Source organism: Candidatus Pelagibacter sp. HIMB1695 (genome assembly GCF_052047655.1).
Taxonomy (GTDB): domain Bacteria; phylum Pseudomonadota; class Alphaproteobacteria; order Pelagibacterales; family Pelagibacteraceae; genus Pelagibacter.
Genome location: NZ_JBNAJT010000002.1, coordinates 1 through 57,312 on the forward strand (window position 1 = coordinate 1; position 57,312 = coordinate 57,312).

63 protein-coding genes, 2 tRNA genes, 1 rRNA gene and 1 other RNA gene (1 of these 67 only partly in view) are annotated in these 57,312 nt (G+C 29.1%); 45 read left to right on the plus strand and 22 right to left on the minus strand.

Annotated features, from left to right (window positions below):
• The first annotated feature begins 33 nt into the window (after positions 1-33).
• From ACTTAX_RS06425 to ACTTAX_RS06435, 3 genes are all read left to right on the plus strand, one after another.
• Positions 34-1,326 carry an O-antigen ligase family protein gene (locus tag ACTTAX_RS06425; protein WP_440693767.1) on the plus strand — a complete coding sequence of 431 codons (1,293 nt, stop codon included), beginning with the start codon at positions 34-36 and terminating at the stop codon, positions 1,324-1,326.
• A gap of 86 nt (positions 1,327-1,412) precedes the next feature.
• Positions 1,413-2,450 (plus strand): GDP-mannose 4,6-dehydratase, encoded by a 1,038-nt coding sequence (gmd, locus tag ACTTAX_RS06430; protein WP_440693769.1) that lies wholly within the window; start codon positions 1,413-1,415, stop codon positions 2,448-2,450.
• Positions 2,451-3,371 carry a GDP-L-fucose synthase family protein gene (locus ACTTAX_RS06435; RefSeq protein ID WP_440693771.1) on the plus strand — a complete coding sequence of 307 codons (921 nt, stop codon included), beginning with the start codon at positions 2,451-2,453 and terminating at the stop codon, positions 3,369-3,371.
• Between the two features lie 103 nt (positions 3,372-3,474).
• Here the strand turns inward: ACTTAX_RS06435 and ACTTAX_RS06440 are convergent, their stop codons facing one another.
• On the minus strand, positions 3,475-5,106 hold the full coding sequence (locus ACTTAX_RS06440; protein WP_440693773.1) for an LIC_10190 family membrane protein: 1,632 nt from the start codon (positions 5,104-5,106) through the stop codon (positions 3,475-3,477).
• Positions 5,107-5,108: 2 nt separating this feature from the next.
• Here ACTTAX_RS06440 and ACTTAX_RS06445 point away from each other — a divergent pair, with 2 nt between their 5' ends.
• From ACTTAX_RS06445 to ACTTAX_RS06485, 9 genes are all read left to right on the plus strand, one after another.
• Complete coding sequence (locus tag ACTTAX_RS06445) at positions 5,109-5,810, plus strand: glycosyltransferase family 2 protein (RefSeq protein ID WP_440693775.1); 702 nt, start codon at positions 5,109-5,111, stop codon at positions 5,808-5,810.
• A 90-nt stretch (positions 5,811-5,900) separates the two neighbouring features.
• Positions 5,901-6,015 (plus strand): 5S ribosomal RNA (rrf, locus tag ACTTAX_RS06450).
• A gap of 8 nt (positions 6,016-6,023) precedes the next feature.
• On the plus strand, positions 6,024-6,917 hold the full coding sequence (locus ACTTAX_RS06455) for an NAD-dependent epimerase/dehydratase family protein (RefSeq protein ID WP_440693776.1): 894 nt from the start codon (positions 6,024-6,026) through the stop codon (positions 6,915-6,917).
• Positions 6,907-7,032 (plus strand): type B 50S ribosomal protein L36, encoded by a 126-nt coding sequence (gene ykgO, locus ACTTAX_RS06460; RefSeq protein ID WP_008545413.1) that lies wholly within the window; start codon positions 6,907-6,909, stop codon positions 7,030-7,032. Before ACTTAX_RS06455 ends, ykgO begins: the two co-directional genes overlap by 11 nt.
• 4 nt (positions 7,033-7,036) lie before the next feature.
• On the plus strand, positions 7,037-7,147 hold the full coding sequence (locus ACTTAX_RS06465) for an aa3-type cytochrome c oxidase subunit IV (RefSeq protein WP_075506037.1): 111 nt from the start codon (positions 7,037-7,039) through the stop codon (positions 7,145-7,147).
• A gap of 20 nt (positions 7,148-7,167) precedes the next feature.
• Positions 7,168-8,256 carry an NAD(P) transhydrogenase subunit alpha gene (locus ACTTAX_RS06470; RefSeq protein WP_440693778.1) on the plus strand — a complete coding sequence of 363 codons (1,089 nt, stop codon included), beginning with the start codon at positions 7,168-7,170 and terminating at the stop codon, positions 8,254-8,256.
• A gap of 4 nt (positions 8,257-8,260) precedes the next feature.
• Positions 8,261-8,569, plus strand: coding sequence for a proton-translocating transhydrogenase family protein (locus ACTTAX_RS06475; protein WP_262590263.1), 309 nt, complete (start codon positions 8,261-8,263; stop codon positions 8,567-8,569).
• 3 nt (positions 8,570-8,572) lie between these two features.
• Complete coding sequence (locus ACTTAX_RS06480) at positions 8,573-9,967, plus strand: NAD(P)(+) transhydrogenase (Re/Si-specific) subunit beta (RefSeq protein WP_440693780.1); 1,395 nt, start codon at positions 8,573-8,575, stop codon at positions 9,965-9,967.
• 5 nt (positions 9,968-9,972) lie between these two features.
• Entirely contained in the window at positions 9,973-10,671 is a 699-nt protein-coding gene (locus ACTTAX_RS06485; RefSeq protein ID WP_440693782.1) for a transaldolase family protein, read from the plus strand.
• Here the strand turns inward: ACTTAX_RS06485 and ACTTAX_RS06490 are convergent.
• The 12 genes from ACTTAX_RS06490 to tkt form a co-directional block, all read right to left on the minus strand.
• Entirely contained in the window at positions 10,668-11,369 is a 702-nt protein-coding gene (locus ACTTAX_RS06490; protein ID WP_440693784.1) for a class I SAM-dependent methyltransferase, read from the minus strand. The genes ACTTAX_RS06485 and ACTTAX_RS06490 overlap by 4 nt on opposite strands.
• 44 nt (positions 11,370-11,413) lie before the next feature.
• Positions 11,414-11,490 (minus strand) — tRNA-Met (locus ACTTAX_RS06495).
• Positions 11,491-11,496: 6 nt separating this feature from the next.
• Positions 11,497-11,691, minus strand: coding sequence for a 30S ribosomal protein S21 (rpsU, locus tag ACTTAX_RS06500; protein WP_440634178.1), 195 nt, complete (start codon positions 11,689-11,691; stop codon positions 11,497-11,499).
• Positions 11,692-11,754: 63 nt separating this feature from the next.
• Positions 11,755-12,336: a cell cycle transcriptional regulator TrcR gene (locus tag ACTTAX_RS06505; protein WP_440693785.1), complete on the minus strand. Its 582-nt coding sequence runs from the start codon at positions 12,334-12,336 to the stop codon at positions 11,755-11,757.
• Positions 12,337-12,567, minus strand: a complete 231-nt coding sequence (gene rpmE, locus ACTTAX_RS06510) for a 50S ribosomal protein L31 (protein WP_440693787.1) — start codon at positions 12,565-12,567, stop codon at positions 12,337-12,339.
• Positions 12,568-12,602: 35 nt separating this feature from the next.
• Complete coding sequence (locus ACTTAX_RS06515) at positions 12,603-13,343, minus strand: inositol monophosphatase family protein (RefSeq protein WP_440693788.1); 741 nt, start codon at positions 13,341-13,343, stop codon at positions 12,603-12,605.
• 1 nt (position 13,344) lies between these two features.
• Positions 13,345-13,905, minus strand: coding sequence for an elongation factor P (efp, locus tag ACTTAX_RS06520; protein ID WP_440693790.1), 561 nt, complete (start codon positions 13,903-13,905; stop codon positions 13,345-13,347).
• On the minus strand, positions 13,902-14,516 hold the full coding sequence (thiE, locus tag ACTTAX_RS06525) for a thiamine phosphate synthase (RefSeq protein ID WP_440693792.1): 615 nt from the start codon (positions 14,514-14,516) through the stop codon (positions 13,902-13,904). Before thiE ends, efp begins: the two co-directional genes overlap by 4 nt.
• Complete coding sequence (locus ACTTAX_RS06530) at positions 14,503-15,513, minus strand: class I fructose-bisphosphate aldolase (RefSeq protein ID WP_440693794.1); 1,011 nt, start codon at positions 15,511-15,513, stop codon at positions 14,503-14,505. The genes thiE and ACTTAX_RS06530 overlap by 14 nt, the downstream gene beginning before the upstream one ends.
• A 1-nt stretch (position 15,514) precedes the next feature.
• Positions 15,515-16,690: a phosphoglycerate kinase gene (locus tag ACTTAX_RS06535; RefSeq protein WP_440693796.1), complete on the minus strand. Its 1,176-nt coding sequence runs from the start codon at positions 16,688-16,690 to the stop codon at positions 15,515-15,517.
• The gene (gene gap, locus ACTTAX_RS06540) at positions 16,690-17,697 is read right to left on the minus strand and encodes a type I glyceraldehyde-3-phosphate dehydrogenase (RefSeq protein ID WP_440693798.1); all 1,008 of its coding nucleotides are present in this window, start codon (positions 17,695-17,697) and stop codon (positions 16,690-16,692) included. Before gap ends, ACTTAX_RS06535 begins: the two co-directional genes overlap by 1 nt.
• Before the next feature lie 2 nt (positions 17,698-17,699).
• Positions 17,700-19,658 (minus strand): transketolase, encoded by a 1,959-nt coding sequence (gene tkt / locus ACTTAX_RS06545; RefSeq protein ID WP_440693800.1) that lies wholly within the window; start codon positions 19,656-19,658, stop codon positions 17,700-17,702.
• 53 nt (positions 19,659-19,711) lie between these two features.
• Between tkt and ACTTAX_RS06550 the strand changes: the two genes are divergently transcribed.
• The 18 genes from ACTTAX_RS06550 (at position 19,712) to ACTTAX_RS06635 (ending at position 35,614) form a co-directional block, all read left to right on the plus strand.
• Positions 19,712-20,035 (plus strand): 5-formyltetrahydrofolate cyclo-ligase, encoded by a 324-nt coding sequence (locus tag ACTTAX_RS06550; RefSeq protein WP_440693801.1) that lies wholly within the window; start codon positions 19,712-19,714, stop codon positions 20,033-20,035.
• Complete coding sequence (locus tag ACTTAX_RS06555; RefSeq protein ID WP_440693803.1) at positions 20,023-20,469, plus strand: cell division protein ZapA; 447 nt, start codon at positions 20,023-20,025, stop codon at positions 20,467-20,469. The genes ACTTAX_RS06550 and ACTTAX_RS06555 overlap by 13 nt, the downstream gene beginning before the upstream one ends.
• Before the next feature lie 4 nt (positions 20,470-20,473).
• Positions 20,474-21,019, plus strand: a complete 546-nt coding sequence (locus ACTTAX_RS06560; protein ID WP_440693805.1) for a 5-formyltetrahydrofolate cyclo-ligase — start codon at positions 20,474-20,476, stop codon at positions 21,017-21,019.
• Positions 21,016-21,819: a TIGR00282 family metallophosphoesterase gene (locus ACTTAX_RS06565; RefSeq protein WP_440693806.1), complete on the plus strand. Its 804-nt coding sequence runs from the start codon at positions 21,016-21,018 to the stop codon at positions 21,817-21,819. Before ACTTAX_RS06560 ends, ACTTAX_RS06565 begins: the two co-directional genes overlap by 4 nt.
• A gap of 7 nt (positions 21,820-21,826) precedes the next feature.
• Positions 21,827-22,552: a YebC/PmpR family DNA-binding transcriptional regulator gene (locus ACTTAX_RS06570; RefSeq protein ID WP_440693808.1), complete on the plus strand. Its 726-nt coding sequence runs from the start codon at positions 21,827-21,829 to the stop codon at positions 22,550-22,552.
• Positions 22,552-23,043, plus strand: coding sequence for a crossover junction endodeoxyribonuclease (locus tag ACTTAX_RS06575; RefSeq protein WP_440693810.1), 492 nt, complete (start codon positions 22,552-22,554; stop codon positions 23,041-23,043). The genes ACTTAX_RS06570 and ACTTAX_RS06575 overlap by 1 nt, the downstream gene beginning before the upstream one ends.
• 53 nt (positions 23,044-23,096) lie before the next feature.
• A complete protein-coding gene (gene tolQ / locus ACTTAX_RS06580) occupies positions 23,097-23,771 on the plus strand; it encodes a protein TolQ (RefSeq protein WP_440693812.1) in 675 nt (224 codons plus the stop codon).
• The gene (gene tolR, locus ACTTAX_RS06585) at positions 23,772-24,188 is read left to right on the plus strand and encodes a protein TolR (RefSeq protein WP_075506058.1); all 417 of its coding nucleotides are present in this window, start codon (positions 23,772-23,774) and stop codon (positions 24,186-24,188) included.
• Positions 24,189-24,193: 5 nt separating this feature from the next.
• A complete protein-coding gene (locus ACTTAX_RS06590) occupies positions 24,194-25,057 on the plus strand; it encodes an energy transducer TonB (RefSeq protein ID WP_440693814.1) in 864 nt (287 codons plus the stop codon).
• A 12-nt stretch (positions 25,058-25,069) separates the two neighbouring features.
• Positions 25,070-26,410, plus strand: coding sequence for a Tol-Pal system beta propeller repeat protein TolB (gene tolB, locus ACTTAX_RS06595; RefSeq protein WP_440693816.1), 1,341 nt, complete (start codon positions 25,070-25,072; stop codon positions 26,408-26,410).
• Positions 26,411-26,516: 106 nt separating this feature from the next.
• Positions 26,517-27,080, plus strand: a complete 564-nt coding sequence (gene pal, locus ACTTAX_RS06600; protein WP_440694038.1) for a peptidoglycan-associated lipoprotein Pal — start codon at positions 26,517-26,519, stop codon at positions 27,078-27,080.
• A gap of 80 nt (positions 27,081-27,160) precedes the next feature.
• Positions 27,161-28,165, plus strand: a complete 1,005-nt coding sequence (gene ybgF, locus ACTTAX_RS06605) for a tol-pal system protein YbgF (protein WP_440693818.1) — start codon at positions 27,161-27,163, stop codon at positions 28,163-28,165.
• Entirely contained in the window at positions 28,125-29,147 is a 1,023-nt protein-coding gene (tilS, locus tag ACTTAX_RS06610) for a tRNA lysidine(34) synthetase TilS (RefSeq protein WP_440693820.1), read from the plus strand. The genes ybgF and tilS overlap by 41 nt, the downstream gene beginning before the upstream one ends.
• 63 nt (positions 29,148-29,210) lie before the next feature.
• On the plus strand, positions 29,211-31,118 hold the full coding sequence (ftsH, locus tag ACTTAX_RS06615) for an ATP-dependent zinc metalloprotease FtsH (protein WP_440693822.1): 1,908 nt from the start codon (positions 29,211-29,213) through the stop codon (positions 31,116-31,118).
• 6 nt (positions 31,119-31,124) lie between these two features.
• On the plus strand, positions 31,125-32,177 hold the full coding sequence (gene folP / locus ACTTAX_RS06620; RefSeq protein ID WP_440693824.1) for a dihydropteroate synthase: 1,053 nt from the start codon (positions 31,125-31,127) through the stop codon (positions 32,175-32,177).
• Positions 32,177-33,508 (plus strand): phosphoglucosamine mutase, encoded by a 1,332-nt coding sequence (gene glmM, locus ACTTAX_RS06625; protein WP_440693826.1) that lies wholly within the window; start codon positions 32,177-32,179, stop codon positions 33,506-33,508. Before folP ends, glmM begins: the two co-directional genes overlap by 1 nt.
• 1 nt (position 33,509) lies before the next feature.
• Positions 33,510-34,322, plus strand: coding sequence for a bifunctional hydroxymethylpyrimidine kinase/phosphomethylpyrimidine kinase (gene thiD, locus ACTTAX_RS06630; protein WP_440614001.1), 813 nt, complete (start codon positions 33,510-33,512; stop codon positions 34,320-34,322).
• Complete coding sequence (locus ACTTAX_RS06635) at positions 34,322-35,614, plus strand: adenylosuccinate synthase (RefSeq protein WP_440693828.1); 1,293 nt, start codon at positions 34,322-34,324, stop codon at positions 35,612-35,614. Before thiD ends, ACTTAX_RS06635 begins: the two co-directional genes overlap by 1 nt.
• On the opposite strand, the gene rpoH is transcribed toward ACTTAX_RS06635, so the two are convergent.
• A complete protein-coding gene (gene rpoH / locus ACTTAX_RS06640) occupies positions 35,611-36,492 on the minus strand; it encodes an RNA polymerase sigma factor RpoH (RefSeq protein WP_262590531.1) in 882 nt (293 codons plus the stop codon). The two genes, ACTTAX_RS06635 and rpoH, sit on opposite strands and share 4 nt — an antisense overlap.
• Before the next feature lie 41 nt (positions 36,493-36,533).
• Complete coding sequence (locus tag ACTTAX_RS06645) at positions 36,534-37,514, minus strand: RluA family pseudouridine synthase (protein WP_440693830.1); 981 nt, start codon at positions 37,512-37,514, stop codon at positions 36,534-36,536.
• Positions 37,515-37,537: 23 nt separating this feature from the next.
• Here ACTTAX_RS06645 and ACTTAX_RS06650 point away from each other — a divergent pair.
• Positions 37,538-37,614: transfer RNA gene (locus ACTTAX_RS06650), tRNA-Arg, on the plus strand.
• A 1-nt stretch (position 37,615) separates the two neighbouring features.
• Here the strand turns inward: ACTTAX_RS06650 and ACTTAX_RS06655 are convergent.
• The 3 genes from ACTTAX_RS06655 to ACTTAX_RS06665 are packed head-to-tail and all read right to left on the minus strand — an operon-like array spanning position 37,616 to position 40,064.
• On the minus strand, positions 37,616-38,407 hold the full coding sequence (locus ACTTAX_RS06655) for an ABC transporter permease (RefSeq protein ID WP_262590293.1): 792 nt from the start codon (positions 38,405-38,407) through the stop codon (positions 37,616-37,618).
• Entirely contained in the window at positions 38,404-39,132 is a 729-nt protein-coding gene (locus tag ACTTAX_RS06660; RefSeq protein ID WP_440693832.1) for an ABC transporter ATP-binding protein, read from the minus strand. The genes ACTTAX_RS06655 and ACTTAX_RS06660 overlap by 4 nt, the downstream gene beginning before the upstream one ends.
• Complete coding sequence (locus ACTTAX_RS06665) at positions 39,129-40,064, minus strand: L-threonylcarbamoyladenylate synthase (RefSeq protein ID WP_440693834.1); 936 nt, start codon at positions 40,062-40,064, stop codon at positions 39,129-39,131. The genes ACTTAX_RS06660 and ACTTAX_RS06665 overlap by 4 nt, the downstream gene beginning before the upstream one ends.
• Positions 40,065-40,084: 20 nt before the next feature.
• Here ACTTAX_RS06665 and ACTTAX_RS06670 point away from each other — a divergent pair, with 20 nt between their 5' ends.
• Genes ACTTAX_RS06670 through dxs form a run of 3 tightly spaced genes read left to right on the plus strand, consistent with a single transcriptional unit; the run spans position 40,085 to position 43,103 of the window.
• On the plus strand, positions 40,085-40,321 hold the full coding sequence (locus ACTTAX_RS06670; RefSeq protein ID WP_440693836.1) for an exonuclease VII small subunit: 237 nt from the start codon (positions 40,085-40,087) through the stop codon (positions 40,319-40,321).
• Positions 40,318-41,190 carry a polyprenyl synthetase family protein gene (locus tag ACTTAX_RS06675; protein ID WP_440693838.1) on the plus strand — a complete coding sequence of 291 codons (873 nt, stop codon included), beginning with the start codon at positions 40,318-40,320 and terminating at the stop codon, positions 41,188-41,190. The genes ACTTAX_RS06670 and ACTTAX_RS06675 overlap by 4 nt, the downstream gene beginning before the upstream one ends.
• Positions 41,187-43,103, plus strand: coding sequence for a 1-deoxy-D-xylulose-5-phosphate synthase (gene dxs, locus ACTTAX_RS06680; protein ID WP_440693840.1), 1,917 nt, complete (start codon positions 41,187-41,189; stop codon positions 43,101-43,103). Before ACTTAX_RS06675 ends, dxs begins: the two co-directional genes overlap by 4 nt.
• A 4-nt stretch (positions 43,104-43,107) precedes the next feature.
• Here dxs and aroC read toward each other — a convergent pair whose 3' ends face one another.
• The gene (gene aroC / locus ACTTAX_RS06685) at positions 43,108-44,190 is read right to left on the minus strand and encodes a chorismate synthase (RefSeq protein ID WP_440634240.1); all 1,083 of its coding nucleotides are present in this window, start codon (positions 44,188-44,190) and stop codon (positions 43,108-43,110) included.
• A gap of 33 nt (positions 44,191-44,223) precedes the next feature.
• On the opposite strand from aroC, the gene pdxH reads away from it, so the two are divergent.
• The gene (gene pdxH / locus ACTTAX_RS06690) at positions 44,224-44,850 is read left to right on the plus strand and encodes a pyridoxamine 5'-phosphate oxidase (protein WP_440693842.1); all 627 of its coding nucleotides are present in this window, start codon (positions 44,224-44,226) and stop codon (positions 44,848-44,850) included.
• Here the strand turns inward: pdxH and ACTTAX_RS06695 are convergent.
• Positions 44,847-45,860, minus strand: a complete 1,014-nt coding sequence (locus ACTTAX_RS06695) for a polyprenyl synthetase family protein (RefSeq protein ID WP_440693844.1) — start codon at positions 45,858-45,860, stop codon at positions 44,847-44,849. The genes pdxH and ACTTAX_RS06695 overlap by 4 nt on opposite strands.
• A gap of 114 nt (positions 45,861-45,974) precedes the next feature.
• Here ACTTAX_RS06695 and ACTTAX_RS06700 point away from each other — a divergent pair, with 114 nt between their 5' ends.
• Genes ACTTAX_RS06700 through ACTTAX_RS06720 form a run of 5 tightly spaced genes read left to right on the plus strand, consistent with a single transcriptional unit; the run spans position 45,975 to position 52,583 of the window.
• Positions 45,975-46,778, plus strand: a complete 804-nt coding sequence (locus tag ACTTAX_RS06700) for a S49 family peptidase (protein WP_440693846.1) — start codon at positions 45,975-45,977, stop codon at positions 46,776-46,778.
• The gene (locus ACTTAX_RS06705) at positions 46,744-47,640 is read left to right on the plus strand and encodes a glycine--tRNA ligase subunit alpha (protein WP_440693847.1); all 897 of its coding nucleotides are present in this window, start codon (positions 46,744-46,746) and stop codon (positions 47,638-47,640) included. The genes ACTTAX_RS06700 and ACTTAX_RS06705 overlap by 35 nt, the downstream gene beginning before the upstream one ends.
• The gene (gene glyS / locus ACTTAX_RS06710; protein WP_440693848.1) at positions 47,640-49,706 is read left to right on the plus strand and encodes a glycine--tRNA ligase subunit beta; all 2,067 of its coding nucleotides are present in this window, start codon (positions 47,640-47,642) and stop codon (positions 49,704-49,706) included. Before ACTTAX_RS06705 ends, glyS begins: the two co-directional genes overlap by 1 nt.
• A complete protein-coding gene (ppdK, locus tag ACTTAX_RS06715; RefSeq protein WP_440693850.1) occupies positions 49,706-52,366 on the plus strand; it encodes a pyruvate, phosphate dikinase in 2,661 nt (886 codons plus the stop codon). Before glyS ends, ppdK begins: the two co-directional genes overlap by 1 nt.
• Before the next feature lie 10 nt (positions 52,367-52,376).
• Entirely contained in the window at positions 52,377-52,583 is a 207-nt protein-coding gene (locus ACTTAX_RS06720; protein ID WP_075506272.1) for a DUF1737 domain-containing protein, read from the plus strand.
• On the opposite strand, the gene ssrA is transcribed toward ACTTAX_RS06720, so the two are convergent.
• Positions 52,584-52,882: a transfer-messenger RNA gene (ssrA, locus tag ACTTAX_RS06725) on the minus strand.
• Between the two features lie 4 nt (positions 52,883-52,886).
• Between ssrA and thyX the strand changes: the two genes are divergently transcribed.
• A complete protein-coding gene (gene thyX / locus ACTTAX_RS06730; protein ID WP_440693852.1) occupies positions 52,887-53,834 on the plus strand; it encodes an FAD-dependent thymidylate synthase in 948 nt (315 codons plus the stop codon).
• Here thyX and ACTTAX_RS06735 read toward each other — a convergent pair.
• A complete protein-coding gene (locus ACTTAX_RS06735; protein ID WP_440693854.1) occupies positions 53,815-54,639 on the minus strand; it encodes an Mrp/NBP35 family ATP-binding protein in 825 nt (274 codons plus the stop codon). The two genes, thyX and ACTTAX_RS06735, sit on opposite strands and share 20 nt — an antisense overlap.
• A gap of 51 nt (positions 54,640-54,690) precedes the next feature.
• Between ACTTAX_RS06735 and hflK the strand changes: the two genes are divergently transcribed.
• The 4 genes in view from hflK to ACTTAX_RS06755 are tightly spaced (at most 7 nt apart) and all read left to right on the plus strand, a layout consistent with a single transcriptional unit that may run on beyond the window.
• Complete coding sequence (gene hflK / locus ACTTAX_RS06740) at positions 54,691-55,797, plus strand: FtsH protease activity modulator HflK (protein WP_440693855.1); 1,107 nt, start codon at positions 54,691-54,693, stop codon at positions 55,795-55,797.
• Entirely contained in the window at positions 55,798-56,670 is an 873-nt protein-coding gene (hflC, locus tag ACTTAX_RS06745; RefSeq protein ID WP_262590310.1) for a protease modulator HflC, read from the plus strand.
• A gap of 7 nt (positions 56,671-56,677) precedes the next feature.
• A complete protein-coding gene (locus ACTTAX_RS06750) occupies positions 56,678-56,863 on the plus strand; it encodes a DUF2065 domain-containing protein (RefSeq protein ID WP_075506268.1) in 186 nt (61 codons plus the stop codon).
• Position 56,864: 1 nt separating this feature from the next.
• A protein-coding gene (locus ACTTAX_RS06755) for a Do family serine endopeptidase (RefSeq protein ID WP_440693857.1) crosses the window boundary here: on the plus strand, positions 56,865-57,312 show its start. It continues 968 nt past the right edge of the window; 448 of the gene's 1,416 nt are visible here — the first part of the coding sequence; the start codon lies at positions 56,865-56,867; its stop codon lies off the right edge, out of view.

Below are 57,312 nucleotides of genomic sequence, written 5' to 3' on the forward strand. Positions count from 1 at the left end.
ATTTATTATTAAGTAATTTTATATTTTAAAGTAATGAATAATTTAAATTTAAAAAAATTTGAACAGCTTTTAATTTTTTTAGTTTTAATTTTTCCACTTATCTTAGTTTTTAGAAGTTTTACTATTAATCTTGTGTTAATTTTAATAAGTGGGCTTTCTATTTATTATTTTTTAATAGAAAAAAATTATGTTTTTTTTGAGGATTTTTTTATTAAATATTTGCTATTTTTTTTATTAATTATTTTTATTAATTCTATTTTTAAAGTTCATGATTTTGAAACATCATTTAAATCATTTAGTAATTTTAGATATGTTTTTTTAACATTTGCAGTTTTTTTTTCTTTATCAAGAATATCAGAGAAAAATTTTAAGTTATTCATTTTTTTTAATTCTATTTTAATAACTTTAATTAGTTTAGATATCTTATATCAGTTTAATTTTAACGAAAATATTTTTGGTTTCCCAGCGGGCATGTGTACTAAAAATGAGAATTGTGTCAGGTTTTCTGGTATTTTTGGATCTGAACTTATAGGCGGTACTTACCTATCACAAATTGGTTTATTAATTTTTTTATTATTAAAAAATAATAATCATAGAAGCATAAATTTTAAGAAATTTTTTTGTGATTTAATGATTTTATTTTTGTTTATAATTGTTTTTTTAACCGGTGAAAGAAATGCATTTTTGATTTTCGTTATGAGTTTATTCCTCATATGTTTATTAAACAAACAAATATTAAAATTATTTGTTCCAGCTTTTGTATTTATTTTGTTATTTTTATTAATTTTTCAAAACTCTAATTTAGTGAAAATTAGATACTTGAATTTAATGGATCACATAACTGCAAAACCGAATGAAAAAAGTTTTAAAACAAAAATCAAAAATACTCCATGGTTTTATCATTATCAGGCAGCTTTTGAATTATTTTTAGAAAAACCTGTTTTGGGACATGGATATAAAAGTTTTAGAGTAAAGTGTTTAGAAACAAAAATAGATAAAAAATTAGTTGAAAATAAAATAAAATATAAAGGTTACAGAGCTTGCTCATCACATCCACACAATTATATGATGGAACTTCTAAGTGAAAATGGGATTATAGGTTTTTTATTATATTTTGGTTTCATATTATTAATAATATTAAGAATAATTAAAATTTTAAAAACTTCTGAAGATCAGAATAAATTTATTGCACTGGGCATAGGTAGTTTATTGTTATCAATTTTATTTCCTTTGAAACCATCAGGCTCTTTATTTACAACTTTCAGCACTTCGATTTTTTTTTACTTACTTGGATTCTTTATATTTTATACAAGACAAACAAAATAATTTTTAAACTTATTTATTAAATTAAATATTTGTTTACAGATATTTTATTGAATATGTTATTAATAAAGTTAAAAGTTAATATTTATATGAAAAAAAAAGCATTGATATTTGGAGTAACAGGTCAAGACGGTGCATATCTATCAAAATTATTACTAAAAAAAAAATATAAAGTACATGGAGTTAAAAGAAGAAGTTCATCTCTAAATACTCAAAGAATTGATGATTTTTATTTAGACCCTCATCAAAAAACTAATTTTTATTTACATTATGGAGATTTATCAGATTCTTTGTCTGTTTTAAAAATAATTGAAAAAGTTAAACCTGATGAAATATATAATTTAGGAGCTCAATCACATGTTGGTGTTTCATTTGATGTTCCAGAATACACAAGCAATGTTACTGCTTTAGGAACTTTGAGAATATTAGACTCAATACGAAACTTAAAAATGGAAAAAAAAGTCAGATATTATCAAGCGGGTACTTCTGAAATGTTTGGAGCTTCAAAACCTCCTCAAAGTGAAAAAACTAACTTTTATCCAAGAAGTCCTTATGCAGCTGCAAAACTTTACTCACATTGGATAACTATAAACTATAGAGAAGCATATAATATTTTTGCTTGTAATGGGATATTGTTTAATCACGAAAGTCCATTAAGAGGGGAAACATTTGTTACAAGAAAAATAGTTATTGCTCTTTGCAAAATACTACTTGGTAGCTCAGAAAAATTGTATTTAGGTAATTTATATTCAAAAAGAGATTGGGGTCATGCTGAGGATTATGTATTAGCTATGTGGAAAATTCTTCAAAAGAACAAACCTAGTGATTATGTCATTTCTTCTGACAAACAGTATTCAGTCAAATATTTTGTAAACTTAGTTTGTAAGGAGCTAGGTATTAAAATTGTTTGGAAAGGAATTGGTATTAAAGAGAAAGGTTTTTGGAACAAAAAAAATATTATTTCGATAGACAGAAAGTACTTCAGGCCAACTGAAGTAGAGTCTTTATTAGGAAATTCTAAAAAAGCCAGAAAAGAATTAAATTGGAAACCTAAACATAATATAAAATCTCTCGTAAAAGACATGGTAAATTCAGAAATTAAAAATTTAAAATCATCTAGAATTTAAATGTTTTCGAAAAATGCAAAAATCTTTGTTGCAGGTCACAAAGGTTTAGTTGGTTCTTCTATAGTAAAAAAATTAATATCACTTGGTTATAAAAAAATTTTAAAAATAGATAAAAAAAAACTAGATCTAAGAGATCAAAATAAAGTACTAAATTTTTTTAAAAAACAAAATATAGATGCTGTTATTAATGCTGCTGGCACGGTTGGTGGGATTGCAGCAAATAATAAATACAGGGCAGAATTTATTTATGATAACTTAACAATACAAAATAATATTATTAATGCTTGTTATAAAAATAAAGTTAAATCTTTAATTTTCTTAGGTTCAAGCAGCATTTATCCAAAAAATACAAAAATACCAATTAAAGAGGAGTATTTATTATCTGGATATTTAGAAAAAACCAACGAACCTTATGCTGTTGCTAAAATTGCAGGTATTAAATTATGTGAAAGTTATAATTATCAATATGGAACAAATTATAAATGTTTGATTCCGTGTAATGTTTATGGTCAAAACGATAATTATGATAAACAAAAATCTCATTTTTTTCCTGCTTTAATTCTTAAATCTATAACAGCGAAAAAAAAAAACAAAAAATTTATAACTTTATGGGGAAGTGGAAGGGCAAGAAGAGAAATACTGCACTCTGATGATTTGGCAGATGCGTGTATTTATTTTTTGAAAAAAAGAACAAAAGAAAAAATAATAAATATTGGATCAAATTTTGATATGACTATTTTAAATTATGCAAAATTAATTCTTAAAGAGATTGATTATGACTGTGAAATAATTTTAGATAAAAGAAAACCAAATGGTACATTTAGGAAATTACTAGACTCCTCAAAAGCAAAAAAATATGGATGGGAACCAAAAATCTCTTTAAAAGATGGTTTAAAGTCAATTATTAAAAAGTATTCTTAATAAAGGATTACAAAAATAAGAAATAAAAATTAAATTTACATACAAAAATTTAAATAAAATTTTTAAAAGTTAATTAAGAATTTTATTTTAAATTAATTTTCTCTTAATTTTTTTCCACTAAAAGTAATTTATAATTTAGAAGTTTTTGAAATTTTACGTCATCAATCTCATAAAATGTGCAAGGCGATTTATTATACCAGCAATTTTGACTTTTTTTATTATAGTAATATACAAAATCTTGATTTATATACTTTTTTTGTAATTCAATATTTTTATCAACATACCGAGGCATTAGCGGCCTTACATTATAATACTTATAATATCTAACTAATTGTTTTGAAAATAAAATTATTACACAAAAAATTAAAAAAAAATTAAATATTTTTGAAATTTTAATTTTATTTTGAAAATTAAAAAATAAAGAAAAAAATAATGCAATAAATATAACTACGTAAGAGTATCCATATCTGTATAAAGGAAATTTTAAGAAAAATAGCAAAGATCCTAAAATAGAAATACTTATGCTAATTAAAAATTTTATTTTAAATTCTTTATTTTGATTTCTTAAATTTGTTTTAGTAAAATTAAAAAGTATTAAAATTATTGATATGATCAGAAGTGGAGTTATATTTTTTAAAATTTTTTTTAAGTGATTGTTAGACCATGTATCAAACCAATTAAAATTTCTAATATACTCATTCATACCTACTTTCTTTTGATTAAAATTAGGCCAATCTTTTGCCCAAGCCTCAGATGCAATATTTTCTTTTTTTACATTTTCAATATTTATCCAATCAAGATTTTTTATACATGTTTGCTCAATGGGGTATAAATAACATCCTGATATTAAAATATTTTTAATACACCAAATTATTAAAAAAAAAGAAGGCAGTGAGACTAAAATTTTTTTTGAGTATTTTATATTTTGAAAAAAAATAAATATTGCAATCAAACAAAACAAAATAAGAGAAAATTTATTAGCTAACAAAAAAACTGACAATAATGATATTTCCTTAAATTTAGTTAAATCAATTTTTTTATAATCTAAAAATTTATATATAATTAGGAAAGAAATCAGATGACCTATATCATCATTACCAATTTTACTATATCTGTTAATTTTATATCCAATAAAAATTATAATTATGAATATAAAAAATTTTGATATGGAAAAATTTTTTTCTTTTATTGAGTCGTAAACTTCACTAAAAAAATATACAATCAAAAAAATATATATACTTGCTAATGGGATTAAAATTCCATTTTCTCCAAATAAATAATTATTATTTATTGAAGAAGAATATTGTAATATTGAAATATGACTAAATCTAAAATGTAAATTTGATAATCCTATAATTATTTTTTCTTCATTTAAAATTTTTGAAAAGGGCAGATGGTACATCATTGCATCTGGTCTATTTACTGTGTCAAAAATTATAAATAATGTTAATAGTATTGATATTATAAATAGTTTTAATATTTCATATTTGTAAATTTTTTTTTTTAAAAAAAAAAAAATTGAAACTGTTAAAAAAAAAAATGATGTATTAATTGCTTTACTTAAGGGAGTAAAAAAGTTTAACGATACTGCTACAAATGATGTTATAATAAAACCATAAATGAGAAATTCAAAAAAATTTTTTCTTTGTGAAGAGTGGCTATTATTAAATAAAATTTTTCCAACCAGAAGGTAGTTCAAGTTAGTAAAAAAAGCTGAAAAAATTAGACTTATCATCTATGATCCTTTCAATTATAATACCAGTTTTTAATGAAGAAAAAACTATTTTAAAAATTTTACAAAAAATAGAAAAACAAACTTATATTAAAAAACAAATAATAATTGTAGATGATTGTTCTACTGACTTGTCTTTAAAAAAAATTAAGAAGTTTAAATTCAAAAGTAGTTATATTATTTTATATCATAGAAAAAATTATGGAAAAGGATCATGCATTAAAACTGCTAAAAAATATGTAAAAGGTGATTTTGTAATAATTCAGGATGCTGATTTAGAATACAATCCAAGTGATTATAAAATTTTTACAAATTATTTTAAGAAAAATAAATATCAGGCAATTTATGGTTCGAGAGTTTTAAATAAAAAGAGATATAGTAATCAAAATTTTACATCAAATTTTAGAATACTAGCAAATCATATTCTTACAATTTTTTCGAATGTAATTAACAAGCAAGCGTTAACTGATGCACATACTTGCTACAAAGCAGTAAGTTCTAAGATATTTAAAAAAATTATTTTAAAAGAGAGCGGATTTTCTTTTTGTCCTGAGTTAACTACGAAATTGTCTAATTTGAATGTTCCTATTTTAGAAGTTCCAATCAAGTATAAAGGAAGAACTTTTAAAGAAGGTAAAAAAATTTCATTTAAAGACGGATTTTATGCCATCATAACTATTATAAAATACAAATTTTTTAATGACTAAAAATCACTATTTTGTTGATTTTTTTTAAAAATAGATATTTTTTTTAAATTTTTATTTACTTTCTTATAAATTTTAAATAAGAATTCGCTGCCTGGTGATTATTGCGAAAGTGTAATACCCGATCCCATTCCGAACTCGGCAGTCAAGCCTTTCAGCGCCAATGGTACTTTGTCTTAAGACATGGAAGAGTAGGACATTGCCAGGCTATCTCTAATGAAAAACTTAATCATTGTAACTGGTGGAGCAGGATTTGTAGGTTCTAATCTTATAGAATTTTTAGTGAAGAAAACTAATTATGAAATAATTAGTTTAGACAATTATTCAACTGGTTTAAAAAAAAATCACATAAACCATACCAACGTTAAATATATTAAAGGTGACACCTTAAATATTAATAAAATTCTAGGAAAATATAAAAAAAAAATTAATACCATTTTTCATTTTGGTGAGTTTGCAAGAATTTTTCAAAGTTTTAAAAAATTTGATGAATGCTATAAATCAAATACAATTGGTACAAAAGCAGTCTTTAAATTCTGTCTAGATAATAATATTAAATTAATATATTCAGCAACATCTGCAAGTTTAGGCAATGACGATGAAGATAAAAACTTATCCCCTTATGCATTTACAAAATCAAGAAATATAGATTTACTAGAAAATTTAAAAAAATGGTTCAATTTAAAATTTGAGGTAATTTTTTTTTATAATGTATATGGTCCAAGACAAATTAAAGTTGGTGATATGGCAACTGTAATTGGAATTTTTGAAAATCAATACTGTAACAAAAAACCTTTAACAATTGTTAAACCAGGTACACAGACTAGAAGATTTACACACATATATGATACAATTCAAATTTGTTATGAAGCTTTTAAGGCAAATAAGTGTAGGTATTACAGTATTAGTAATAAAAACTGCTACTCAATACTTGAAGTTGCAAAAATGTTTAAAAGAAAAATTAAGTTCTTAAAACCAAGATTAGGCGAAAGATACGCATCTGCTTTAACCAAAATATCAAGTAATAACAAAATAATACATAAATATGGAAAAATACAATTGAAAGATTATATAAGTTCCTTTATTAAGAGCCAGAATTATGAAAATTAAAAGTTCACTAAAATCTATTAAAAAAAGAGATTTAAACTCTAAACTTGTTAGAAGAAGAGGAAGAGTTTATGTCATCAATAAAACAAACCCAAAATTTAAAGCAAGACAGAAATAATTTTATGGATAATGAAAACCATAAAAATACGTGGAACAATTTTACCAAATTTGTTTTATGGGGAACAGTTGCTGTAATTACAGTTTTAGTATTAATGGCAATATTTCTTTTATAATATCTTAAATAATATTTGTTATGAATTTAGCCTCCATCTCAGAAAATCATAATATTGAAAAGCGTATAGCTGTAACTCCAGAAATTGCAAAAAAATATATTAGTTTAGGATTTAAATTAACTTTACCAAATAATTATGGAACCCACTTAGGTTTTAGTGATGAGGACTATAAAACTTTAGGTGTTAATTTTTTAGATAAAGAAGATGAAATAATTAAAAATTCAGAAATTATTATTCAATTAGGATTACCAAATGAAGAAAAGTTGTCATTATTTAAAGAAAACCAAACTTTAATCGGTTCATTAAATGCTTTTTTAAATAAAGAAAAATTAGAGAATTTAAAGTTTAAAAAAATAAACTGTTTTTCATTAGAGTTGCTGCCAAGAATAACAAGAGCACAATCAATGGATATTTTATCATCACAAGCTAACCTTGCTGGTTATAAAGCAGTTGTGGAGGCTTTCCAAGTTTATGAAAAAGCAATTCCAATGATGATGACAGCAGCAGGAACTATTCCTGCTGCAAAAGTATTAGTCGTTGGAGCAGGGGTTGCAGGATTACAAGCAATTGCAACGGCTAAAAGAATGGGTGCTGTTGTATTTGCTACTGATGTAAGAATCGCATCTAAAGAACAGGTTGAAAGTTTAGGTGGCAAATTTTTAACTGTTGAAGGTGCAGAGAATTTAGAAACTGAAGGTGGTTATGCTAAGGAAGCTTCAGATGAATTTAAAAAAAAACAAGAAGAATTATTAACAGAGACATTAAAAAAAATTGATATTATAATTTGCACTGCTTTAATTCCAGGTAGAGAAGCTCCAAAAATCATAAAAGAGGAAATGTTTAAAAATTTGCAACCAGGTTCAGTTATTTATGATTTAGCAGCTGTTCAAGGGGGAAACACTGCTTTTACTGAAGTTAACAAAATTGTAGAAAAAGATGGTGTTAAAATTTTAGGGGAGGGAAATATACTAAACAAATTACCTGTATCAGCTTCAAATTTATATGCTAAAAATGTATTTAATTTTATCTCTAATTTATATGATAACGAAAATAAGAAATTAAATATTAATTTAGAAGATGAAATAATAGAGAAAACACTTATTAAATAGTATTATGGAAATAGATCCCTTTATATTCAGATTAAGCATATTTATATTATCAATTTTTGTCGGGTATTATGTGGTGTGGAGTGTAACACCATCATTGCATACGCCATTGATGTCAGTTACAAATGCAATCTCCTCAGTAATTATTGTAGGTGCAATTATTGCAGCTTTATCGGGGAGCGATGGAGTAGTGTTTTCTTCATCTAGTATTTATGGATTTTTAGCGATTATTTTAGCAGCGGTAAATATATTTGGTGGATTTTTAGTCACTCAAAGAATGCTTGCTATGTATAAAAAAAAGAAAAAGGATAAATAATTCATGTCTGCAAATCTATCTGCAATTTTGTACTTGATATCTGGAGTATTATTTATCTTGGCTTTAAGGGGTTTGTCATCTCCTGAAACTTCAAGACAAGGAAATTTATTTGGAATTGTTGGAATGATTATAGCCGTGACTGTAACATTCTTGTCTGTTGGAAATTTTAGTTCTGGATTTATTTATGTTCTAATATTTTTAGCCGTCGGTGGTAGCATTGGAGCATTTATTGCATATCGAATTCCAATGACAGCAATGCCAGAATTAGTTGCTGGTTTTCATAGTTTAGTTGGTTTAGCTGCGGTATTTGTTGCAATCTCTGCTTTTATTAATCCAGCTGCATTTAATTTAGGAACACCAGGAAATATTAAGCTTGCAAGCTTAATAGAAATGGCAATTGGAGCAGCAGTTGGTGCAATTACTTTTTCTGGATCTGTTATAGCTTTTTTAAAACTACAAGGAATAATGTCAGGTGCGCCTATAACCTTTAAAGGTCAGCACTTACTAAATGCATTATTATTAATTTTAATTGTAATTTTAACAATTTACCTTTGTTCAACACAATCTGCTAATTTATTTTGGATATTAATAGCGATATCTTTTTTAATTGGTTTTTTAATTATTATTCCAATTGGTGGTGCAGATATGCCAGTTGTAATTTCAATGTTAAATTCTTATTCAGGTTGGGCTGCTGCTGGAATTGGATTTACTTTAGAAAATACTGCTTTAATTATTACAGGTGCATTGGTTGGATCATCTGGTGCAATACTTTCATATATAATGTGTAAGGGAATGAATAGATCATTTTTTAATGTTATTTTAGGTGGTTTTGGTGCAACAGATCAAACTTCAGGAGGTCAAAGTAAAGAACAAAGGCCAGTTAAAAGTGGAAATGCAGATGATGCAGCTTTTTTAATGAAAAATGCCTCTTCAGTTATAATTGTTCCTGGTTATGGAATGGCAGTAGCGCAAGCACAGCATGCGTTAAGAGAAATGGTCGATACTTTAAAGAAGAATGATATTAAAGTATCATACGCTATTCATCCAGTTGCAGGGCGTATGCCTGGACATATGAATGTTCTATTAGCTGAAGCTAATGTTCCATATGATGAAGTATTTGAATTAGAAGAAATCAATAATGATTTTGCAAATGCAGATGTTGCATTTGTAATTGGAGCAAATGATGTAACAAATCCAGTTGCAAAAACAGATCCACAAAGTCCAATTTATGGAATGCCAGTTTTAGATGTTGAAAAATGTAAATCAGTTTTATTTGTAAAAAGAAGCTTATCACCAGGATATGCTGGAATTGATAATGATCTATTTTATAAAGAGAATACTTTGATGTTGTTTGCAGATGCTAAAAAAATGACAGAAGATATTACAAAAAACCTATAGATTAAATGGATACAAAAATTTTTTGTGATATTGCTGATTTATCTTCAATAAAAAAATTTAACAAATTTAAAGTTGTAAAAGGTTTTACAACAAACCCTAGCTTAATGAGAAAAGCTGGAGCAAAAGATTATAAATCATACTCAAAAAAAATACTTAATATTTGTGGAAACAAACCCATTTCTTTGGAGGTATTTGCAGATGATGAAAACTCAATGATTGAACAGGGAAATCAAATTAATAGTTGGGGCAAAAATGTATACGTTAAAGTTCCAGTAGTTAACTCAAAAAATAAATTTACAGGTAATGTTATAAAAGAGTTAAATAATAGTAATATCAAATTAAATATTACGGCTGTTTACACTGCTAAACAGACAGAAAAAATTTTAAAAGTTATTAATAAAAAAACTAAAGTAATTATATCAATTTTTGCTGGAAGAGCAGGAGATACTGGAAAAGACCCAGTTCCAGAGTTTGTCAAAAGTATAAAGTTGGCAAAAAAATTTAAGAATGTTGAGATTTTATGGGCAAGTGTAAGAGAGCCCTATAATTATCTACAGGCAAAACAATTAGGCTGTCATATAATTACAATTCCACCATCAATAATAGAAAAAATTCAAAAATTTGGCAAATCATTTAATCAATTAACACAAGAGACAGTAAAAGCATTTCTTGTAGATAGTAAAAAGTCCAATTTTAGAATTTAAAATTCTCTCTTTTTAGCTTTTTTGAGATCAATAAAAATTGAAACACAGTTTTGTTGTTTTTTAAAAATGAAAAAAAAAAGTCTGATCAAAGGTGTGACTAATTTTAAAAAAAATTTACTTGATTTAATATTTGTTAAATCATTATCATATGTAAATTTGATATAATTTATATTTTTAGGATCATAAGATTTTATTGTTTTTACAAACTCTCTTTCGGTCCATCTATAAACATAATTAGGTATACCAGTATCTAATAAACCACCTGTTTTTTTAGTGGAGTTTATTGATGAGACTTCAAATTCCTCTGCAAAGTTTAATCTGCATGCCAATCTCATTAAAAGTGAATCATTTGATTCTAAAATTAAGACCCCATTTTTTGCAACTCTATACATCTCAGTAATTGCTTTATGTGGTTGATCTAGATGATGCAATGTAGCGTTAGTTACCACGTAATCAAAACTATTTTCTGCAAAATTAAGATTTCTTAAATCTGCATAAAATAAGTTTTTATTTAATTCAAATCCTTCTTTTTTAAGAATATTTAAATCATTTTTGTCATGGTAAGTAACATTAAAGTCTACGTAACCTAATTCATTTAAAATTTTTATCTCGTTTAAAGAACCGCTTATTAATAAAAAATTTGATTTTTTATCGATGTTTTCTAATAATTTTTTTTTATAGAAATTCCATCTGCTCATAATTTATCAATATTTAAAGTTTGATACATTTTGGATTACAATTTTGGTTGCGGGGGACGGATTTGAACCGCCGACCTTCAGGTTATGAGCCTGACGAGCTACCAGACTGCTCCACCCCGCGATATATTTAAATTCTATTTCTAAGTTTGTTTAACTTTTTAACTCTTTTAATATTTTCTTGAAGAATTCTTTTTTTCTTTTCAGAAGGTTTTTCGTAAGTATTTTTTAATTTAATAACTTTAAAGAAACCGTCTCTTTGCAGTTTTCTTTTTAAAACTCTTAATGCTTGTTCTACATTATTATCTTTAACTTCTATTTTAATAACTACCTCCAAAAAAGTGGTTAACTATCACTTTTATTAATTTATGTCTATTAGTTTTGTTCATTATATATTTGTTTGATTGACTTTATTTTGTTTCTCTTTTTCTTTTTTCTCCCTCTTAATCCTTCTTTCAGCTTTTTCTATTGCATCAAGCAAGTCTTTTTGAGTAAATAAATTTAATGCTACAGGATCTTTAGGATTTAGATTATTATAATTCCAGTAACTTTTATTTCTTATTGAAGTTACAGAGTTTTTTGTAATTCCAACCAATTTTGCTATTTGTGAGTCTTTTAAGATATTATGTTGTCTTATAAGCCACAATGCAGAATCTGGTTTGTCCTGTCTTTTTGAAAGAGGGATATATTTTTTAATTTTTTTTTGATCATTTGAAATTTCAATATCACTACTTTTGATTTGTAATGGTCTACTTTCATCTTTAGATGATAATTCTATTTCTTCTCTTGAAAGTTGTCCTGAAATAATTGGATTATAAGCTTTAATTCCTTTTGCGACTTCACCATCTGCAATACCTTGTATCTCTACTTCGTGTAGTTTGCAGAAATCTGCAATTTGTTTAAATGTTAGAGTTGTATTTTCAACTAACCAAACAGCAGTAGCCATTGGCATTAGAGGTGCGTTTGACATTTAATTTTTCTTTTCTGATTTAAAGTTTTGAAATTTTTTATTAAATTTACTTATTCGACCTTTATCCATTAATTTCTGTTTTCCACCTGTCCACGCAGCGTGTGATTTTGGATCTATTTCAAGTTTAAGCAAATCACCTTCAGCACCCCAAGTTGATTTTGTTTCAAATTGTGTACCGTCAGTCATTTCTACTTTAATAGTATGATAGCTTGGATGAATATTTTTTTTCATGCGGAGACTTATAGCAAAAGAATTTTTTAAAACAATTAAAAGTTAACTAATTTTTCAAGCATTTTGTCATTAATTGCACTACTTGAAGCTCTGATATCAATATTTTTTATGTCAAATTTGTTAATTTCATTAACTATTCCACCAGCCTCTTGAACCATCAAAGCACCAGCTGCAACATCCCAAATATTAATTTTATTATGAAAAAAACCATCAAGTCTTCCAGATGCAACATATGCGAGATCAAGTGCTGCACATCCACTACATCTCATATTTAGGTCACTAAATTTTGTGCCTTCATGATTACTTGAAAATAAACAATCTTCAGTAGAATTTTTTTTTGATACTCTTAATCTTTGATTATTTAGATATGCCCCCTTGTTTTTTTCAGAGAAAAACATTTCATCTTTTATTGGATCAAAAATTAATCCACTTATAATTTCGTTATTAAACATGTGAGCAACACAAATAGCAAAGTGTGGAATGCCATGAAGAAAATTGGTAGTTCCATCTATTGGATCTATAATCCAAAAATTTTCCTTGTCCTTGTTATTTATCTTGCCAGTTTCTTCTGTTATAAAAGAGTAATTTTTTTTTGATTTAGATAACTCTTCTATTAAAATTTTTTCTACATTTTTATCTGTTTTTGTAACAAAATCGTAAGGGCCTTTTTTAGAAACTTGTAATTTTTCCACTTCACCAAAATCTCTGATCACAGATTTAGATGCTTTTTCAGCAGCTTTTATCATTAAGTTAAGATTTGATGATATTGATATCATTTTAAATCTTTTTTATGTATTCTAAATTTCGAGTATCAACAATGACTTTATCACCTGCTTCTATAAATGGAGGAACTTGAATATTTAATCCATTATCAAGAGTAGCTGGTTTGTAAGAGGAAGAGACAGTTTGACCTTTTAGTGCTGCATCAGTAGTTTCTATTTTACACTGTACTTGATTTGGCAATTCAACTGAAATTGGATTTTCATTATAAAAACTTACAGATACCTCAAGATTTTCTGTTAATAATTTACCTTGTTCTCCAATAATTTCTTTTTTGATTTCAATTTGTTCAAAAGTTTTTGGTTCCATAAAAAAATAATTAGCATCATCTTCATACATATAATTATATTTATTTTCATCTAATGATGCTTTTTCTACAGTCTCACTAGATCTAAATCTTTCATTTAATTTAGTATTCTTACCAACACTTTTCATTTCTACTTGTGCAAATGCACCACCTTTCCCAGGTTTTACATGTTGTGTTTTAAGAACTTGCCAAAGATCATTTTTATATTCTAAAAGCATTCCAACTCTAATTTCACTTGCATTTATTTTCATATTAAACTTTCTATAGCTTCTGTAGGTTTGTATTTTTTATTATTCCAAATGTAGCCTGAAATAGCTAAAAAATTTGCATTGTTCAATAAAAGTTTTTTATAGTTCTCATTTGTTATTCCACCAATAGCTATGATGGGAATATTTGTTAATTTTTTTACTTTATTCAAAGTTTTCATATTAGCCCTGTATTTAGCTTTTTTTGTTTTTGTTGGAAAAAAAGCCCCAAATGCTATGTAATTAGCCTTATTTTTAATTGCCTCTTTTGCAAGTTTAATTGAATTGTGACATGTTATTCCAATAATTTTATTTCCAATTATTTTTTTGGCATCTTTAATATTTATATCTTTTTGCCCTAGGTGACACCCATCAGCATTTAATTTTTTAGCAAGAATAGGGTCATCATTAACAATAAATTTTACATTATTATTTTTACATAATTGTCTAATTTTTTTTCCTATCAAAATTTTTTTCTTAAAAGAATATTTTTTAAATCTCATTTGAAAAAAACTTATTTTATCTGATTTTAATACTTTGTTTAGATTTTGGTAAAAATTCTTCTTAATTTTATTTGGAGAGATAAGATAGATGAATTTTTTTTTATTTATTCTCAAGATCGCTTGCCCATTTGCCTTGAGCAGCTAAAGTACACATTCTTGCTCTATGGTTAAATACATGCTGTGTTTCGTTGATTTTAGTTGTATCTTTAGACCAAAATTTAAGAGCACTTTGTTGTAAAGCTCTACCATATGAATAGGTCATAATAAAATTTGTACTATTATTTTTGCTAATTAAATTTAAGTTTTCTGTTGCCTCTACTTCAGATTGGCCTCCTGACAAGAAAGCAATTCCTGGTACTTCTGTTGGTACTGAATTTTTAAGACATTCAAGTGTTTTGTCTGAAACTTCTTCATTAGAGATTTTATTTTTTGAATTACTTCCAGCTAAAATCATATTTGGTTTTAATATGATCCCTGATAAATCGATTTTATGCAAAATTAATTCTTCAAAGCACTTTTTTATAACTTCAGAAGTTTTTTCCAAACACTCATCTGCTGAATGATCACCATCCATTAAAACCTCTGGCTCTACTATAGGAACCATTTCACATTCTTGAACTAATGCTGAATATCTTGCTAGTGCATGAGCATTAGAATGAATTGCAAGTTTGCTAGGATAGTTATTACTTATTGAATAAACACCTCTCCATTTTGTAAATCTTGCACCAAGCTCATAGTATTTTTTTAATCTTTCTCTCAACCCGTCTAACCCTTCTGTTATTTTTTCCTCTGTAGAGTTTGCTAAATTTTTTGCCCCTGTATCTACTTTAATTCCTGGGATTGCTCCACTAGCAGAGATTAATTCAGGAATTGATTTACCTAAATTTGAAATTTGGTTTATCGTTTCATCGTATAAGATCACACCGCCGATACAATCTTTCATACTTTCTGAACTAAAAAGGGTTTCTCTAAAAGCGAGTCTGTTTTTTGGTGTAGATTCAATATTAACAGCCTCAAGTCTTTTTGTCATAGTTCCGTTACTTTCATCTGCCGCAAGTATTCCTTTGCCATTTGAAAGTATTTTAAGTGCTATTTTATTCAGTTCTGACATATCAATTTAAAGCGCTTATACCAGGAAGTTCCTTTCCTTCAAGATATTCCAAAAATGCTCCACCTGCAGTTGAAACAAAATTAAATTCTTTAATAGCATTTAAAGAATTAATTAATGAAACGGTATCTCCACCACCTACAACAGAGTAAATTTTATCTTCTTTATTTTTTTCAACTATTTTTTTTGCAATTGCAGTACTTCCATTAGCAAAATTAGAATTTTCAAAATATCCAGCAGGACCGTTCCATAATATGGTGTTTGTATTATCAATAATATTACATATACTTTTAACAGTTTTTGGACCTATATCCAAAATCATTTCATCTAATTTAATTTGATTCAATTCTTTAATTTTGGGCTGACCATTTAAATCATTTGCCACTATTACATCTTCTGGAAAAATTATATTACAATTTTTTTCTTTTGAATATGAGAGTATGTCATTAACTATAGAATTAACATTTTCTTCTTTAAGAGATTTTCCAATATTGTATCCATTGTGTTCAATTAAGTTATTCGCCATTGCGCCTACAATTATTATATTGTCAAATCTTGAAATTAAGTTTTTTATAATATTAATTTTAGTAGAAATTTTAGATCCTCCTATTATGCAAGTAACAGGTTTAGTTATGCTGGATGTAATTTTTTTTAATGCATTAATCTCTAAATCTAATTGCAACCCTGAAAAAGATGGTAAAAATTTTGAAATTTCACAAACAGATGCGTGCGCTCTATGCGAACATGAAAAAGCATCATTTACATAAATATCACCTAAGCTTGCCAAATGTTTTGCAAAATTAGTATCATTTTTTTCCTCATCTGGATAAAATCTAATATTTTCAATTAATAAAATTTTTTCATTAAAATTATCAAGCATATCTTTTTTTATCTCGTAAATATTTTTTTCAATAAATTTTATTTTTTCATCTAGTTTTTTTTCTATATCTTTTTGAATTGGTTTTAACGAAAGATCTTTAATTACTTTTCCTTTAGGTCGACCAACGTGAGATAAGATAACTATTTTTGAATTTTGCTCTAATAAAAATTTGATTGTTGGAAGAACTTTGTCAATTCTCGTTGTATCAGTTATCTCACCATTATTAAGAGGGACATTCAAATCCAATCTTAAAATAACCTTTTTACCTCGCAGGTTTGTTTGTTTGGAAACACTTTGCATTAAGAATTTTGATGAATAAATTTTGCTATATCACACATTCGATTCGAAAAACCCCATTCATTATCATACCAGGCTGAAATTTTACCCATACTTTCTCCAACAACATTAGTAAGAGATCCATCAACAATTGCAGATGCAGGGTTATGATTAAAATCAATTGATACTAACTTTTCATGAGTAATTTCTAATACATTTTTTAGATTGTCTTTAGATGCTAATTCAAATGATTTATTTATATTTTCTTTATTAATTTTTTTTTTTGTTGAGAAAACTAATTCTACTAGTGAAACATTTGGGGTAGGTACTCTCATTGCAACTCCCTCTAACTTTCCTTTCAAGCTAGGAATTATTTCACCAATTGCTTTTGAAGCACCAGTAGATGTTGGGACAATTGATTGACTCGCTGCTCTCGCTCTTCTTGGGTCTTTATGGGAATTATCTAGAATTCTTTGATCACTAGTAAATGCGTGAATAGTAGTCATAAATCCTTTTTCAATTTCAAAATTTTCATTTAGTGTATGTACAACTGGGGCTAAACAGTTTGTAGTGCAAGATGCAGCTGAGATTATTTGGTCATCACTGGTTATATCTTTTTCATTTACACCAAATACAATTGTTTTATCTGCATTTTTACATGGTGCGGATACAATTACTTTTTTTGCTCCATTTTTTATATGAGCTAAAAGTTTTTCTTTAGAATTAAATTTTCCTGTACATTCAAAAACATAATCAACATCAAATTTTTTCCAGTTTATATCTTCAATATTAGACTCCTGTGAAAATGTGATTTTTTCATTGTTTATTATTAAGTGACTTTTGTCATAATCTAACTCAGCATTAAATTTACCATGTACTGAATCATATTTTATCAGTGTACAAGTAGTCTCAGAATTTGATCTATTATTTATGTGTTGAATTTTTATATTTTTGTTTTCGTTTTCTATTATTGATCGAACTACCATTCGTCCAATTCTACCCATTCCATTAATTCCAACTTTAATCGTCATAATTAATTGTTAATTAAATTTTTTGATTTGTTAGTTATATTTTCTTTTGTCAGCCCAAAATATTTATATATTTCTTTAAATGGTGCACTTTTACCAAATTCATTAATTCCAAAATTTTTTCCATTTTCTCCAACATATTTTTTCCAACAATCACTTGAACCAGCTTCTATAGAGATTTTATTTTTGGTTTCATTTAGTATTTTATTTTTATAAGTTTTACTTTGTTTATCAAAAAGCTCCATACAAGGTACTGAAATAACTTTAGAATAAATTTTATCTTTGGCAAGTTTATGACTCGCTTCGATTGCAAGATTTACTTCTGAACCACTTGCCAAAATTGTTAATTTAATTTTCTTATTTGTTCTAAGCACTTCATAAGCACCAAGTGAGCATTTATTATTTGAGGAATATTTTTTTCTGATTGGATCTAAATTTTGTCTTGTTAGAGACAATATACTCGGTGTTTTTGTAGTTTTTAAAGCATGCTCCCAGCATTCAATTGTTTCAATTCTGTCTGCAGGTCTAAACACATTTAGATTTGGAATTGATCTTAAACCAGATAATTGTTCAATTGGTTGATGTGTTGGCCCATCTTCACCTAAGCCAATTGAGTCATGTGTCATTACATAAATAACTCTTTGTTGCATTAGAGCTGACAATCTTATCGATGGTTTACAGTAATCAGAAAATATTAAAAAAGTTCCACCATAAGGAATAAAATTACTATGGAGTGCGATTCCATTCATAATTCCACTCATTGCATGTTCCCTGACACCATAGTGAATATAATTTCCATCAAAATTTCCTGGTGTAATAATTTTATGTTTTTTTGTTTTTGTATTGTTAGATCCAGCCAAATCTGCAGAACCACCAAGAAGATTATTATTTGAATTGGTTAATGCGCTTAAAGTTAACTCAGAACATTTTCTTGTTGCTAAGTTTTTAGATTCTTTAATTGCAAGTTTCTTTTCTGAATTTAAAACATTTTTAAAGTTATTATTTTTGATTAGATTTAATTTTTTACTTTGTTTTTTATTTGATTTGTTCCATTTTTTTTCATTTAATTGACCCTTGTTTCCTATGGCCCTCCATTCCTTCAACAACTTATTTGGAATCTCAAAAGGTTTATATTTCCACTTAAGTACTTTTCTTACTAATTTAATTTCATCTAATCCCAGAGGACTACCATGTGAAGACGATTTACCAGATTTATTTGGAGAGCCATATCCAATTTTCGTTTTACAAGAAATTACTGTTGGCTTTTTTGCATTTTGAACTTTTTTTAAAGCTTTATAAATCTGATTTTCATTATGACCATCAACTAATATGTAATCCCATCCATAGCTTTCAAATCTTTTTTTAAAATTGTCTGATACAGCAAGACTTGTTGGACCATCTATTGAAATATTATTATTATCGAAAAGCATCACCAAATTTTTTAATTTTAAATGACCAGCTAAACTCATTGCTTCGTGACTAATACCCTCCATCAAGCAACCATCACCAGCTAGAACATAAGTTTTGTGATTAATTAAATTTTTACCTAATTTTTTTTTGAGGACTTCTTCAGCTATTGCGAATCCAACTGCATTTGCTATGCCCTGTCCAAGCGGACCAGTGGTTGTTTCAATTCCAGTTTTTGGATGATATTCTGGGTGACCTGCACAAATTGAGTTTAGTTGTCTAAACTTTTTAATCGAATTTAACGAAATACTTTTATAACCAGTTAAGTACAACAAAGAATAAAGAAGCATTGAGCCATGCCCAGCTGATAAAACAAATCTATCTCTATTTATCCAATTTGGATTTTGTGGATTGAATTTTAAAAAAAACCTAAAAAGTACTGTCGCAACGTCCGCCATACCCATTGGCATACCTGGGTGGCCAGAATTAGCTTTTTGAACTGCATCAATAGATAAAAATCTAATACAATTTGCTAAATCGTTATGTATTTTACTCAAAATTATCCTGACTAGACTAAGAAGTTTCTATTTAATATTATAATTATATATATATGAATTCTATAAACGAAAAAGAAAAAAAACTTAATCAAGCTTTAGAAGAATTAAAAAATTTAGATCTAACTAATCCAGATTTGAAAAATAATATTCAAACTCTTAATTTGCAAAAAAATCAATTAGAGATTGAAAAAAATGAGCTAGAAAAAAAATATAAAGAGCTATCAGATCAGAATGAAATTTTGTCAAAAAGATTAGATGAGTTTAGAAGTAAAGAAAAGGCTGAAGAAAGAAAACAAATAGAGTTTTCTGAGAAAATTGATGAATTAAATCAAGAAACAGATACTTTGTTGGAAGAGATTGATAAATGGCAAATGTAAGTATTAAATTTAATAATAAAGAGTTTTTATTATCTTGTGATGATGGGCAAGAGGAGCATCTAGAAGAATTGTTAATACAAATAAATCAAAAATTTAATCATTTAAAAAACGATCTTGGTAACTTAGGAGAGAATAAACTCTTATTAATTACAGCAGTTAAAATAATGGATGAATACTACGAAACAAAAAAGAAAGTTGAGCAAAAGAAACAAGAAATAAAAGATTTATCAAATAAATTTAAAGAATTAAAAACTCTAATTTATGAATATAAAGATAAAAAAGAAGAAGAAATAAAAGAGTTAAATTTAAATCATGACAAATTAAAAATCGAGATTGAAACTAATCAAAAAAAATATGAAGATTTAATTGATAATGCCGCAGAGAAAATTTCAAGTTTTGTCGAAAAAGCAAAACAAGAAAATTTATCTCAATAAATTTGTGAATAAATCTAAATTAAGAAGAAAGATAAAATCACTTAGAAAAAAAAATTTTAAAGAAAATTTGAAAATCAATTCTTTAAAATTAATAAAATTTCTAAGGGATAATAAGCTTAAAACAAAAATTGTTGGAGGATATTATCCATGCAATCATGAAATAGATGATTTAGAAGTTTTAAATTTATTTAGTAAAAATAAAAAAATTACCTCATTGCCGATCATCAAAAAAAATAACCAAATGGACTTTTATGAATGGTCTAATGATAATCCATTAAAGATAAACAAATACGGGATAATTGAACCATTATCTCAAAAGAAAGTTTATCCAGATATATTACTAGTTCCACTATTAGCTTTTGATAAGAAATTTAATCGATTGGGTTATGGAGGTGGTTTTTATGATCGCTATATTGAAAAAATTGAAAATAAAAAAAAGGTCTTTAAAATAGGTCTTGCTTTTTCCTTCCAAGAATTAAAAGAGGTACCAGTTAACAATTATGATAAGAAGCTTGATTTAATAATTACTGAAAGGGGTTTGATATTTTGAGAATTTTATTTTTAGGCGATGTTGTTGGTATTTCGGGGTGCTCTAAACTTACGAGTAGCTTACTTGGTGAAATAAAATCAAAAAAAATTGATTTTGTTATTGTTAATGGTGAAAATGCTGCAGCCCAAGGTGTTGGTTTGACAGAAGAAATCTGCAAAAATTTTTATAACTGCGGCGTTAACGTAATTACAACTGGCAACCATGTTTGGGATCAAAAAGAAATTATGAAGTACATAGAAAAAGAAGAGAGATTGTTACGCCCTAAAAATCTTTTTGAGCCTGCACCTGGTCGGGGTTTTCAAATTTTCAAAACAGATAAAAATATAAGAGTCGGGGTACTTAACCTCATGGGTAATGTTTTTATGAAAAAGTGTGAAGATGTTTTTGAAACTTCAAAAAAATTTTTAAGTGAATATAAATTAAAAGATGACTACGATTTATTAGTGGTTGATTTTCACGGTGAAATTACTAGTGAGAAAAATGCTATAGGTCATTTTTTTGATGGTTATGCAACGTTAGTTGTTGGAACTCATACACATATCCCAACCAATGACGCAAGAATACTTAACCATGGAACCGGATACCAAACTGATGCTGGAATGTGTGGTGATTACGATTCTGTAATTGGGATGAACAAAGAAAATTCATTAAATAGGTTTCTTAAAAAAGATTCAGTCAAACATTTTCCAGCAGTTGGAGAAGGGACTTTGTCTGGTGTTATAGTTGATTGTGATGTAAATACTGGTTTAGCTAAAAATATTAATAGTTATATATTTGGAGAAAAACTAAAAAATATTTAATTTAGATATGGCAGGTCATTCTCATTGGGCAGGTATTAAACATAAAAAAGGGAAAGCTGACAAGCAACGTTCAAAAATTTTCTCAAAGTTGTCTAAAGAAATTACAGTAGCAGCAAAGCTTGGTGACAAAGATCCTGCAATGAATCCAAGATTAAGGTCAGCTGTACAGGCTGCTAGATCAGCAAATATGCCAAAAGATAATATTGAAAGAGCAATAGATAAATCTTCTGCTGCAACTGGCGCAAATTTTGAAAATTTGAGATATGAGGGATTTGGACCAAAAAAAATTGCTGTAATTGTCGAAACTTTAACTGATAATAAAAATAGAACAGCTTCCAATGTGAGAACCATTTTTCAAAAATCTGGTGGAAGTTTAGGTACACAAGGGTCAGCATCTCATAACTTTAAACAACTTGGGATAATAAAGATTGATAAAAATGAAATATCAGAAGACAAAATTTTTGAATTAGCTATAGAAGCTGGCGCAGAGGAATGTATTTCTCATCAGGAATTTCATGAAGTTCAATGTGTTTCGAATGAAATTTATAATGTTAAAAAAAATTTAGAAAATACAATTACAAATTTTATTTCCACAGAGATTGAGTGGGTACCAATCAACAGTGTTGATATTCAAAATGATGAAAAAGAGAGTGTGATTGAGTTTTTAGAAAATCTAGAAGATGACGATGATGTTCAGAACGTTTTTTCAAACGTAAATTTGGGAAATATTTAATGTTAATAATAGGAATTGATCCAGGAATTTCAGGATCTTTATGTTTTTTAGAAGATGGAATAATCAAAGATGTCATAGAGATGCCAACAATGACTGAAGGAAAAAAAAATAAAAAACAAGTTAATGGATCTCAAATATATAATGAAATTTCTTTTAGAATAAAAACATATGAAAAAAAAAATATTAAAGTTGTTATAGAACAAGTTTCAGCTATGCCAGGTCAAGGTGTAACTAGCATGTTCAATTTTGGTCAATCTTTTGGAATTTTAAAAGGTATTTGCAGCGCAATGCAGTTGCCAACTTATTTTGTAAGACCAGCAAAATGGAAAAAGTATTTTAATTTAATTAACTCAGAAAAAGATGCTAGCAGAACAAGAGCTATTGAAATATTTCCTTATTTTTCGTCAAATTTATCCAAAAAAAAAGATTCTAATAAAGCTGATGCAATTCTGATAGCTAGTTATTTTCATGAAACATACAAAAATGAGTAATCTTTAGATATACATAGTCAAATTCATGACACAATTAAGTGTGATGAGTGATTATGGAAGCAGACATAGCCGCAAAAGCAATAGACCTAGGCACAAATACAGATTTTTCACTTTTCAGTTTATTCTTAAAAGCAGATATAATTGTTAAAGCGGTAATGATTAGCCTTATACTTTGCTCTGTCTACTCATGGGCAGTGATTATAGAAAAATATAGACTTTTTAAAAAAATAAATAAATCTTCAGAGGAATTTGAAGAAAAATTTTGGAACTCTAAATCTGCTGAAAATTTTTATAATAGTTTACCAAATAATTTAGAAGACCCAATGTCTTTAGTATTTCAAAATGCCATGGAAAACTTACTAAAAAGAAAATCCAAAACAAATTTGAGTGAAAGAATGACAGCTTTCCTTGAGGGAGGAATAGAAAAAGAAATGTCAAAGATTGAAAAGGGATTTACATTTTTAGCAACTGTAGGCTCGACTGCACCATTTATTGGATTGTTTGGAACAGTTTGGGGTATAATGAATTCTTTTCAGTCAATTGCAATTTCAAGAAATACTAGTCTTGCAATAGTTGCACCTGGTATCGCCGAAGCATTATTTGCAACTGCATTAGGATTATTAGCAGCCATACCTGCGGTAATTGCTTACAATAAATTTAATATAGACGCAAAAAAATATTCAGAAAAATTAGAGAATTTTTCAAAAAGATTTTTAACAATAATTTAAATGGCTTTTAAATTAAATCGCTCATCAAAGGAACCAATGAGTGAGATTAATGTTACTCCTTTTGTGGATGTGATGTTAGTACTTTTAATTATATTTATGGTCACAGCACCGCTTTTGACTGTCGGTGTTCAAGTTGATCTACCAGAGAGTTCAGCAGATTCTTTGCCTGAGGAAACAGAACCTTTAACACTTTCTATCAATGCAAAAGGTGAAATTTTTATCCAAGAGTCAAAAGTTGAGTATGACAATATAATTGCTAAAGTTTTGGCAGTTTCAAAAAACAGAACCGATACAAGAATTTATGTAAGAGGTGATAAAACTATCAATTATGGTAGGGTTTTAGAGATAATGGGTTTATTGTCTGGATCTGGCTTTACTAAGGTTGCATTAATCTCCGAGCCTCTTAAACAAAGGTAACTACAGTGAAGAGTAGTAGTATTGCTATATCCTCTGCTTTACACATATGTTTAGTTGTCCTTACAGCTTTAAGTTTGCCTTTTCTCTCAAAAAAACCAATAGATCTTCCACCAATAGTTTCTGTTGAATTAATTCAAATAGCTGAAGAAACAAATATTCCTTTTGCACCCAAAGCAAAAAAAATTATTGAAAAAGTAAAAGAAAAAGAAAAAAAACTTGTCTCCGAACAAGCTCCACCCAAAAAGGTAAAAAAAACCAAAACCAAGACTGTTGTCTCAGAGAAAAAAAATAAAAAGATAGAAAAACAAAACCCAGAAGCAGTGCCGTTGCCAAAGAAAGAAGTTAAGAAAATAAAGACTAAAGAGGAAAAAAAACAAAATCCAGAAAAAGTAGATAATGAAGTAAAACAAGTATCTGAATTTGAAAAGAAAGATTTATTTGATCCAAACAATATTGCTGCTCTAATTGATAAATCAAAAGAAGAGTCAGCAGAAATAGTAAAAACAAATAATGATGTTACTCAAGATCAAGTGAGAAACATTGAAAGCTCTAAACTTACTTTAAGTGAAGAAGATGCTTTAAAAGCCCAAATATTTGGTTGTTGGAGCATCCCTTTAGGTTTACCATATGATGAAAATTTATTAGTTAGAATAAAATTAAAACTTAAACCAGATGGTTCAGTCACAAAAACTGAAATTTTAGATCATGCTAGAATGAATAAACCTGGTCAAGGTTTTTATAAAGTTTTGGCAGAAAGCGCTTTGAGAGCAGTTAGATTATGTCAACCTTTGAGAGTTCCTAGCTCTGGTTATGAAAGATGGAAAGAATTACAATTAAATTTTGATGCAAGAGAGATGTTAGGAGGTTAGAATAAAGAATTTATGATTAAAAAATTTATAATTTTTATTTTTGTTTTATTTCCAGTAAAAGCTTTAGCTTTAATTGAAGTTGATATTACAAGGGGAAACTTAAACCCTCTTCCACTTGCAGTCTCACCATTGTCAATAGATGAAACATCTAGAAAGAATTTTGAACAGATTTTAAATAAAGAAAATATTGGATCAGAAATATCAATAATTGTTGAAAATAATTTAAGAACTTCAGGTTTATTTAATCCCTTAGATAAAAAAGCATTTTTACAAGCACCAGATATAGCAAATTTAAAACCAAGATTTGAGGATTGGAATTTAATTAAAGCTCAAGCTCTTATTACGGGTAAGGTAAATTTTATTAATGATAAATTAAGGGTTGAGTTCAGACTTTGGGATGTGCTTGCTGCGAAAGAAATGATGGCTTTAGCATTTACAACTGTTCCAACAAATTGGAGAAGAGTTGGTCATATTATATCAGATAAAGTTTATGAAAGATTAACCGGTGAAAAAGGGTATTTTGATACTAGAATAATTTATGTAGCGGAAGAAGGCCCAAAAACACAAAGAATAAAAAAATTGGCTATCATGGATCAAGACGGTGCTAATAATAAATTTTTAACTTTAGGAAATGAGCTTGTGCTCACTCCACGATTTAATCCAGCAAGTCAAATGGTTACATATTTATCTTATTTTAAAAATATGCCACGAGTTTATCTTTTGGATATTGAAACAGGAACACAAGAAGTTGTTGGAGATTTTCCTGGAATGACATTTGCTCCTAGATTTTCACCTGATGGTAAAAAAATAATTATGAGTTTTGCAAAAGATGGAAAATCAGATATTTATACAATGAATTTAGAAACTCGTTTAGTAGAGAGAATAACCAATCATCCATCAATTGATACATCACCCTCTTATTCTCCAGACGGAAAATATATAACTTTTAACTCTGACAGAAGTGGTTACCAACAAATTTATGTCATGAAAAGTGATGGAAGTGATGTAAAAAGAATTTCTTTTGGAAATGGGTTGTATGGAACACCTGTTTGGTCTCCTAGAGGTGATTTAATAGCGTTTACAAAATTACATAAAGGAAAATTTTATATCGGAGTTATGCGAATAGATGGAACTGGTGAAAGATTATTAACTGAAAATTACTACCAAGAGGCACCTTCTTGGTCACCTAATGGAAGAGTTTTGATATTTTATAGAGAAACAAAAACTAATTCTAAAGGTGAGGGTTTTTCTGCTAAATTGTGGTCTATTGATTTGACTGGTTATAATGAAAGATTAATCAAAACCGAGACTGATGCATCAGACCCATCTTGGTCGTCTTTATTAAGTAATTAATATCAATTTATACTTGAATAAGATGAAATTTCTTGATTTTTTGGGTTGAAACATCTAATTAGTTGTGAAAAAGATAGTATTTGAAAAAGCAGCAAGGAGCAAATTAATGAGATTAAACAAAATTTTAAAAAATGCGTTACTAGTTATTTCTGCTGGAATAATTTTAACTGCGTGTGCAACTAAAAAAGAGGTAGCTGTAGAGGCACCGAAAAAAGAAGAAACAAAAAAAGAGGAAACAAAAATAGAAAAAGAAGAAGTAACTAAAATTGAAAAAATTGCAGGGCAAATGCAAGGTGATGTTTACGTTGGAACTGACAGCGTAAAATATTTGGCTGATGGTGTTGCCGACAGAGTATTTTTTGCAACAAACGAATCTATATTAACGACTGCTTCAAGAGAAACTTTAAGAGCTCAGGCTGCTTGGTTAAGAGAAAATTCTAACATCACTGTAGTTTTAGAAGGTCACGCAGATGAAAGAGGAACAAGAGAATATAACTTAGCACTTGGTGAAAGAAGAGCTAACGCTGCAAAAGATTATCTAATGACTTATGGCGTTTCATCTGACAGAATTACAGTAATCAGTTATGGTAAAGAAAGACCAGTTGACTCAGGTTCAAATCCTTTAGCTTGGTCGAAAAATAGAAGATCAGTAACTGTTAAAGCAAATTAAACAATTTTTAAAAAAGACCCTAAAAGTTTTTGGATTTTTAGGGTCTTTTTTTTGCCTTTATATAATCATATAAAAAACGAATGAGATCACTCCTAAGGTCAATTTTATTTAGTTTAATATTAATATTAAACTTTCTTTTTTCAGGGAATGCTTACTCAGATAATCACAATATTTATGAAATCTTAGATTTAATTAAAAAAGACTTAAAAACTCTTGAAAGAGCTGTTTACTCAGGTTCAATTGAAATAGAGAGTAGTACAAAGAACCAATCAGTATCAAATCTTGATAATAACTCCGAAGATGTCTTGACTAGGCATTTGCTAAAATTGTCAGAGGTAGAAGAGCAGTTTAGAGAACTTACTAATAAGTTTGAGGAAATTAATTTTAAGCTTGATAAACTTTCGAATAGAGTATCCAAGCTACAGTCTGATAATCAGATAAGGTTTCAAGATATAGAAAATGATTTAAGTTCTATTAATATAGTTGATAACAATCAACAACTGAGTCTTACGCCTAAAATTGAAAAGCAAATACTTCCCGGAAGTTCACAGCCACAAGACTTAGGCACAGTTTCTTATAAAGACATGCAAACTTCAGAGGAGAATCAACAAATTCAATCGGTTGATACAACAGCTTCTATTGTTGAAGAAACTTTTCAAGCTGAAGATAAAATTTTACCAATAGATTTAACTCCAAAAGAACAATATGAATTTGCAACAAGCTTCTTAAAAGTTGGAGATTACAGTACAGCCGAAAGGGCTTTTAGAGAATTTGTATTATCAAATCCAGAAGATGAATTAGCAGGTAGCGCTCAATATTGGTATGCAGAAACTTTTAGAATAAGACAACTTTATACTGATGCAGCTTCAGCTTATCTTGAAGGATATCAAAAATATCCAAAAGGTAAGAAAGCTCCAATAAATTTATTAAAACTTGGAGTTTCAATGGTTCAAATTGGTGAAAAAGATCAAGGTTGTAAAATGATTAATGGTGTAGAGTTGCAATATCCTAATGCAAATCAGTCTGTAATACAAAAAGCAAAATATGAATCTAAAAAATTTGAATGCGTCAAGCAAGATTCATAAACAACTTCTTAGCAAGTTAAGAGATAAAAGAATTTATAAAATCTATAATAAATTTGAAAATAATTTAAATTTAAATAATAATTTTACAGTTGCTGTATCGGGTGGTCCTGATAGCCTTGCTTTAGCTTTTTTTTCGAAAATTTATTCAATTAAAAAATCTTTAAAAGTCAAATATTTTCTAGTTGACCATAAATTGAGAAATAATTCATCTGTCGAAGCTTTATTTGTAAAAAATCTTTTGAAGGATTTTTCTATAGATTTAGATATTTTAAAATGGAATGGGAAAAAACCCAAAAATAATATTCAATCTCTTGCAAGAAAAAAAAGATATAATCTCTTAATTAATCAATCAAAAAAATTTAAAATTAATCACATTTTATTTGGTCATCATGAAGATGATGTTTATGAAAATTTTTTTATAAGGCTTTTAAGAGGAAGTGGTTTAAAGGGTATCGTATCTTTAGACAAAGCGACTTTAATTAATAATGTAAATATTTTAAGACCTTTAATAAACGTTGAGAAAAAAGATTTAATCTACATTTCAAAAAAGGTGTTTAATAAATATGTAGAAGACCCTTCAAATGAGGATGAAATTTTTACTAGAGCAAGAATAAGAAATTTAATTAAAAATCTTGAAAGTGAAGGTTTAGATAAAAGTAAATTTAAATTATCAATTAATAATTTAAAAAGTGTTGATCAATCAATCCTGTTTTTTTGTGAAAAAAACTTAAGAGAAAATTCGATTATCTCTCACAATAAAGTTGTATTAAAAGAAGAATTTTTTAACTTTCCTCAAGAAGTTTTGTTTAGGTCATTTTCAAAGATCTTACAGTTAGTTGGGAAAAAGTATTTTCCACCCAGAGGTAAAAAAATTAGCAATATTTTAGAAAATCTAGAGAGTAAAATCACTTTAAAATCTACACTTGGAAATTGTGTCGTAAAAAAAATTAATAGAACTGTAATTGTGTATAAAGAGCGTTAATATCCCACAATTTATAGTTATTTTGTCACTTGTTTAATTTGCAATAATTCTTATTTTAATAGCATGAATTTCAAAAATCTGGCTATGTGGGGAATAATAGTTTTCTTAACTATTGGTCTTTATAACATGTTTAAAAATCCTCAATCAAATATTAGAGGAGGAAATCAAATAATTTTTTCAGATTTTTTAACTTCAGTTGAAAATGGAGAAGTTTTAAAAGTTGAGATACAAGGAAACAACATCAAGGGTGTTTACTCAAATGGAAATTCATTTTCAACTTATGCTCCAAACGATCCTAATTTAATTGAAAAATTATCAGATAAAGGCGTAAGTATTTCAGCAGCTCCGTTAGAAGAAAAAATGCCATCTTTATTTGGTGTATTACTTTCTTGGTTCCCAATGCTCTTGTTAATTGCTGTTTGGATCTTTTTTATGCGACAGATGCAAGGTGGAAAAGGTGGAGCGATGGGATTTGGCAAGTCAAAAGCCAAGATGATGAATGAACTTAAGGGTAAAGTAACATTTAATGATGTTGCTGGAGTAGAAGAGGCAAAAGAAGAAGTAGAGGAAATTGTAGAGTTTTTAAAAGACCCTAAAAAATTTAGTAGACTTGGTGGAAAGATACCTAGAGGTGCTTTATTGGTTGGACCTCCAGGAACAGGAAAAACTTTGTTAGCAAGAGCTATTGCAGGTGAAGCAGGAGTTCCTTTCTTTACTATATCAGGTTCAGATTTTGTTGAAATGTTTGTTGGTGTTGGAGCATCAAGAGTAAGAGATATGTTTGAACAAGGTAAAAAAAATTCTCCGTGCATAATATTTATTGATGAAATAGATGCAGTGGGAAGAAGTAGAGGTGCAGGTTTAGGTGGTGGAAATGATGAAAGAGAGCAAACTTTGAACCAATTATTAGTAGAGATGGATGGTTTCGATACTAATGAGGGAGTTATTATAATTGCAGCAACAAATAGACCTGATGTTCTCGATCCAGCACTATTAAGACCTGGAAGATTTGACAGACAAGTAGTTGTTTCAAACCCAGATATTATTGGAAGAGAAAAAATTTTAAAAGTCCATGTGAAAAAAATTAAGATGGCACCAGATGTAAATCTAAGAACTATTGCAAGAGGGACTCCTGGTTTTTCAGGAGCAGATTTAGCTAACTTAGTCAATGAAGCTGCCTTATTAGCAGCAAGAAAAAATAAAAGAATTGTAACTTTAATAGAATTTGAAGAAGCAAAAGATAAAGTATTAATGGGTGCCGAAAGAAGATCAATGGTGATGACTGAGGATGAAAAAAAACTTACTGCTTATCATGAGGGTGGCCATGCTTTAGTCTCATTTAATATGCCTAGTTATGATCCAATTCACAAAGCTACTATCATTCCAAGAGGAAGAGCTTTAGGAATGGTTATGAATTTACCAGAAAGAGACAAACATGGATATTCAATCAAATATCTAAAAGCTAGACTAGCAGTTTGTTTTGGAGGAAGAGTTGCAGAGGAATTAATTTTTGGAAAAGATAACATTTCTACAGGAGCGGGTGGAGGAAGCGGTTCAGATATTAATCAAGCCACTCAACTTGCAAGAGCGATGGTAACTAAATATGGTATGAGTGAAGAGATGGGTCCAGTTGAATATGGAGAAAATCAAGAGGAAGTTTTTTTAGGAAGATCGGTTACTCAAACTCAATCAGTTTCTGAGGAAGTTGCTCAAAAGATTGACAAAGAAATTAGAAAACTTGTGGACGAAGGATATAATCAAGCTAAGAAAATATTAACTGAGAAAATAGATGATTTACATAAAATTGCTAAAGCATTAATTACTTATGAAACTTTAACAGGTGAAGAGATTGAGAACATAATTAACAAAAACTTATATCCAAAAGATAAAATTTTAGAAAATCAAGACTCAAAAGATGATCATGACTCGGCTTTAGGAGCCATGGGTCTAAAACCAAAAATTGTTCATTAATTTATAATGCAAAGATATTACACAAGAGCGTGTAATTTCTATTATGGTAATCAATCAAAAATTTTAGTAAGTAAAAAAAAAGCCATACCATTACATCAAATTAAAGAAATATCGTTTGATCATATTGAAATAATAACTAGAAAATCAAAGAAAAAAATTTCAATTAATCAAATAAAATATTTACAAAATGATTTAAAGAAAAAAGTTAATTTAGATTTAAAAAAAATTAAAACTAAAAAAAAAAATTTTTCTAACTTAAAATTTAAAAAAGTTCCAAATATACTAGGTGTCTTAAATCTTACCCCAGATAGTTTTTCTGATGGAGGAAAATTTAATACAAAACAAAGAGGAATAAGTCATGCTTTTAAACTATATAACGGTGGTGCTGATTTAATCGATGTTGGAGGAGAGTCAACAAGACCAGGTTCAAAGACAGTAAATAAAGAAGATGAGTGGAAAAGAATTAATGAAATCTTAAAATCTATTGTAAAAAAAATTCCGATTTCTTTGGATACTAGAAAATCTGATATAATGAAAAATGGAATTAAATTAGGTGTAAAACTAATTAATGATGTTTCAGGTTTAAGTTTTGATACAGAAACAATAAATGTATTAAAAAAAAGTAAAGTTCCTTTTGTCATTCAGCACACGCTTGGAACACCAGAAAATATGCAAAAAAATCCAAAATATAATAATGAATTACTGGATATTTATGATTTTTTTGAGGAGAAAATAAAATTTCTAAGATCTAAAGGTATTAAACACAATAATATAATTTTAGATCCTGGAATCGGGTTTGGAAAAAAACTGAAACATAATATGAATTTAATCAGAAGTGTTTCTATTTTTCATTCATTAGGATTTCCTATACTTGTAGGAAATTCTAGAAAAAGATTTATTAAAGATATTTCAAAAAAAAATGATAGCTTTACTAGAATTGGAGGAACAATATCGTCTTCATTATATTTGATGACACAAGGGGTTCAGATTTTAAGAATTCATGATGTTAATGAAGTTATGCAAGCAATTAAAGTTTTTAAAGAGATAACAAATAAATAATGGCAAAAAAATATTTTGGAACAGATGGAATAAGAGGAGCTATTAATAGTAAATATATTAATGGAGATATGTTTTTTAAGTTTGGACTAGCTAGTGGTACATATTTTAAATCCCAAAAGAAAAAAAAACAAACAGCAATAATTGCAAAAGATACAAGATTATCTGGATATACACTGGAACCTGCACTTGTTTCTGGTTTGGCTTCTGCTGGCATGCATGTTTACACATTGGGTCCTTTACCAACCAATGGATTAGCTATGCTTACAAAAGAAATGAAGGCCAATATGGGTATTATGATTACAGCTTCTCATAATCCTCATTATGACAATGGATTAAAATTATTTGGTCCTGATGGAATGAAATTATCAGATAAAATAGAAAAAAAAATAGAAGCTCTTATAGATAAAAAAATATCAAATAACCTTTCCAGTCCTGAAAAGCTAGGAAGAGTTAAAAGATTAGAAACAGGAACTAAACGATATATTAAAATATTAAAAAAAAATTTCACAAAAGAGTTCAATTTAAGAGGATTAAGAATTGTTATAGATTGTGCCAATGGTGCTGGTTATAAAGCAGGGCCTGAGTTATTAAAATCATTAGGCGCTAAAGTTATAGCAATAGGTGTAAACCCAAATGGTTTGAACATTAATAAAGATTGTGGTTCAACTTTTCCAAGAAAAATTAGAACAGCTGTAAAAAAATATAAAGCTCATATTGGCATTTCTTTAGATGGAGACGCTGATAGAATTATAATGTGTGATGAAAAAGGTAACATTGTAGATGGTGATCAAATAATAGCTGCTTTAGCAACAAGATGGAAAAATAAAAAAATGCTAAGAGGTGGTGTTGTTGGAACACTAATGTCGAATTATGGATTAGAAAAATATTTAAAATTCAACCGAATAAAATTTTTAAGAGCTAATGTAGGTGATAGATATGTTAAAGAAAAAATGCAAAAATTTAAATTTAATTTAGGTGGTGAACAATCAGGACATATTATTTTAGGTAAATTTGCAACAACTGGAGACGGTTTGCTTGTAGCTTTAGAAGTTCTTTTTGCTCTGAGAAAAGGTAAAAAAACGAGTGAATTTTTTCAGAGTTTTAAAAAAACCCCTCAACTATTAGAAAATATAACTGTTAAAGATAAAAATATTATTAATAAACCTGAAATAAAAAAAGTTATAAAACTCGCAGAAAAATTAATTAATGGTCAAGGAAGAGTTTTAGTTAGAAAATCAGGAACAGAATCTAAAATTAGAGTGATGGCAGAAAGTGATAATAAAATACTTTTATCCAGATGTGTAAACATGATATCCAAAAAAATAAAATAAATTGAAACCAAATTCGAAAATTTTAATTATTGCGGGTTCAGATTCATCTGGTGGAGCTGGCATACAAGCTGATATTAAGACTGTTACAGCTCTAGGTTCTTATGCGATGACAGCTATAACTGCAGTTACAATTCAAAATACCACAGGTGTAAAATCAATTGTAGGTATCAATCCGAAAGAAATTTTCAATCAAATTGTTTTTACCTCCAAAGATATTAAGCCTGATGCAATCAAAATAGGAATGTTACACTCATCTAATGTTATCAAGATGGTAATTAAAGCTTTAAATTTAATTAAAGTTAAAAGTATTATTTTAGACCCCGTCATGGTTGCAAAAGGTGGTGCCAAATTAATAGATAATAAAGCAATTAAGTTATTAAAATCGGAATTAATAAAAAAAGTTTCACTAGTTACTCCTAATATTCCTGAAGCTGAAATTTTGACTGAAACAAAAATCATATCTGTTGAAGATATGATTTATGCTGCAAATAAGCTTATGGAATTTGGAGCTAAAAATGTACTTATTAAAGGTGGACATTCAAAAAATAAAATAGTTAAGGATGTTTTTGTTAATAAAAAAGATATTAAGATTTTTAACAGTACGCGTTACAAAACAAATAATACTCATGGTACAGGTTGTACTTTATCAAGTGCAGTCACTACATTTGTGTCGTGTGGAAAACCAGCAAAGAAATCTTGTGAGCTTGGAATTAAGTATGTAAATTCAGCTATTAAAACAAACCCAAATTATGGAAGAGGTCATGGTCCAATTAACCATCTTACTTCTATAAAAGTAAATAAAAAATTTAATTAATGAAAAACATAGTTGTTGTTGGATCTCAATGGGGTGATGAAGGAAAAGGTAAGATTGTTGATTGGTTATCTGAACAGGCAGATGTAGTTATTAGATTTCAAGGTGGTCATAATGCGGGCCACACTCTTGTTATTGATGGTATTACTTATAAGCTAAGATTACTTCCATCTGGCATCGTTAGAAAAGGTAAAATATCAATAATTGGTAATGGTGTTGTTGTAGATCCTTGGGCCTTATTGGAAGAAATTGAAGAGATTAAATCTAAAGGTGTAGAAGTAGATGTAAATAACTTCATAATATCAGAATCCGCAAATCTGATTTTGCCATTCCATAGAGAAATGGATGAAATTAGAGAAGATACAGCAGGAAAAAGTAAGATAGGTACTACCAGAAGAGGAATTGGACCTGCTTATGAAGATAAAGTAGGAAGAAGATCAATAAGGGTTATGGATTTAAGATCAGAAAAAAATTTAGATCAAAGATTAGATTCTGTATTGATACATCATAATGCAATCAGAAAAGGACTTGGAAAAAAAATTTTTGAAAAAGATCAACTTAAATCTGATTTATTCAAAATCGCTCCTAAAATATTAAAATTTTCACAGCCTGTATGGCTTAAAATTGATCAATTTAAAAAGCAAAAAAAGAAAATTTTATTTGAAGGTGCTCAAGGTATTTTACTTGATGTAGATCATGGAACTTATCCTTTTGTAACTTCATCTAATACAGTTGCTTCTAGTGCAGCTACCGGAACAGGCTGTGGTCCTAATTCAATAAACTATGTTTTAGGAATTACAAAAGCTTATACAACAAGAGTAGGGGAAGGGCCTTTTCCAACAGAGCTAACTGATGAAGTAGGTGAACTTTTGGGCACACGTGGAAAAGAATTTGGAACTGTTACAAGTAGAAAAAGAAGATGTGGGTGGTTTGATGGTGTTCTAGTAAGACAAACAATTAAAGTTTCAGGTATAGATGGTATAGCTTTAACAAAATTGGACGTTCTTGACGAATTAGATGAAATTAAAATGTGCATTGCTTATGAACTAGATGGAGAAAAATTAGATTATTTGCCTGCTGCTGTAGAGGATCAAATTAAAATAAAACCAATTTACAAATCTTTTCCAGGCTGGAAATTATCTACTAGTGGAATTAAAAATATGGACTCATTACCTGATAATGCAAAAAAATATATTTTTGCAGTAGAAGACTTTATAGGTGCAAAAATATCAAGCGTCTCTACTAGTCCAGAAAGAGATGATACTATTTTAATTGAAAATCCTTTTGAAGCTTAATTTGCTGGTAATAAATTTTTAGATTTAGCAAGAAGTAGCATTTGTTTTTGAAGTTTTTCAAATGCTTTATTTTCTATTTGTCTTACTCTTTCTCTACTGATTTTATATTTTTTACTTAAATCTTCCAGGGTTGTTGGATCATCATTTAGTCTTCTTGAATACAATATCTCTCTTTCTCTGTCATTAAGCACTGTAATAGAATCTTTTAACAAGTCTTTTCTTTGCTCCATTTCCTCATGTTGAGCAAATTTTAAATCATGATCAAGCTCTTTATCTACTAACCAGTCTTGCCACTCATCACCATCCTCTCCAACTTGAGCATTCAATGAAAACTCTTTTCCAGAAAGTCTTCTATTCATTGAAACAACTTCTTCTTTACTCACATCAAGTTTGTTAGCAATATGATTTACGTGTTCATCCCTTAAATCGCCTTCAGTTTCAGGAGATATTTGGTTTTTAATTTTTTTTAAATTGAAAAATAATTTTTTTTGAGCAGTTGTTGTTCCAATTTTTACAAGACTCCAAGATCTTAAAATATATTCTTGGATGGATGCTTTAATCCACCACATAGCATAAGTTGCTAATCTAAAACCTTTTTCAGGTTCAAACTTTTTAACAGCCTGCATCAAACCAACATTTCCTTCTGAAATCATTTCATTTATTGGCAGACCATAGCCTTTGTATCCCATAGCAATTTTTGCAACTAATCTTAAGTGACTAGTTACTAATTTTTCAGCAGCTTTAATATTTCCAGTTGTTTTCCAATTTTTGGCTAACATATATTCTTCTTCTGCGGCCAACATTGGGAATTTTTTAATCTGTTCTAAATATGCAGAAAGACCACCCTCATTGGATAGTGTAGGTAGATTGTTGCTCATAGCAGAGTTTATTTAGTTAATTATACTTATTTTTCAATAATTTATTCTTCAGTGTTTCTAAGCATTTTTAAAATATTATTTAGTTCTTTAGGCAAAATTGAGGTAAAAATCAGTTCTTTCTGGGTTCTAGGATGAACAAAGCCTAAAGTCTTTGCGTGTAGAAATTGTCTGTCTAAATTTGTAATTGAATTTTGAATATCAAAATCAACGTTTTTTAATTTTTTATATTTTTTTTTATATTTATCATCACCAACTAAACTATTTCCTTTATAGTTCATGTGCACTCTGATTTGATGAGTTCTACCAGTTTCTAATTTGCATTCGACTAAACTTAATGTCGGTATTTTTTTATTTTCGAAAATTTCAATTGTTTTATAGTTTGTTACAGCTTTCTTGCCCTTTGAACTGCTCACTTCCATAAGTTGCCTATTTTTTGAACTACGAGTAATAAATGTTTCTATCCTACCAAAAGATGGTCTTAGCTTTCCCCATATTAAAAGTTGGTATTCTCTAATAATTGTGTGCTTACTGAATTGTTTTGATAAATTTTCATGGGTCTCATTATTTTTTGCCACAACAACTAAACCTGAAGTATTTTTATCAATTCTATGGACAATTCCAGGTCTTAATTCATCCCCAATAGTTGATAAAGATTCTTTATTGTAATGCATCAATGCATTTACAATTGTTTTGTCATAATTGCCTGCTCCAGGATGCATTATAATTCCTGAAGGTTTATCGATTACTAATAAATCAGAATCTTCATAAACAATATTTAATTTAAAATCATAAGGCTTTAGAGATGCAATCTCTGGTTCTGGAATCGTAAGATTTACAACATCACCAATCGAAACTTTTTTAGATGGACTTTTAATTATTTCATTATTTAGTTTTAATTTTTCTTTTAAAATTAAATTTTTAACTCTGGTTCTACTAATAATTCCGTCTCTTTTGTTAATTAATACATCTACTCTTAAATTCTTTTCTTCTTCTTCAACTATAAAATTAATGCTTTTTTCCATAAAATATAATATTAATACCAAATGCGCTTGTAGCTCAACTGGATAGAGCGCCAGATTTCGGCTCTGGAGGTTCAGGGTTCGACTCCTTGCAGGCGCACCATTTACTCTCCAATATTAATTAAAGTCCCTTTTTCTCTAGCTTTATCAAACGAAAAATAAAAAGTTGCTATAGCAACTGTGAAATAAAATGCATTTAGTGAAAGTGCGATACGAATATTTTCATAGCTAACAATTCCATTGACTAAGATATTTCTGGTTTCTTCAAATATATAAACTAATGGCAATGCGTATGCTATTGATTGAAATATTTCAGGTAAAATTTCAACTGGATAATAGATACAGCCAAAAGGTGCCAATAAAAACATTGTAGACCATGCAATATTCTCAAAAGATGGCCCAAATCTTAGCAACCCAGCTGATACAAAAAGCCCCAAAGTAATTCCAAAAATGTACAAACTTAAAAAAAGAAAAGCTAATGGTAATCCCAAGTTTAATATAGATATGCCAAATAATGGTGAGGTTAAAAGTATCGCTGGAATTAATCCGATTAAAGCTCTTATTAAAGCGGTGATTACAAGTGCAGTAATTATTTCACTAATTTTCATTGGAGCAATAAATAAATTAGTAAAATTCCTACTCCAAATTTCTTCTAAAAATAACATATTAAAACCAATGCTTGTTCTAAAAAGAAAATCATAAAGAATTGCACAAGACAATATAACTCCAACAGCTCCACTATAGTATGAACTGTGTGCTGCAAAAAAATTGGATATGAAACCCCAAAGAGTTATCTGGATAGAGGGCCAATATATTAAATCAAGTATTCTCGGGAACGACCTAGTAATTAAATAAAAATGCCTTAAAAATAATCCATATATTCTTGTAATATTCATTTATCTTTCCTAACAATTTCTAAAAAAACTTCTTCCAAGTTTTTTTGTCCATATTTTTTTATTAAATCTTCCGGGGTACCACTGTCTACGATAGTACCATCTTTCATCATCATAATAGAATTAGACAATCTTTTTACTTCATCCATGTTATGAGAAGCCAGCAAAACAGATATTTTTTTTTCTTCTTTATACGTTTCTAAAAAAGTTCTAATAAAATCTGCTGTTTCGGGGTCTAGAGCAGCAGTTGGCTCATCTAACAAGAGCACAGTAGGATCATTAATTAATGCTTTCGCAAGACTTACCCTATTTTTTTGTCCTGATGACAGCTCTCCTGTAATTTTATCTAAAAGATCTCCCAATCTTAATTTTTCTGAGAGAAAATTAATTCTCTCATTCAAATTTTGAATATTATAGAGTTTCCCATACACAATTAAATTTTGGTTTACTGTTAATTTTTTAGGCAATTCAATATAGGGAGAAATAAAATTCATTTTATGTAGAATTGAAATTTTATTATTTTCAATATTTTTACCGTTAATTAAGACTTGGCCACTTGTGGGCTTTAATAATCCTAGTATCATTCCAATTGTTGTTGTTTTTCCACAACCATTTGGACCTAATAGTCCTACTATTTCATTTTCATTAATTTTAAAATTTATATTATTAACTGCTTTTTTAGTCTTATATGATTTTGATAGATTTATGACTTCTATTGAGTTTTTCATTTGAAGTTTGATGCTCTCTTGAGTCTGTCATTTATTGTTTTTCCAATTCCTTTATTTGGTATTTTTTCTACAGCTATTGATCTATATTTATCTTTTTTTATTTTCCTCAAAACACTATACAGGTTTCTGGCAGCTTCATTTAAGTTATTTGTTTTGCTTAAATAATAAATATCTTTAGATATATTTTCTCTTTTTTTTAAGAGTACAAAAGCTTCATTTTTTTTGTTTTTTTTTGCATTCATTCTTAAAGGTAATCCTGGAGAATAGTGTAAAGGAAAAAGACCAGGAGAAATTTTATCTTTTGAATTTATATTAATTATTATTTTTTGATTCAAAGTTTTTTTAATCTTTGAAACACTCAATCCTCCATATCTTAGTAATCTAGGTTTATTTGTTATATTTAATATTGTAGACTCGACACCAATTTTACAAACACCACCATTCAAAATAAATTTTATTTTGTTACCAAATTCATCTTTGACGTCTGCTGCTTTTACAGCACTTAATCTTGAGGAAATATTAGCACTTGGTGCTGCAACTGGATATTTTAAATTTTTGAGTAATTTTCTAAATAGAGGATGTTTTGGAAATCGTATAGCAACTGTTTTTTTATTATTAGTTACAAACTTTGATATTTTAGAATTTTTTTTGAGCTTCAATACATATGTTATTGGTCCTGGAGAAAATTTTTTATAAAGTTTAATAAGATTATCATTTATCTCACAGTCTTCTGAAATTTTTTTTAAATTAAAGTAGTGAACAATTAGTGGATTGTTAGCAGGTCTTCTTTTTAGGTTAAAAATTTTTTTAACAGCAGTGTCCGAGTATGCGTTACCTGCGAGTCCGTAAACAGTTTCTGTTGGAACAGCTACACAATGACTTTTATCTAAGTAATTTTTCGCTTTTTTGATGTTTGATTGAATATTTTTCATGTAATAGTAATGATTAATATATGAAAGATAAAAATTTACCACTCGATTATGACAATAGAACGCTTGAAGAGCTAACAGATGAGGCAAATCAAATGATAAAGTCTTTAGAGGAAAAAGATGACTTAGACAATTCTGTAGAAAGCTATCAAGAGTTAATAAAATTAAATAATTTAATTGAAAAAAAATTTCAAAAAAATTTAAGATCTATTAGTGAAAATACAAATAAAAAAATTAAGGATATCATTAAGAGAAAGTGAAAAATCAACTTAATAAAATTGCAGAAGATACTAATTTATTCTTGAAAAAATACATTCAGGAACAAGAAAATTCCAAATTAATTTACGCAATGAAGTATGGATTATTTCCTGGAGGAAAAAAAATTAGATCTAAAATATTAATTGATATTGGATCGTTATTCTCAATTAACTATCATACATTAATTGCTGTAGGTGCTGCTGTAGAATGTATTCATGCTTATTCTCTTATTCATGATGATTTACCATGCATGGATAATGATAATATGAGAAGAGGTAAACCATCAGCTCATATTAAATTTGGTGAGTCGACAGCTGTCCTCGCTGGAAATTCATTATTAACAATGGCTTTTGAAATTTTAACTAGTTCTAAGATAAGGTTGAGGGACAAAATTAAAGTTAAATTAGTAGATAAACTTTCTATGTGTTCAGGACATTTGGGTATAGCGGGTGGTCAATATTTAGATTTAGATTTTGAAAAAAAGAAAGTTTCAAAAAAACAAATTATAGAAATGGAAATTAAAAAAACAGGAAAACTTTTTAGTTTTTGTTGTGCAGTACCAGCAATCATTAAGGAGAAAAGTCTAAAGGAAATAAAATTTTTTGAGAGTCTTGGTTCTGATATTGGCCTTCTTTTTCAAATAGCAGATGATTTAATAGATTTTAAAGGTAATTCTAAAATTGCTGGGAAGAGAACAAAAAAAGATCAAAAAAAAGGCAAAGCTACCCTTATAAGTTTGCTAGGTTATGATGCTTCAATCAAATATTGTGGTAAGATTATTTCAGATATTAATAGAAATTTAAAAATTTATGGTTCAAAATCAGAAAATTTAAACGATACATTAGAATTTATATTAAATAGAAATAAATGAAAAATAATTACAAGTTTTTAGATAATATTAACTTTCCATCCGATTTAAGAAAAGTTTCTGAAAATGATTTACAACAAGTAGCTGATGAAGTTAGAGAAGAGATGATCAGTGCAGTATCTAAAACTGGTGGACATTTAGGTGCAGGTCTAGGGGTTGTTGAGCTGACTGTAGCTCTGCACTATGTTTTTGACACACCTAATGATAGATTAATTTGGGATGTAGGACACCAAGCATACCCACATAAAATTTTAACGGGAAGAAAACAAAAAATTACAACCTTAAGACAAGGTAACGGTTTATCAGGTTTTACTAAAAGATCTGAGAGTGAGTATGACCCATTTGGTGCAGCTCATAGTTCCACATCTATATCATCTGCACTTGGCATGGCTGAAGCAAATAAATTAGAAAATAAATCCTCAAATGTAATAGCTGTTATTGGAGATGGCGCAATTAGTGCTGGTATGGCATATGAAGCTATGAATAACGCTGGCGCATCAAAAACTAAAATGATCGTTATATTAAATGATAATGATATGTCTATAGCAAAACCAGTAGGTGCGATGAGAACATATTTAGCAAAGTTATTTACTGGAAAAATCTATTTTAGCTTAAGAGAAACTTTAAAATTAATCACCTCAGCTTTTTCAAAAAGATTTAGTGCTAAAGCTGGTAAGGCAGAAGATTTTTTTCGTTCTGCTGTCACCGGTGGAACACTATTTAGCTCACTTGGTTTTTATTATGCAGGACCAATAGATGGTCATGATCTTTCCACACTTGTCCCTATTTTAAGAAATGCTAGAGACTCAAAGCATGAGGGTCCAATTATGATACATATTAAAACTCAAAAAGGAAAAGGATATTCTTATGCTGAAAAAGCTAGTGATCACTATCATGGAGTATCAAAATTTAATGTTGAAACTGGAGAGCAACAAAAAAGTGGCTCTAATTTACCTGCATATACAAAAGTTTTTGCAAATACACTTGTTAAGCATGCAAAAAAAGACAGTAAGATTGTTGGAATAACTGCAGCAATGCCAGGTGGAACCGGTATGGATATCTTTGGCAAGGAATTTCCAAAAAGAATGTTTGACGTTGGTATAGCTGAACAGCATGCAGTTACTTTTGCTGCAGGTCTTGCAACAGAAGGGTATAAACCCTATGCAGCTATCTATTCTACCTTTCTACAAAGAGCTTATGATCAAGTAGTGCATGATGTAGCAATACAGAGTCTACCTGTAAGATTTGCAATTGATAGAGCTGGATTAGTTGGCGCAGATGGATCAACGCACGCAGGGTCTTTTGATATTACTTATTTGTCAACTTTACCAAATTTTATCGTGATGGCAGCTAGTGATGAAGCTGAGTTAGTAAAAATGATTAATACTTCGGTTGATATTAATGATAAACCCTGTGCAATAAGATATCCAAGAGGAACAGGTATTGGAGTTGAACTTCCTTCAATAGAGGAAAAAATAGAGATAGGTAAAGGAAAAATTATTCAGCAAGGAACCCAAGTTTGTTTGTTGAGCTTAGGTACTAGACTTGAGGAATGTAAAGTAGCTGCAGAAGAATTGAAAGCAAAGGGTATTTCAACAACAATTATAGATGCCAGATTTGCAAAACCTTTAGATGAAGATTTAATTTTAAAATCTGCAAGAGAACATGAATTAATGATTACAATTGAAGAAGGCTCTATAGGAGGCTTTGGATCCCATGTTAAAAATTTATTAGCTGAAAAAGGAATATTTGATAAAGGTTTAAAATTTAGATCCATGACTCTTCCAGATGAATTTATAGAGCAAGATAATCCAAAAAAAATGTATGATATTGCTGGATTGAATAGTCCACAAATTACAAAAAAAGTTTTAGAAGTTTTATTTAATAAGGACTCAATTAGAGTAGTAAAAAACTAACTATTTATCCGCACTGAGCCTGATTCATTAAGTAGTGGTCTAATAAAACACAATTCATCATAGCTTCTCCAACTGGAACAGCTCTTATTCCTACGCAAGGGTCATGTCTCCCTTTAACTGATATTGTGGTATTTTTTCCGAATTTATTAATAGTTTTTCTTGTAGTTAAAATTGAAGATGTAGGTTTAACTGCAAATGATGCTATTATTTCTTGACCAGAAGAAATTCCGCCTAAGATCCCGCCTGCATTATTTGAGTTAAATTTTAATTTATTATTTTTTAATGATATTTCGTCAGAGTTTTGCTCGCCACTTAGTTGTGCAGAATTCATTCCAGCACCAACATTTACTCCTTTAACTGCATTAATGCTCATAAACGCTGATGCAATATCAGAATCTAATTTTGAATAAATAGGTGCACCAAGACCTGCAGGAATACCTCTTGCTCTAACCTCTATTACAGCGCCACATGATGACCCTGATTTTCTTACACCAAGTAAATATTTTTCCCATAATTTAATCATGGACTTATCTGGACAAAAGAATGGATTTTTTGAAATAATTTTATCATTCCACTGTGACGTATCACATCCTAAGATTCCTAATTGAGTTACAGCACCTATAACTTTAAATTTTTTTCCTAATTTTTTTTGAAGTACTAGTTTAGCTATAGCACCAGCCGCAACTCTTGAGGCCGTCTCTCTAGCTGAAGATCTTCCTCCGCCTCTATAATCTCTAATTCCATATTTTTTGAAATAGGTAAAGTCCGCATGACCTGGTCTAAATTTATCTTTAATATTTCCGTAATCTTTAGATCTCATGTCTTTATTATAAATAATTAGAGAAATTGGTGTGCCAGTAGTTTTTCCTTCAAATACACCTGAAAGTATTTGTACCTTATCGTCTTCTTTTCTTTGTGTAGTAAATTTTGATTGTCCAGGTTTTCTTTTGTCTAATTCTAATTGAATATCTTTTTCATCTAGATTTATGTTTGGAGGACAACCGTCAACTATACAGCCAATAGCAGGACCGTGAGATTCACCCCAAGTTGTGAAACGAAATAGCTTTCCAAAAGTGTTAAATGACATTATTTATATTATATAGATTATTTTGTTTAAATTATGAATGAAAAAAACCAACTTGGTATTAACAGCTGTTTTTTAAATTTAGATGACCCTATTAAGTTATTTGAATTATGGATGGAAAAGGCTAAACAGAGTGAACTCAATGATCCAAATGCAGTTGCGCTAGCAACTTCAAGTAAAAATAATGTTCCATCAGTCAGAATGGTACTCCTTAAGGGTTTTAATAAAGATGGATTTGTTTTCTACACTAATTTAAATAGTCGAAAAAGTAATGAACTAAAGGAAAATCCTAACGCTTCAATGTGTTTTCATTGGAAAAGTCTTTTAAGACAAGTCAGAATTACTGGGACGGTATCATTAGTTTCTGATGATGTTGCAGATGAATATTATTCTTCCAGAGCATATGAAAGTAGAATTGGTGCATGGGCATCAAATCAGAGCCAAGAATTAAAAAATAGAGATGAATTAATAAATTCAATTAAGGTATATAAAAATAAATATTCTGATGAAACAAAAGTTCCTAGACCAAAACACTGGTCTGGATGGAATTTAAATCCACAAAATATAGAGTTTTGGTTAGATGGAGAAAATAGAATTCATGAAAGATTGCTATATACAAAAAGCCAGAATGGATTATGGAATAAGTCTTTATTAAGTCCTTAAAAATTTCTTGCTAAACTAAAAGATGTAAGTTTTTTAAGAATTTCTTTTTCTTTAGTATCCTTGAACACGCTTAAAGAATTTGATGCTAAATTAATATAATGCTGAGCTTTTTGGTAGCATTCATTTATGATCTTATATTTATTAATTAAAGATATAATATTATCAAAATCTTCTTTTGTTCTTTCTTTTTTATTAAATACTTCCTTTAGCTTATTTTTTTCATTGTTTTCTAATTTTTGGTAAAGCAAGATTATTGGTAAAGTCACTTTTCCTTCAAAAAAATCTTTTCCTATTTTTTTTCCAAATAACTTTAATTCTGAATTATAATCTAACGTGTCATCTGCAATTTGAAAAGTTAACCCCAAATTCCTTCCATAAAATTCTAGCGCATCTTTTTCTTTATTTTCTACTTCAGCTAAAATTGCACCTACTTTTGTTGAAGCAGCAAATAGTTCTGCAGTTTTGGCAGAGATAATTTTTAGATATGTTTCTTCAAGCATATCAACTTCATTATTATGTTGTAGTTGTAATACTTCTCCCTGGGCAATTTTAGATGAAGTTGATGATAATAATTTTAATACCTCTAAGTTTCCATCTTCAACCATCATCTCAAAACATCTACTTAAGAGATAATCTCCAATTAAAACCGAGGAATGATTACTCCAAATTTTATTTAAAGTTTCTTTACCTCTTCTAATCTCACCTTCATCGATAACATCATCATGCATCAAAGTGGCACTGTGAATAAGTTCTACACAAGCTGCTAAATTTACATCTCTTGAACCTTTTGAGTAACCACATAACTTAGCACTTCCCAATGTTAATAAAGCCCTAAGTCTTTTGCCACCAGTCTCTATATGATAATTAGTCATTTTTTGAACTAATTGAACATCACTAGTTAATTTGGATTTTATTCTTTCTTCAGCCAAAGCTAGTTTTTCTTCAACAGAATCTCTCAATTGGAAATATGAATTATTTATCTGGTTTTTAAGCTGTACTACAGTTCCCATATTATTTTTAAATTAATATAAATAAGATATATTTATTACTTATCATTTGACGCACCTATTTCTTCAATTATAAGTAGTCTTTATAATCAACCAAATATTCTGTAAGAGATAAATATGTTCTCCTTTTTAAAAAAGAAAAAAATTGTTTCACATATTAAATTAAATGGCGTTATTGGTAATGCTGGTAAATTTAAGCAAGGTATTGATTTTGCAGGACAGGAAGACATTATTAAAAAAGCTTTTTCACTAAAAAAAGCTGCTGCAGTAGCAATATCAATCAATTCTCCAGGAGGTTCACCTGTACAGTCACATTTAATTTATAGTTTTATTCGTCAGCAAGCTAAAAAAAGTAATAAGAAAGTTATTTTTTTTGCAGAAGATGTTGCTGCATCTGGAGGATATCTCATCTCATGTGCTGGAGATGAAATTTATGCAAATTCAAGTTCAATTATTGGTTCTATAGGGGTTATATATTCATCATTTGGTTTTACTGAATTAATCAAGAAAATAGGCGTTGAGAGAAGAGTTCACACAGCTGGAAAGAATAAGAGCACACTTGATCCTTTTATGGAAGAAAAGGAAGAAGATATTCAAAGACTTAAAAATATTCAATTAGATTTACACCAAGATTTCATAAATGTTGTTGAAAAAAGTCGTGGAGCAAAATTAAATAAAATAGAAGTAGAATTATTTTCTGGTGAATTTTGGTCAGGTTCAAGAGCTAAGAAATTAGGATTAATAGATGGCATAGGAGATGCACATGAAATCTTAAAAGAAAAGTATGGTGAAGATGTTGTAATTAAAAAATTTGAAAAAACAAAAGGTTGGTTAAGTCAAAAACTTTCATCTTCAAATCATATTGACCAATTTGCAAATATTTTAGATGAAAGATCAATCTGGCAAAGATATGGTTTCTAAATCAAAAGAGAAAATTCTTACATTTCAAGATACAATTTTAAATCTTCAAAAGTTTTGGAGCAAAAAGGGATGTGTAGTTCTACAACCTTATGACATGGAAGTAGGAGCAGGCACATTTCATCCAGCAACTACATTGAGGTCATTAGGGGCTAAACCTTGGAAGACAGCATATGTGCAGCCGTCAAGAAGACCCACAGATGGAAGATATGGAGATAATCCAAATAGACTTCAACATTATTATCAATTTCAAGTTCTTATAAAACCTTCGCCTGAAAATATTAAAAAACTTTACCTCAATAGTTTATCGTCTATAGGAATTGATCATTCAGATCATGACGTTAGATTTGTAGAAGACGACTGGGAAAGTCCAACATTGGGCGCTGCTGGTCTTGGTTGGGAGGTATGGTGTGATGGCATGGAAATTACTCAATTTACTTATTTTCAACAGATGGCAGGATTTGAGTGCAAACCTGTTTCTGTAGAAATTACATATGGATTAGAAAGAATATGCATGTTTATTCAGCAGCAAAAAAATATCTATGATCTGTTATGGAATGATGATGGTGTAAAATATAAAGAAGTATTTCATCAAGCTGAGATAGAATTTTCAGCATATAATTTTGAACATGCAAATGTAGAGTCACTTTTTAAAATGTTTGATATGCACGAGTTGGAAGCAAAGTCATTAGTTGAAAAAAAAATTTCATTACCTGCTTATGATCAATGTTTAAAAGCAAGTCATGTATTCAATATATTAGATGCACGCGGAGCAATTAGCGTTGCTCAAAGAGCAGGATATATTGCAAGAATAAGAGATATTACAAAATCAGCGGCTAGTATTTGGTTAGATAGTCAAAAATAATGTCTGAATTTTTCTTAGAATTGTTTAGTGAGGAAATACCTTCAAATTTACAAAAAAATTTAAGAGAAAATTTACTAAAAAGTTTTAATGAATTTTTTTTAGAAAAATCTATTAAATTTAAAAAAAGTTCGTCTTACTCAACACCCAATAGGTTATCAATTTTGTTTGAGGGAGTTGAAAAGAAGATAGTTTTAAAATCTGAGGAAATAAAAGGTCCTAGTACAAAGTCTCCAGATGCTGCGTTGGAGGGGTTTGCGAGATCAAATGGTGTTTCAAAAAAAGAATTGTTTATAAAAAAAACAGATAAAGGTGAGTTCTATTTTTATAAAACTAGATCAAAAAAATTAGATACTCATACATTATTAGAAGGAGCCATACCTCAAATACTGAATAAAATTCAATGGAAAAAGTCAATGAGATGGTCAAATTATGAACTATTATGGGGTAGGCCATTAAAATCTATCTTATCCATCTTTGATAAAAAAAAATTAAATTTTAAATTTCATCATTTCATTTCATCTAATTCAACATTTGTAGATAAAGAATTTGAAGAAAAGAAAAAACTATTTTTAGACTTTAAATCTTATAAAAATTTTTTTAAAAAAATGGATATACTTATCGATCACACTGAGAGAAAAGATTTAATAGAAAAAAAATTCGATATTATTTTAAAAAAAAGAAATATAAATATTGATAGTAATCCCAAGCTTCTTCAGGAAGTAGTCGATTTAACTGACCAACCAAACATAATTGTTTGTGAATTTGATAAAAAATTTTTAAATATACCTAAAGAGATTTTAATACTAACCATGCAACACCACCAAAAGTATTTTCCTACTTTTGATAAAAAAGGAAACATTACAAATCAATTTTTGGTAGTAGCAAACAATAAAGATAAAAAAGGATTAATTAAATTAGGAAATGAAAGAGTAGTTGAAGCAAGATTAAGTGATGCAGAATTTTTCTGGCAGAAAGATAAAGCTCAAAACATGGTCAAAAAAATTTCTGATTTAAAATTAATGAATTATTTCAAAGGTCTTGGAAATTATTTTGATAAAGCTCAAAGAATGCGAAAGCTTGGTGCTATTATTTCTGATGAGTTATTAATTAGCAAAGAAAAAGTAGAATTATCAGCATCGATTAGCAAAGTAGACTTATTATCTGAAATGGTTGGTGAATTTCCAGAACTTCAGGGGATTATGGGAGGTTATTTTGCAAATGTACAAGGTTTTGATAAAGAAATATCACTTGCTGTTAGTGAGCAATATTTACCCGTTGGATCTGGAACAAGAATTCCAAAAAAACCTTATAGCATTGCTTTATCCTTAGCTGACAAGATTGATACTTTAGTTGGATTTTTTGGTGTAAACCAAAAACCAACAAGTTCCAAGGATCCTTTTGCTTTAAGAAGATTAGCATTAGGGATTGTTAGAATTATCATTGAAAATAATAAAGATTTTAAAATTAGAGATTTAATAAATTATTCTTCAAGTTTGTATCAGGATCAAGGATTTGAATTTGAGAATAAATCTTTACAAAAAGAATTACTAGATTTTTTATTAGAGAGATTGAAATATTATATGAAGGAGGAAAATATCCGAAACGATATAATACAAGCTTCAATAAGTTCTTATAACTTAGATGAATCTGTAATTATTTTTAATAAAGCAAAAAATTTAAATAAAGTAATAAATAAACAAAACGGAATAGATATTATTGCAAGTTATAAAAGAGCATCAAATATTCTAGAAAGTGAGCTAAAAAAAGATAAAATCGAATTATCTAATACAACCGACCCTGGTATTTTTAAAACTGAGCTTGAAAAAAATTTATTTAAAAAAATTAATGAATTGAGGAAATATTTTTCTAGTATTAATAATGATGAAAATTTTGTTCAAACATTGGACAATTTAGCAAGTATTAAAAGAGAGGTATTTGATTTTTTTGATAATGTAATTGTGAATGAGGATGATCTGGTAATTAAGAAAAATAGGCTAGAACTAATTCAAATGATGTGTAAAACATTCGACAATTATGTTAACTTTTCTTTAATCGAGTCTAGCTAATGACAAAACTCATATTAAACTTTAATTCGAAACAATCTAGAAGTATTAAAAATCCAAAAAATTTTTTAGGTGGCAAAGGTGCTAACCTTTCTGAAATGGGCAGAATGGGTTTGCCAGTTCCTCCTGGTTTTACAATATCTACTAAAGTTTGTGAGATTTTTTATAAAGATAAGAAAAAATTGAATAACAATTTAATTTCTCAAATAAAAAAAGAATTAAAAAATATAGAAAAAGATGTTTCTAAAAAATTTGGAGACTTAAAAAATCCTTTGTTATTGTCTGTTAGATCGGGTGCTAGAGTATCTATGCCAGGGATGATGGATACAATTCTTAATTTGGGTTTAAACGACAAAACAGTAAAAGCTTTAGCTTTGAAAACTTCCAATGGGCGATTTGCCAAAGATAGTTACAGACGATTTATTCAAATGTATGGAAACGTTGTGATGGGTGTAGAGGGCTATCATTTTGAAGAGTTAATTGAAAATTATAAATTAACAAAAGGTGTTTTGTTAGATACAGACTTAGATGAAAATGATTGGGATGGTTTAATTGAAGATTTTAAAAGAACAGTAAAGGAAAAAACAAAAAAAGAATTTCCTCAAGATGTGTTTCAACAACTATTTGGAGCAATTAGTGCTGTATTTTTATCATGGGAAAGTAATAGAGCAAAAGTCTATAGAAAGTTAAATCAAATACCAGCAGAATGGGGAACAGCAGTCAACGTTCAATCAATGGTTTTTGGTAATATGGGTGACGATTGTGCTACCGGAGTCGTATTTACAAGAAATCCATCAGATGGATCAAATGAAATATATGGTGAGTACTTAATTAATGCACAAGGTGAGGACGTCGTTGCTGGTACAAGAACACCTCAATATATAACTAAGAAGGCAAGAAAAAATGCTAAAGTTGAAGCGCCTTCAATGGAGGAGTCTTTGCCAAAAGTTTTCAATGAATTAAAAAAAATTTTAAAAAAATTGGAAAAACATTACAAAGATATGCAAGATGTGGAATTTACGGTTGAAAACAATAAACTGTGGATGCTTCAAACTAGATCCGGAAAAAGAACTGCAAAATCTGCGGTAAAGATTGCAGTTGATATGGTTAAGGAAAAATTAATATCAAAAAAAGAAGCAGTATTGAGAATTGATCCAAATTCTTTAGACACACTTCTGCATCCTACACTTGATGAAAAGAGTACAATCAATGTGATAGCAAATGGTTTACCTGCTTCACCAGGAGCAGCAAGTGGGAAGGTGGTTTTTACTTCAGAAGAAGCCGAAAGATTAACTTCGATGATGCAAGACACCATCTTAGTAAGAGTAGAAACGTCACCTGAAGATATACAAGGAATGCATGCTGCTAAAGGAATTTTGACAGCCAGAGGAGGAATGACGAGTCATGCTGCAGTAGTTGCAAGAGGCATGGGAAGACCATGCGTATCTGGTTCAAGTGAAATTGATATAAATTATGAGATGAAGACATTTAAAACATCTTCAATGGAAATTAAAGAAGGGGACGTCATTACAATAGATGGATCAACTGGTAGAATTATATCAGGAAGAGTGGCAACAGTTAAGCCAGAGATATCTGGAGATTTTTCCAAAATAATGAATTGGGCAGATAGTTTTAGAAAATTAAATATTAGAACAAATTCTGAAACGCCCAAGGATACCAAAACAGCAAAAGATTTTGGAGCTGAAGGAATTGGTCTTTGCAGAACTGAACACATGTTTTTTGATGAAGAGAGAATTTTATCAGTAAGGGAAATGATTTTATCGAAAACTAAAGAAGATAGATCAATTGCATTAAAAAAACTTTTACCTCATCAAAAAAAGGATTTTATAGAAATATTTAAAATTATGAGTGGATTACCAGTTACAGTAAGGTTGTTAGATCCACCTCTTCATGAGTTTTTGCCTCGAACAGATAAAGAGATTAATGAAGTAGCAAATATTGTAAATCTTCCAGTAAAAGAAGTAGAATCCAGAATTGACGAATTGCATGAACAAAATCCCATGCTGGGTCATAGGGGATGTAGACTTGGAATATCTTTTCCTGAAATATATGAAATGCAATGTAGAGCAATATTTGAAGCTCTAGCAGAGCTTAAAAAAGAAAAAATTAGATCTGCTTTTCCAGAAATTATGATCCCATTAGTATCTACTGAAGCAGAAATAAAAATTATGAAAGATTTAGTAATTAGAATTGCAAGTGAAGTTCAAAAAGAGCTTAAATTAAAAATTGAGTTTATGGTAGGTACGATGATTGAGCTTCCTAGAGCGGCTATAAAAGCCAAAGACATTGCAAAACATGCTGAATTTTTTAGCTTTGGAACTAATGATTTAACTCAAACTACATTTGGAATAAGCAGAGATGATAGTGGAAAATTTTTAAATGATTATATAGATAATAAAATTTTTTCAATTGATCCGTTTATTTCGATAGATGATGGAGTTGGAGATTTAATCAAAATAGCTGTTGAAAAGGGAAAAAGTCAAAATAAAAATATTAAACTTGGAATTTGTGGAGAACACGGTGGTGATCCTAACAGTATTTTATTTTGCTCAAAAGCTGGATTAAATTACGTTTCTTGTTCTCCATACAGAGTTCCTGTAGCAAGATTGGCTGCTGCACAAGCCGAATTAAAAGACAAATAGAGAGAGTTTTATGAAGGGATACAGATTTATTACAGATGATGACACATCAAAATTTTGTCACCGTGTTACTGAGGCATTGTCAAATGGTTGGACTTTATATGGAGAACCAAAAATGACATTTGATAAAAAAAGAGGTGTTATGCGTTGTGGACAAGCAGTAATAAAAAATTCACCTAAAAAAAAATACTCAAAAAAAATTAATTTATCATCAATTTGAAGTAGGGGGCGTTCTGTTGCCAGGTGCCCCGGACCCCGTGCTTAATTAACTAAGTTAATTATGCAGCAAGTGCGTAACTTTCGTTAGCAATTATAAATTAGCCCGTTACGGTGGAACAATCCCGAACGAAAGAATAGCCTTTAGTCACCCGTCGATTCTAGTTCACCCCCGTAAGTTGTAATGGTGGAGGTGGTGGGTACTGCCCCCACGTCCGCAATGGTTATTACGAAATTCGTTTATCGTCGTAGTTGGAAATCCAACATTAATAATATAAAAGTAATTACAACAGATTCAATAACAATCATGAAATTAACAAAAGAACAATCAGAAGAAATAAAAAGCCAGCAATCCCAAAGCAATCAAACTAAAAGAGTTACCGCTCCAGAGCTTGAAAAAATACTCTATGAAGCGCTGCCAGCATTAGATCATGGATTTGTAAGAGTAGTTGATTATATGGGTGATGACACGTCTATAGTTCAGTCAGCAAGAGTATCTTATGGAAAAGGGACAAAGCAAGTTTCAACAGATAAAGGTTTAATAAAATACTTGATGAGACATTGGCACAGCACTCCATTTGAAATGTGTGAAATAAAATATCATATTAAACTTCCAATATTTATTGCAAGGCAGTGGATCAGACATAGAACCGCCAACGTTAATGAATACTCTGCAAGATATTCAATTTTAGATAAAGAATTCTACTTACCAACTAAAGAAAATTTAGCTGCACAATCGACTAGTAACCGACAAGGAAGAGGAGATGTCCTTGAAGGAAAACAAGCAGAAGAAGTTTTAGAACTTTTGAAAAGTGATGCAGAGAGAACTTATGACAATTATGAAACAATGCTTAATGAAAGATATGATGGTTCAACAATTGACGAGAATAAAAAAGGATTAGCAAGAGAACTTGCAAGAATGAACCTAACATTAAATACTTATACTCAGTGGTATTGGAAAACTGATTTATTAAATTTAATGAACTTTTTAAGGTTAAGAGCTGATAGTCACGCTCAGTATGAAATTAGAGTTTATGCAGACATAATGTTGGATACAGTTAAAAAATGGGTACCGATAACTTATGATGCATTTATGGATTACAGAGTAGGAGGGACAGAGGTTTCTGCTAAGGGAAAAGTTATAATTCAAAAACTTATTAAAGGTGAAAATGTAGATGTTGAAAGCTCAGGTCTATCTAAAAGAGAATGGAATGAATTAATGGCTGCTTTTGATCTTAAAGATAAGTTGATTTAATCTTCTCAGCAAAATCTAGATATATTTTTGAAATCTCATGTTCTGGGTTTGATTCGACTATTGGTTTTCCTTGATCACCAGAATTTCCAACTTCTGGATTGATTGGTATTTCTCCCAAATATTCTTTCTGAAATTCTTCTGCTGTTTTTTTTACCCCACCTTCTCCAAAAATTTTGTACTTCTTTCCATCATCTCCAACAAAAAAACTCATGTTATCAACTAAACCTAAAATTTTAACTCCAAGCTTATCAAACATTTTAATTCCTCTTTTTACATCCAAAAGAGCAACTTCTTGTGGAGTTGATACTATGATTGCACCATCCATTTTAATTTCTTGTGAAAAAGTTAATTGAGTATCACCAGTTCCTGGAGGCATATCAACAATTATAAAATCTAAATCTTTCCAATTAACCTTCTGAGTAAAAGTTTTAATTGCACTCGTCACCATTGGACCACGCCAAATCATCGGAGTTTGCTGATCTGCTAAAAATCCAATTGACATACATTGAATGTCATATTTTGTTATGGGATCTAATTTTTGACCGTCACTTTTTGGCTTTTCATTAATATCAAACATTTTTGGAATTGAAGGACCATAAATATCAGCATCTAACAATCCAATTTTGCATCCAACTTTTTTTAAAGCCAAAGCAAGATTCGTTGCAAATGTAGATTTACCTACACCACCTTTTGCACTTGATATAGCAATAGTAAACTTAGTTCCTAGAATTGGATTTTTTGTAAAAACTCTAGGCTCCACCTTCTTTTTCATTGCGTCACTTAGTTCTGGCTTTTTATCTGACATAAAACTATCCTTACTTGTTTTTTGCGATAAAGACACTATATACTTTGACATATGTCAGATGATTTCAGAGGCAGAGGCGGAAGCCCATGGGGAACACCTCCAGGAGGTGGAAGTGGAGGAAATGGTTCAGGAAGAGGACCAACACCACCAAACGTAGATGAAATTATCAGAGAGTTTCAAGACAAAATAAGAAAGTTTTTACCTGGTGGAAAATCTTCAGGTGGAAAGTCTATTGGATTAATTTTATTAGTCTTAGCCTTTGTATGGCTTGCAAGTGGGCTTTATAGAGTATTACCTGATGAACAAGGAGTTGTTCTTAGATTTGGAAAATTTGTTAAAACTACTCAACCTGGATTGAACTATCATATTCCTTTTCCAGTTGAGACTGTTCAAACTCCAAAAGTAACAAAAGTAAATAGAATCGATATTGGATTTAGGTCTGAAAGAGATAGTGGTTTTTCTACAGGTGGAGGAGTTGCAGATGTTCCTCAAGAAAGTTTAATGCTTACTGGTGATGAAAACATTGTAAACATCGATTTTTCGGTATTTTGGGTTATCAAAGATGCTGGAAATTTTTTGTTTAAAATTCAGGATCCTATAGGAACTGTTAAAGCAGCTGCAGAAACAGCAATGAGAGAAGTTATTGCTAAAAGTGATATTCAACCAATATTAACAGAAGGTAGATCAAGTATTGAGATTGAAACTCAAGAAATTATTCAAAGCATTTTAGATGATTATGAAAGTGGAGTACAAATTACTCAAGTACAAACGCAAAAAGCTGATCCACCTGATCAAGTAATTGATGCATTTAGAGATGTTCAAGCTGCGAGAGCAGATATGGAAAGATCTAAAAACGAGGCTGAAGCTTATGCAAACGATGTGATCCCAAGAGCAAGAGGGGAAGCGCAGAAAATTTTACAAGCTGCAGAAGCTTATAAAAAAGAAGTTGTTGCTAAAGCTGAGGGTGAAGCTAGTAGATTTTTAGCAATTTACAATGAGTATGCTAAAGCAAAACAAGTTACACAAGAAAGAATGTTTTTAGAGACAATGGAAACGGTTTTAGCAGATATAAATAAAATTATCATAGATAAAGAGTCTGGTTCAGGTGTGGTTCCTTACTTACCGTTACCAGAATTAAAAAAGAAAGAGACAAATTAAATGAAAGCTGGAAAAATAGTAGCTGGAATATTAGTTTTAATTGGTGTTGTAGCGTTCCTATCAGTAATCATAGTCAAAGAAGTTAATCAAGCGATAATTCTTCAATTTGGTGATCCAAAAAGAATTATAATGAAACCAGGCTTGAACTTTAAGATTCCATTTATTCAAAACGTTGTTTATTTAGATAAAAGGATTTTAAATTTAGATACCCCGCCAGAGGAAGTAATTGCATCTGACCAAAAAAGATTGATTGTTGATGCTTTTGCGAGATTTCAAATAGTTGATCCTTTGAAATTTTATATTTCTGTTGGAGACGAAAGGGTTGCAAGATCAAGATTGTCTACGATTATAAACTCAAGAATTAGAAATGTTTTGGGTCAAGAAGAATTACAAACTTTGCTATCACAAGATAGATCAAAACAAATGTCTTTGATTAAAGACGGAGTTAATAACGAAGCGCAAAATTTTGGAATAAATATTGTAGATGTAAGAATAAAAAGAGCTGATCTTCCTACAGCAAACAGTGATGCAATTTACAGAAGAATGCAGACTGAGAGAGAAAGAGAAGCAAAGGAATTTAGAGCAAAAGGTGCTGAGATGGCAGTGACAATTACTTCGACTGCTGACAAAGAAGTAACCGTGATATTAGCAGATGCTCAAAAACAATCAGAAATCATGAAGGGAGAAGGTGACGGTGAAAGAAATAAAATCTTTGCAGATGCTTTCGGACAAGACCCTGAATTCTTTTCTTTCTACAGATCAATGCAATCTTATAGTAAAGCGTTTACTGCAGGTGAAACCTCAATGATCTTGTCTCCAGATAGTGAATTTTTTAAATTTTTTGGAAATACAACTCCCGATATTAAACAATAATTTTTAGATGAATGAGCTAGTCATAGCTTTTGGTCTTTTTTTATTTATAGAGGGAATTTTATATGCCTTATTTCCAGCAAAAATGAAAAGTATGCTTAAAAAACTTGAACTGGTTAAAGATAGTCAACTAAGATCAGGAGGACTTATTTTTGCAGTTATAGGTTTTGTGATTATTTATTTTATTAAAAGTTAATATGAAAAAATTAAAATTTATTGTTTTAACAATTATATTTTCTCTAAGTTTTTCATTACAATCAAACTCTAGACCTGTTCCAGCATCATTTGCAGATCTTGCAGAAAAATTAATGCCTTCTGTGGTAAATATTTCTACTTCAACTACTGTGGTTACAAATAATAACTCTTTTCCATTTCAATTCCCTCCAGGATCTCCATTTGAAGATATGTTTAAAGAATTTGGAACTCCTCAAGAGAGAAAATCAGCAGCTTTGGGTTCTGGATTTATTATTGATGAGAAGGGAGTGGTAGTTACAAATAATCACGTAATTCAGGATGCTGATGATATTATTGTTAGAGTTAACGGAGACCAGGAATATAAAGCAAAAGTGCTTGGCGCCGATCCTTTGATGGATATAGCAGTGTTACAATTAGATACAGAAGATAAATTTAAACCAGTTGGCTTTG

Coding starts and splice junctions, on each gene's coding strand:
- ACTTAX_RS06425 (WP_440693767.1), top strand. CDS start 34: ATGAATAATTTAAATTTAAAAAAATTTGAACAGCTTTTAATTTTTTTA.
- gmd (WP_440693769.1), top strand. CDS start 1,413: ATGAAAAAAAAAGCATTGATATTTGGAGTAACAGGTCAAGACGGTGCA.
- ACTTAX_RS06435 (WP_440693771.1), top strand. CDS start 2,451: ATGTTTTCGAAAAATGCAAAAATCTTTGTTGCAGGTCACAAAGGTTTA.
- ACTTAX_RS06440 (WP_440693773.1), bottom strand. CDS start 5,106: ATGATAAGTCTAATTTTTTCAGCTTTTTTTACTAACTTGAACTACCTT.
- ACTTAX_RS06445 (WP_440693775.1), top strand. CDS start 5,109: ATGATCCTTTCAATTATAATACCAGTTTTTAATGAAGAAAAAACTATT.
- ACTTAX_RS06455 (WP_440693776.1), top strand. CDS start 6,024: ATGAAAAACTTAATCATTGTAACTGGTGGAGCAGGATTTGTAGGTTCT.
- ykgO (WP_008545413.1), top strand. CDS start 6,907: ATGAAAATTAAAAGTTCACTAAAATCTATTAAAAAAAGAGATTTAAAC.
- ACTTAX_RS06465 (WP_075506037.1), top strand. CDS start 7,037: ATGGATAATGAAAACCATAAAAATACGTGGAACAATTTTACCAAATTT.
- ACTTAX_RS06470 (WP_440693778.1), top strand. CDS start 7,168: ATGAATTTAGCCTCCATCTCAGAAAATCATAATATTGAAAAGCGTATA.
- ACTTAX_RS06475 (WP_262590263.1), top strand. CDS start 8,261: ATGGAAATAGATCCCTTTATATTCAGATTAAGCATATTTATATTATCA.
- ACTTAX_RS06480 (WP_440693780.1), top strand. CDS start 8,573: ATGTCTGCAAATCTATCTGCAATTTTGTACTTGATATCTGGAGTATTA.
- ACTTAX_RS06485 (WP_440693782.1), top strand. CDS start 9,973: ATGGATACAAAAATTTTTTGTGATATTGCTGATTTATCTTCAATAAAA.
- ACTTAX_RS06490 (WP_440693784.1), bottom strand. CDS start 11,369: ATGAGCAGATGGAATTTCTATAAAAAAAAATTATTAGAAAACATCGAT.
- ACTTAX_RS06505 (WP_440693785.1), bottom strand. CDS start 12,336: ATGTCAAACGCACCTCTAATGCCAATGGCTACTGCTGTTTGGTTAGTT.
- rpmE (WP_440693787.1), bottom strand. CDS start 12,567: ATGAAAAAAAATATTCATCCAAGCTATCATACTATTAAAGTAGAAATG.
- ACTTAX_RS06515 (WP_440693788.1), bottom strand. CDS start 13,343: ATGATATCAATATCATCAAATCTTAACTTAATGATAAAAGCTGCTGAA.
- efp (WP_440693790.1), bottom strand. CDS start 13,905: ATGAAAATAAATGCAAGTGAAATTAGAGTTGGAATGCTTTTAGAATAT.
- ACTTAX_RS06530 (WP_440693794.1), bottom strand. CDS start 15,513: ATGTCAGAACTGAATAAAATAGCACTTAAAATACTTTCAAATGGCAAA.
- ACTTAX_RS06535 (WP_440693796.1), bottom strand. CDS start 16,690: ATGCAAAGTGTTTCCAAACAAACAAACCTGCGAGGTAAAAAGGTTATT.
- gap (WP_440693798.1), bottom strand. CDS start 17,697: ATGACGATTAAAGTTGGAATTAATGGAATGGGTAGAATTGGACGAATG.
- ACTTAX_RS06550 (WP_440693801.1), top strand. CDS start 19,712: ATGAATTCTATAAACGAAAAAGAAAAAAAACTTAATCAAGCTTTAGAA.
- ACTTAX_RS06555 (WP_440693803.1), top strand. CDS start 20,023: ATGGCAAATGTAAGTATTAAATTTAATAATAAAGAGTTTTTATTATCT.
- ACTTAX_RS06570 (WP_440693808.1), top strand. CDS start 21,827: ATGGCAGGTCATTCTCATTGGGCAGGTATTAAACATAAAAAAGGGAAA.
- ACTTAX_RS06575 (WP_440693810.1), top strand. CDS start 22,552: ATGTTAATAATAGGAATTGATCCAGGAATTTCAGGATCTTTATGTTTT.
- tolQ (WP_440693812.1), top strand. CDS start 23,097: ATGGAAGCAGACATAGCCGCAAAAGCAATAGACCTAGGCACAAATACA.
- tolR (WP_075506058.1), top strand. CDS start 23,772: ATGGCTTTTAAATTAAATCGCTCATCAAAGGAACCAATGAGTGAGATT.
- tolB (WP_440693816.1), top strand. CDS start 25,070: ATGATTAAAAAATTTATAATTTTTATTTTTGTTTTATTTCCAGTAAAA.
- pal (WP_440694038.1), top strand. CDS start 26,517: ATGAGATTAAACAAAATTTTAAAAAATGCGTTACTAGTTATTTCTGCT.
- ybgF (WP_440693818.1), top strand. CDS start 27,161: ATGAGATCACTCCTAAGGTCAATTTTATTTAGTTTAATATTAATATTA.
- tilS (WP_440693820.1), top strand. CDS start 28,125: ATGAATCTAAAAAATTTGAATGCGTCAAGCAAGATTCATAAACAACTT.
- ftsH (WP_440693822.1), top strand. CDS start 29,211: ATGAATTTCAAAAATCTGGCTATGTGGGGAATAATAGTTTTCTTAACT.
- folP (WP_440693824.1), top strand. CDS start 31,125: ATGCAAAGATATTACACAAGAGCGTGTAATTTCTATTATGGTAATCAA.
- glmM (WP_440693826.1), top strand. CDS start 32,177: ATGGCAAAAAAATATTTTGGAACAGATGGAATAAGAGGAGCTATTAAT.
- ACTTAX_RS06635 (WP_440693828.1), top strand. CDS start 34,322: ATGAAAAACATAGTTGTTGTTGGATCTCAATGGGGTGATGAAGGAAAA.
- rpoH (WP_262590531.1), bottom strand. CDS start 36,492: ATGAGCAACAATCTACCTACACTATCCAATGAGGGTGGTCTTTCTGCA.
- ACTTAX_RS06645 (WP_440693830.1), bottom strand. CDS start 37,514: ATGGAAAAAAGCATTAATTTTATAGTTGAAGAAGAAGAAAAGAATTTA.
- ACTTAX_RS06655 (WP_262590293.1), bottom strand. CDS start 38,407: ATGAATATTACAAGAATATATGGATTATTTTTAAGGCATTTTTATTTA.
- ACTTAX_RS06660 (WP_440693832.1), bottom strand. CDS start 39,132: ATGAAAAACTCAATAGAAGTCATAAATCTATCAAAATCATATAAGACT.
- ACTTAX_RS06665 (WP_440693834.1), bottom strand. CDS start 40,064: ATGAAAAATATTCAATCAAACATCAAAAAAGCGAAAAATTACTTAGAT.
- ACTTAX_RS06670 (WP_440693836.1), top strand. CDS start 40,085: ATGAAAGATAAAAATTTACCACTCGATTATGACAATAGAACGCTTGAA.
- dxs (WP_440693840.1), top strand. CDS start 41,187: ATGAAAAATAATTACAAGTTTTTAGATAATATTAACTTTCCATCCGAT.
- aroC (WP_440634240.1), bottom strand. CDS start 44,190: ATGTCATTTAACACTTTTGGAAAGCTATTTCGTTTCACAACTTGGGGT.
- pdxH (WP_440693842.1), top strand. CDS start 44,224: ATGAATGAAAAAAACCAACTTGGTATTAACAGCTGTTTTTTAAATTTA.
- ACTTAX_RS06695 (WP_440693844.1), bottom strand. CDS start 45,860: ATGGGAACTGTAGTACAGCTTAAAAACCAGATAAATAATTCATATTTC.
- ACTTAX_RS06700 (WP_440693846.1), top strand. CDS start 45,975: ATGTTCTCCTTTTTAAAAAAGAAAAAAATTGTTTCACATATTAAATTA.
- ACTTAX_RS06705 (WP_440693847.1), top strand. CDS start 46,744: ATGAAAGATCAATCTGGCAAAGATATGGTTTCTAAATCAAAAGAGAAA.
- glyS (WP_440693848.1), top strand. CDS start 47,640: ATGTCTGAATTTTTCTTAGAATTGTTTAGTGAGGAAATACCTTCAAAT.
- ppdK (WP_440693850.1), top strand. CDS start 49,706: ATGACAAAACTCATATTAAACTTTAATTCGAAACAATCTAGAAGTATT.
- ACTTAX_RS06720 (WP_075506272.1), top strand. CDS start 52,377: ATGAAGGGATACAGATTTATTACAGATGATGACACATCAAAATTTTGT.
- thyX (WP_440693852.1), top strand. CDS start 52,887: ATGAAATTAACAAAAGAACAATCAGAAGAAATAAAAAGCCAGCAATCC.
- ACTTAX_RS06735 (WP_440693854.1), bottom strand. CDS start 54,639: ATGTCAGATAAAAAGCCAGAACTAAGTGACGCAATGAAAAAGAAGGTG.
- hflK (WP_440693855.1), top strand. CDS start 54,691: ATGTCAGATGATTTCAGAGGCAGAGGCGGAAGCCCATGGGGAACACCT.
- hflC (WP_262590310.1), top strand. CDS start 55,798: ATGAAAGCTGGAAAAATAGTAGCTGGAATATTAGTTTTAATTGGTGTT.
- ACTTAX_RS06750 (WP_075506268.1), top strand. CDS start 56,678: ATGAATGAGCTAGTCATAGCTTTTGGTCTTTTTTTATTTATAGAGGGA.